The organism is Streptomyces sp. NPDC045967 (assembly GCF_056430495.1).
Map to the genome: position 1 here is coordinate 57,672 of NZ_JBWKLE010000022.1, position 44,245 is coordinate 101,916.

Consider the following 44,245-nt stretch of genomic DNA (forward strand, 5'->3'; position numbering starts at 1 on the left):
CGAGGAGGTCCTTGGAGGAAGCAACAGGGGGAAATTCGGCGACGCTGGGTGACGGAGCTCTGTCCGGGAAGCATCTTCCCCAGCCCCTACCCACCAGGGTACGGCGACACGCCTGTCCTGCACAGGGCTTGCCGCCCTTGGAGAGCGTCCCAGGGAGCATGCCGGAGCGAGCGCGCCTTGGCAATGGCCGCTGCCCCCTACAGCCAGTGACGACGGGGCCCGGCGCCACCCGTGCGCGCAGTGACCGAGCCCGGCCGGACGGCGTTGGACACGGGTCCGACCGTCCAGGAAGAGCCCGCAGGGAGCACGCCGTGCCCGGCCATCCGGTACACCCCGTCCAGCCAGCTCAGCCGACGCAGCCCGCCCGCCCGCACACCGCCGCCGCCCCGCCGCACTCCTCTCCCCCGCCCTCCGTCCTTCACCCGTCCGTGCGTCCCGCCCAGCGCCGTTCCGACGACCCCGCGGGTGACGTGGTGCGCTGGGCCGCCTTCAGCTGCCTGCTCGTCCCCGTCGTCCTGGTCGTGTACGGGACCTCCTTCGGCGGGGCGGCGGTCGCCACGCTGGGCCTCCTCGCCGTGACGGCGGCCTGCCGGGCGCTGCTGCGCCACTCGGAGCGGATGGAACGAACCACCGCCCCGGTCCGGACGAGGGAACGCCCGCCGGCCGGGCCGCGCGGCCGGCACTCGCGCGGCGGCGGGACGGGTGCACATCGCGTCTGCGGCGGCTCCGGCCCCCGCACGGGGCCGACCCCGCACGACTGACTCATTCGCACACCCACACCCGCACGTTTTCAGCCAACTTCCCGGCAGGATGCCCCTCTTGCCGGAATGTCCCCCCAACCCCCCCACCACCAGCGACGACAACCACCGGAGCGCGCGGCGACCCTACGGGTACTGGCCACGACCGGACGAGACCCTTCCCACGCGGGTAGCGGAGCGGAACGCTTACTGATCGAATGCTTTTCGCCAAGTTGAGAAGTCGACATAGCGCTGCGTGCTGAACTTGTCACGCCGACACCACGGGACGCAGTAGATTCGATCATGCTTTTACGGCGGGGGATCCACGTGCAAGGCCGAGGGGAAACGTGCAGGTGCGACCAGACCAAGGAGTCGCGACACCCAAGGGGGGCTTAGCGCCATGAGCCAGGATTCCACCGCCGTCGTCGCGGACGCCGGCAGGAAGCTCGCGGGGCGTCGCCGCAGGGAGATCGTCGCGGTGCTGCTCTTCAGCGGCGGACCGATCTTCGAGAGCTCCATTCCACTCTCCGTGTTCGGCATTGACCGGCAGGACGCGGGAGTTCCACGCTACCGACTGCTCGTGTGCGCCGGTGAGGACGGTCCGCTCAGGACCACCGGCGGACTCGAACTGACCGCGCCGTACGGGTTGGAGGCGATCGCCCGGGCAGGGACGGTCGTCGTGCCCGCATGGCGTTCCATCACTTCGCCACCTCCTCCGGAGGCGCTCGACGCACTGCGTCTGGCGCACGAGGAGGGCGCCCGGATCGTCGGACTGTGCACGGGGGCCTTCGTGCTCGCCGCCGCCGGCCTGCTCGACGGGCGGCCCGCGACGACGCACTGGATGTACGCGCCGACGCTGGCCAAGCGCTACCCGTCCGTCCACGTCGATCCGCGCGAGCTGTTCGTCGACGACGGGGACGTCCTCACCTCCGCGGGCACCGCGGCCGGAATCGACCTGTGCCTGCACATCGTGCGCACGGACCACGGCAGCGAGGCGGCCGGGGCCCTGGCCCGCAGGCTCGTCGTGCCGCCGCGCCGCACGGGCGGACAGGAGCGCTACCTCGACCGGTCGCTGCCGGAGGAGATCGGTGCCGACCCGCTGGCCGAGGTCGTCGCGTGGGCGCTGGAGCACCTCCACGAGCAGTTCGACGTGGAGACCCTGGCTGCCCGCGCCTACATGAGCCGGCGCACCTTCGACCGGCGGTTCCGCTCACTGACCGGCAGCGCGCCGCTCCAGTGGCTGATCACGCAGCGGGTGCTCCAGGCCCAGCGGCTGCTGGAAACCTCCGACTACTCCGTCGACGAGGTCGCCGGACGCTGCGGGTTCCGTTCGCCGGTCGCCCTGCGCGGGCACTTCCGGCGGCAGCTCGGGTCCTCCCCGGCCGCCTACCGCTCGGCCTACCGGGCTCGGCGGCCGCAGGGCGACGTGGCCCAGGTGTCCCAGCTCTCGGAGAGCCCCGTGCCGCACCAGCGCACTCCGCAGCCCCAGCGGGCGGCGGCGGCCCTGGCCGCGGCGGGCCCGACGGTGACGGAGCTCTACGCCCCCGGCCGGGTCCTGCGGGAACACGCGTAACCCGCACAACGGGTGCGACGAGCGAAGGTCCTCCACCGGTCACCGCCGATGGGGGACCTTCCGCTGATGCGGTCCGGCCCCGAGCCGACCGCATAAGGTGGGACACATGAACGATCGCATGGTGTGGATCGACTGCGAGATGACCGGGCTCTCGTTGACGGACGACGCACTTATCGAGGTGGCCGCACTGGTCACCGACTCGGATCTCAACGTGCTCGGCGACGGCGTGGACATCGTGATCCGCCCGCCGGACGCGGCCCTGGAGACCATGCCCGACGTGGTGCGCCAGATGCACACCGCCTCCGGCTTGCTCGACGAGCTGGCCGGCGGGACGACCCTGGCGGACGCCGAGGCGCAGGTCCTGGCCTACGTGCGCAAGCACGTCAAGGAGCCCCGCAAGGCGCCGCTGTGCGGGAACTCGGTCGGTACCGACCGCGGCTTCCTGCTGCGCGACATGGCCGCGCTGGAGAGCTACATGCACTACCGGATCGTGGACGTGTCCTCGGTCAAGGAGCTGGCACGCCGCTGGTACCCGCGGGCGTACTTCAACAGCCCGCCGAAGAACGGCAACCACCGGGCGCTGGCGGACATCCGGGAGTCCATCGCCGAGCTGCGCTACTACCGGGAGGCGGTCTTCGTCCCGCAGCCCGGGCCCGACTCCGACACCGCCCGCGGCATCGCCGCCAAGTACGTGCTGCCCGCCGAACCCGCCCACTAGCTCCTGTCGTCACAGTGGCGCCGGTCAGGCCCTCGGCGTCCGGTGCCGTGCACCGCACGGCAAAGGGGCGCCCGTGTACTGGAGGTACTCGGGCGCCCCGACAACGCGGCGGGGTGCGGTGCCGGGCGTCGCGGGCCAGCCGGGACTTCGACGACAGGGCCGAGCCGACCCGGAGCCGGGGCGCGGCCGGGGGGAGCGAGCACCCTCCCGGACCCTGTACCCTTTTCTTCGGCCGGTCGGTTCTCCGACCGGACATGGTGGGTGTAGCTCAGTTGGTAGAGCACCTGGTTGTGGTCCAGGTGGCCGCGGGTTCAAGTCCCGTCACTCACCCTGCAAGGAAGAGGGGCCTTCCGTCCGCGTGAGCGGACAGGAAGGCCCCTCTTCCCGTTTCCACCCCGCACGGCGGGTCAGGAGGACTCCCGGACCACCAGCCGGTTCGGCAGCACGACGGCGGACTCCGGCTCGGCCTCCCCGGCGATCCTGGCCAGCAGCACCCGGGCCATGGTCCGGCCCATCTCCTCGATCGGCTGCCGCACGCTCGTCAGCGGCGGGTCCATGTGCCGGGCCACCACCGAGTCGTCGAAGCCCACCAGTGCCACGTCCTCCGGGATCCGGCGGCCGGCCGCGCGCAGCTCGCGCCGGGCGCCCGCGGCCATGACGTCCGAGGCCGCGAAGACCGCGTCGAGACCGGGCCTGCGTTGAAGAAGCCCGCGCATGGCCCGGCGCCCGCCCTCCTCCGTGAAGTCGCCGGCCGCGATCAGTTCCTCGTCGGCCTCGAGCCCGGCGGCGGCCAGGGCCTGCCGGTAGCCGTCGAGGCGGCACTGGGCGCCGTAGACGTCCTGCGGTCCGGTGATCGTCGCGATGGCCCGGCGGCCCCGGCCGAGCAGGTGGCGCACGGCTTCGGCCGCGCCCTCCAGGTTGTCGGAGTCCACCGAGGGCAGGGGTTCGGCCGCCGAGCGGCGCCCGCTGATGACCGTCGGGATGCCCAGCTCGGCCAGCAGCTCCGGCAGCGGGTCGCCGGCGTGCACGGAGACGAGGAGCACGCCGTCGACGCGGTGGCCGGAGAGGTACTGGGAGAGGCGGCGGCGCTCGCGGTCGCTGCCGGCCAGGGTGAGGACGAGCTGCACGTCGGTCTCGGCGAGTGCGGCGCCCACTCCGCGGACCACGTCCGAGAAGTACGGCTCCGCGAAGAAGCGGGCCTCCGGCTCGGGGATCACCAGGGCGATGGCGTCGGTCCGGTTGGCCGCCAGCGCCCGGGCCGCGCGGTTGGGCACGTACCCCAACTCGGCGACGGCCGCCTCGACCGCGCTCCTGGCGTGCTCGCTGACCCTGGAGGAACCGTTGATCACCCGGGAGACCGTGCCGCGCCCGACCCCGGCGCGCGCCGCGACCTCTTCCAGGGTCGGCCGTCCCCTACTGCCCCCGTGCGCCTTCATTGATTCCTCCCGAGTGTGAATCTACCCCTTGACGAGTGTGGGAGCGCTCCCACAGTGTGTCACACGACATCAGGCACGTTCCGTCCTTCAGGGAGGATGCACATGCGAGCCCACGCCCGAGCCCGAAGAACCCTTGCCACGGCAGTGACCGCGGTGGGAGCTGCGGCGCTGCTCCTCGCGGGGTGTGCGCAGGATCCGCAGGAGAAGTCCGAAGGCGGCGCCCCGGCCGGTGACAAGGCCAAGACCACTCTGACCGTCGGCGTCTTCGGCGCGTTCGGTCTCCAGGAGGCCGGGCTCTACGACGAGTACATGGCCCAGAACCCCGGGATACGCATCGAGCAGACGTCGATCGAGCGGAACGAGAACTACTACCCGCAGCTCCTCACCCACCTGGGGACGGGCAGCGGACTCGCCGACATCCAGGCCGTCGAGGTCAACAACATCGCCGAGATCACCGCCACCCAGGCCGACAAGCTGGTGGACCTGGGCAAGGCGCCGGGGGTGGACAAGTCCGCCTACCTGCCCTGGAAGTGGGCGCAGGGCACGGCGAAGGGCGGGGCCACGGTCGGCCTCGGCACCGATGTCGGGCCGCAGGGCATCTGCTACCGCAAGGACCTCTTCGAGGCGGCCGGGCTGCCCACCGACCGGGCCGCGGTCGGGGCGCTGTGGGCGGGCGACTGGAACAAGTACCTGGAGGCGGGCAAGACCTACAAGGCCAAGGCCGGCGAGGGCAAGGCCTTCGTGGACTCCGCATCCGGCGTGATGGCGGCGGTGACGGGCAGCAGCGGGCAGCGGTACTACGACGAGCAGGGCAAGGTCGTCTACAAGACCAACCCGGCGGTGCGCGGGGCCTTCGACCTTGCGGCCTCCTTCGCGGCCGAGGGGCTGAGCGCCAAGCTCCAGCAGTTCACCCCGGCCTGGGACCAGGGCTTCTCCAACGGCTCCTTCGCCACGGTCTCCTGCCCGGCCTGGATGCTCGGCTACATCCAGGACAAGGCGGGCCCGGCGGGCAAGGACAAGTGGGACGTGGCGCAGGCGCCGAAGCCGAGCAACTGGGGCGGTTCGTTCCTGATCGTGCCGAAGGCGGGGAAGCACGCCGAGGAGGCGGCGAAGCTGGCCGCCTGGCTGACGGCTCCGGCGCAGCAGGCGAAGCTCTTCGAGAAGCGGGGCAGCTTCCCGAGCGCGAGCGCCGCCTACAAGCTGCCGGCGGTGGCGGGGGCGCAGCACGCCTACTTCGGCGGGGCCCCGATCGGCGAGATCTTCGCCAGGGCGGCGGAGGGCGTGCCGGTGACGGTGGTCGGCCCCAAGGACCTGGTGATCGCGCAGAACCTGGCGGACATCGGCATGCTCCAGGTCGACCAGAAGGGCCGCAGCGCCCAGGAGGGCTGGGAGGCCGCGGTGAAGGCGATCGACAACGCCTTGGATCAGTGAGGTCCAGGTGACGGACGAGACGGCTGTCCTCTCCCCTTCCGCCGTCGGCTCGAAGGGGCCGGCGGCGGAGGGGGGCGGCCGGGGCCAGGTGTGGCGCTCGCGCCGCTACCGCTGGGACCTGCGCTGGAGCCCCTACGCCTTCGTGGCGCCCTTCTTCCTCTTCTTCGCCGCCTTCGGGTTGTTCCCGCTGCTGTACACGGGCTGGGCGGCACTGCACCAGGTGGAGCTGACCGATCCGGACAGCATGACGTGGGTCGGGCTGAAGAACTTCACCCGGCTGTGGGACGACGAGTTCTTCTGGAACGCCCTGCGCAACACCGTCACCATCGGACTGCTGTCCACGGTGCCGCAGTTGGCCATCGCGCTCGGTCTGGCGCATCTGCTGAACTACAAGATGCGCGGCTCCGCCTTCTTCCGGGTCGCCGTGCTCACCCCCTACGCCACCTCGGTGGCCGCGGCCACGCTGGTCTTCGTGCTGCTCTTCGGCCGGGACTACGGGATGGTGAACTGGGCGATGTCCGCCGTGGGTCTGGGACCGGTGGACTGGCAGAACGGCACCTTCGCCTCGCAGCTGGCGGTCTCCACCATCGTGGTCTGGCGGTGGACCGGCTACAACGCGCTGATCTACCTGGCGGCGATGCAGGCCGTGCCGGGCGAGCTCTACGAGTCGGCGGCACTGGACGGCGCCTCGCGCTGGCAGCAGTTCCTGCACGTGACCGTGCCCTCGCTGCGGCCGACGATCCTGTTCACCTGCGTGGTCTCGACGATCGGGGCGACCCAGCTGTTCGGCGAGCCGCTGCTGTTCAACGGCGGGGCGGGTGCGACGGGCGGCTCGGATCACCAGTTCCAGACGCTCGGCCTGTACCTGTACGAGCAGGGCTGGGTGAACCTGCACCTCGGGCGGGCCTCGGCCATCGCCTGGGCGATGTTCCTGATCCTGCTGGTCATCGCGGGCGCGGCTCGGCTGCTGCGCGGACGGGGGGCTTCCCGATGAGATCCCTGCGCGCGGGCAGGTTCACCTACGTGGTGCTGGCCCTGTTCACCCTGGGCTCGCTCTTCCCCCTGGTCTGGACGGCCATCGCGGCCTCCCGGAGCAATACGCGACTGGCGCAGACCCCGCCGCCGTTCTGGTTCGGCGGGAACCTGGGCCGCAACCTCCAAGTCGCCTGGACCGACGCCAACATGGGCACGGCCCTGCTGAACACCGTGATCGTGGCCGGTACCGTCGCCGCGGGAACGGTGATCTTCTCCACCCTGGCGGGCTTCGCCTTCGCCAAGCTCCGCTTCCGCGGCAGCCGGCTGCTGCTGGGGCTGGTGGTCGGGACGATGCTGATCCCGCCGCAGCTGAGCGTGGTGCCGCTGTACATGCTGATCGCGGAGCTGTCGTGGACCGACCGGCTCCAGGCGGTGATCCTGCCGACCCTGGTGTCCGCGTTCGGCGTGTTCTTCATGCGGCAGTACCTGGCGCAGGCCCTGCCCATGGAGCTGGTGGAGGCGGCGCGCACGGACGGGGCGAGTTCGCTGCGGGTCGTGTGGCACGTGGTGTTCCCCGTCGCCCGGCCGGCGATGGCCGTGCTGGCCATGCTGACCTTCGTGATGGCCTGGAACGACTTCTTCTGGCCGATCGTCGCGCTGACCCAGAACGGCAGCCCGACGGTGCAGGTGGCCCTGACCGGGCTGGGCCGGGGGTACATCCCCGACCAGTCGGTGATCATGGCGGGTGCGCTGCTGGGCACGCTCCCGCTGCTGCTGGTGTTCCTCCTCTTCGGCCGCCAGATCGTGGGCGGCATCATGCAGGGAGCTGTCAAGGGATGACGAGTGTGCCGACGGAAAGACTGACGTTCCCGGACGGGTTCCTCTGGGGCACGGCCACAGCGGCCTTCCAGATCGAGGGAGCCGCCTCCCTGCGAGGCCCTTCCATCTGGGACACCTTCTGCAGTACGCCCGGAAAGGTGCACGGCGGTGACACGGGCGAGGTGGCCGTCGACCACCACCGGCTGTGGCGGGACGACGTACGGATGATGGCCGGGCTGGGGCTCGGCGCCTACCGTTTCTCGGTGTCCTGGCCCCGGGTGCTCTCCGGTGGGATCGGCTTCTACGACGCCCTGGTGGACGAGCTGCTCGCCCACGGGATCAAGCCGTGCGTGACCCTTTACCACTGGGACCTGCCGCAGGAGCTGGAGGACGCGGGCGGCTGGCCGGAACGGGAGACGGCCTACGCCTTCGCCGCCTACACCCAGCAGGTGGCGAAGGTGCTGGGCGACCGGGTGGAGCTGTGGACCACCCTCAACGAGCCGTGGTGCAGCGCCTTCCTCGGCTATGGCTCGGGGGTCCACGCCCCCGGCCGCACCTCCCCGGCCGACTCCCTGCGCGCCGCCCACCACCTCAACCTGGCCCACGGCCTGGCCGCCGCCACCCTCCCCGCCCCGGCGCAGGTCGGGATCGCCCTCAACCCGAGCGCGGTCCGGCCACTCACGGACTCGGACGCCGACGTGGACGCGCAGCGCCGCATCGACGCCCTGGCCAACCGGATCTTCACCGGGCCCCTGCTGCACGGCGCCTATCCGCAGGACCTCCTCGCGGACACCGAGGCCCTGACGGACTGGTCCTTCGTCCGCCCCGGCGACGAGGCGCTGATCCACCACCCGCTGGACTTCCTCGGGGTGAACTACTACACCCCTGCGGTCGTCGCGGCGGCTCCCGCCGGCTCCGGGCCCCGCGCGGACGGCCACGGCGCCACGGACCACTCCCCCTGGCCGGGCGCCGACACCGTGGCCTTCCACCAGCCTCCGGGCGAGCGGACCGACATGGGCTGGTCGATCGATCCGACGGGCCTGTACGACCTGCTGATGCGCTTCTCCCGGGAGGCGCCGGGCCTGCCCCTGCTGGTCACCGAGAACGGCGCGGCATACGCCCCGGACCTGCACGACCCGGCGCGGATCGCCTATCTGGAGGCCCACCTGGCCGCGGTACACCGCGCCCTGGCGGACGGCGCCCCGGTGGGGGGCTACTTCCTCTGGTCGCTGATGGACAACTTCGAATGGTCCTACGGCTACAGCAAGCGCTTCGGCATCGTCCACGTGGACTACGAGACGCAGGTCCGCACACCGCGCTCCAGCGCCCACTGGTACGCGCAAGTGGCGAGAACGGGATCCCTCTGACGCTGCGGCGCCCCCTCCCGCCGGGGGACTCGGCGCACCTGCGCGGATCGACATGACCGGCTCCTTTCCCTACACTCCACGGACTGGACGTGTGACGCAGATTCCGCTCTGCACAGTCTCTGCGTCACACAGTCAAATCTGGAGCACGGAGAAGCCGATGTCAACGAAGGTCCCCCGTAGGGGTGACGAGTGGAGCCGCGCCGAGCTGCTCGCCCGCGTCGTCACCGAGAGCCGGCGCCACCACGCCGACTACTCCGTCTTCCACCAGGCCCTGGCCGACCACGTCGGACTCCACCCCACCGACATGCAGTGCGTCGCCCTCCTCGACCTGGAGCCCGGCCCCGTCAGCACCGGCGACATCGCCCGCCTCACCGGCCTGACCTCGGGTTCCGCGACCCGTCTCGTCGACCGGCTGGTCAAGGCGGGCGTCGTCCGTCGCAGCTCCGACCCGGACGACCGCCGCCGCTCGCTGGTCTCGCTCTCCGCCGAGGCCCGCGAGCGGATCGCCGCGGCCTGGGACACCCCGGGCCGCGCCTTCGGCGCCGTACTGGAGGGCTACACCGACGCCGAACTCGCCGTCATCGCCGACTACCTGCACCGCGCCGCCGAAGCCGGCCGCGCGGAGGCCGAGAAGCTGGCCTCCGGCGACGCCGGCTGACGGCGGCCCGGACCACACCGCCGGCATGCGCCGACATGCCGGGCCTCCGGTCGCGAACCAGGCGCGACACACCCGGAACGCCCGGGATGGCCCGGCCCCGCCCCAGCCGTCCCGGACCTCAGGGCGAGGACTCCGTGGCCGCCAGCCCCTTCGCCAGGTCCTCGGCGTTCATGACCGGAGCGACCTCGACCTCCGCGTTGAACTCCAGCAGCAGGCTCTCGACCAGCGCGGGCATCCGCGCGCTCTCCTGCAGGTCGAAGAGCATCCAGAAGGACCGCACGCCCTCGTGCAGCCCGAAGTGGGCCGCCTCCGGCTTGACCTTCTCCATCAGCGTCCTGATGGGCTGCGGCAGGGCGCCGGTCTTGATGCCCTCGTTGCTGGCAGCCGTGTCGAGGTGGGCGCGGAGCATGACTCCCATGCCGACTCCTTCCGGCACGCCCACCCTGTGCGGGCGTGAGGGGGGCGGCAACATCTCCGCCACCGTCCGGGGAGGCCCGCCCGACCCGTCAGCGCGTCCCGTTCACGGCAGTGGCGCGGGCCGGCCCCCGCCCAGGATCCCCACGTCATAGAAGAACCGGTAGCGGGCCGGGTCGTCCGGGAGGAACCAGTGGAAGCCCTCCTCCAAGAACACCGCCACCAGGTTGACGGCGATGACCAGGCCGAGGAACCCCAGCGCGAGCACCCCCACCGTCCGCGGCAGCCCCGGCACGTCCGCCGGGACGGAGCGGTCCGCCGTGGAGTGGGCGAAGGCCAGGGCGATGCCGACGGCCACCACCGACGCCCGGAAGAGGATCCACGCCCAGACGTGGAGGTGCAGGCCGAACACCTCGCTGCCGTACCCCTTGTCACCGGGCAGGACGTGCAGCATCGTCTGCCGCCACGACGCGAAGGAACCGGCGGTCACCGCGACCAGGGACAGCCCCCAGCCCATCATGTAGTCGCGGCCCGTGACCGTGCCGCAGGTCAGCGCCGTGCGGATGATGTGGCCCGCCCCCAGGGCCGCCAGCAGCATGAACATCCGCTGGACGACGCACAGCGGGCACGGGTACTCCCACAGCCCGAACTGGTAGAAGAGGCCGCCGCAGACCACGGCCGTCCAGCCGGCGGCGAAGACGCAGGCGAACCAGAACTGGACCCGCCCGAGCAGGCCGCCCGTCGGTGCCTCCTCCCGCAGGAGGCTCTCCATCACGGCCACCGTCATCAACTCGGCTTCAGGGCGAGGCCGCCGGTGATGTGGTGCGCCATCAGCAGGACCACGGCCAGCAGCACCACCCACCACGCACCGAGCACGACCGCCCGGGGCGACTGCCGGCACATGGCGATGAACGTGGCGAGGAGGCCGCCGAAGATCAGGGTGTCCATGCCGCGGACCGTACCGATCCCCGGACACCGCGCCCGCGAGGCGCGCCTCCGCCCCCGCGGCGTTACGTCAGTTGCTGCGCCTCTTGCGCCGGCCGTGCCGCGTCCGCGCCCCGCCGGAGCCGCCCCGGGTCCGGCCGTCCAGGCCGATCCAGACCCGTACCTCGGTCCCGCCGAGCACCGAGCGCCCCAGCCGCACGTCCCCGCCGGTCGACTCCGCGACCCGGCGCACGATGTCCAGGCCGAGGCCGGTCGAGCCGTCGCGCCCGCCGTCGTTGCCGCGCCGCAGTGCGGCGTCCGGGTCGGCGATGCCCGGGCCGGCGTCCGAGACGAGCACGATGACCGCGTCCGAGGCGTCGTGCACGTCCACCGCGAAGGGAGTGCCCTCGGGGGTGTGCCGGAAGACGTTGCCGAGCATGGCGTCGAGGGCGGCGGCGAGTTCGGGCCGGGCCACGGGGATCCGTACCGTACGGTCCACACCCGCGAGCCGCACCTCGCGGCCCTCGTCCTCGGCCAGCGCCGACCAGAAGGCCATCCGGTCGCGGATGACCTCGGAGGCGTCGCATCCGGCTCCGGCACCCGCCGCGGCGGGCGGGCGCTGCTCGCGGGCCGTACGGATGATGGTGTCGACCTCCCGCTCCAGCTGCTCCACGGCCTCGCGGGTCTGTTCGGCGGCCGGGCCCTCGCCGAGCGAGGCGGTGTTGAGCCGCAGCACCGTCAGCGGCGTGCGCAGGCGGTGGGAGAGGTCCGCGGCCAGCTCGCGTTCGTTCGCGAGGAGTTCCACCACCTGGTCGGCCATCGCGTTGAAGGCGGCCGCCGCCGAGCGGAGTTCTTTCGGACCGTCCTCCGGCACCCGCGCCCCGAGCCGGCCCTCGCCCAGCTGGTGCGCCGCGTCCGCCAGCCGCTCGGCCGGCCGGACCAGCCGGGCGCCGAGCCGGTCGGCGACCGCGACCGAGCCCACGACCAGCGCCGCTCCCACGCCCGCGAGGATCAGCCAGGCGGTGGTGACGCCGTTGCTGACCTCGCTCTCCGGTACGAACACCTCCACCACCGCGATGTCACCGGATCCGAGCGCGGTCGGCTGGAGCAGCGCCGACCCCCCGCCGGGCACCGAGGCCGTCGTGGCCCGGCCGATCCGCCGGGTCTCCGCGACGGCGTGCGCACCCGCCCGGCCCGTGCCGACGTCCACCGGCGGGCTGTCCCCGATCGCGGGCACGTGCACGGCCATCCGCCGGGCCGCGCCCATCTGCGTGGACTCCACGGCCCTGCGCAGCTGGACGGGGTCGGTGGTGATGGACAGGGTCGGCCCGATGGTGGCTGCCTGCCGCTCGGCGTTGGAGAAGGCGCGGTCGCTGGCCATCTCCCGCACCACCAGCCCCAGCGGCACCGCGAACGCCACGACCACCATGGCGGTGACCGCGAGGCACACCTTGACCAGGGCCCACCTCACGTCGGCGGCTCCAGCTTGACCCCGACGCCGCGCAGCGTGTGCAGGTAGCGCGGTCGGGCGGCGGTCTCACCGAGCTTGCGGCGCAGCCAGGAGAGGTGGACGTCGATGGTCTGGTCGTCCCCGTACGACTGCTGCCAGACCTCGGCGAGCAGCTCGCGCCGGGCCACGACCACCCCGGGCCGCCCGGCGAGGAAGGCCAGCAGGTCGAACTCCCGGCGGGTGAGGTCCAGCACCGTCCCGTCGAGCTCGGCCTGCCGGCGCAGCGGGTCGATGGCCAGCCCGCCGACGCGCAGCACGCGCGAGGGCGGTTCGGCCCCGGCGGCGGCGCGGGCCCGGCGCAGGACGGCCGCCATCCGGGCCGAGAGGTGCTCGACGGAGAACGGTTTGGTCAGGTAGTCGTCGGCGCCGTCGTTGAGCAGCCGGACGATCTCCGCCTCGTCGTCGCGCGCGGTCGCGATGATCACCGGCACGTCGGTGATGCCGCGCAGCATCTTGAGTGCTTCGGACCCGTCGAGGTCGGGCAGCCCGAGGTCGAGGATGACCAGGTCGAACCGGTGGTGGGCGACCTCGCGCAGCGCCTCCAGGGCGGTGCCGACGCTGCGCACGGTGTGCGAGGCCTCGGTCAGGTGCCGGATCAGGGCGGAACGTACGAACTGGTCGTCCTCGACCACGAGCACACTTGCCATGGCCCGCACCGTAGTCCATTCGGGCGACCCGGGGAGGTGGCGGGCCGCGTCTGTGACGGGTGGTGCAGTATGTCCCTCGATGCAGCGAGGTCTTGTACATGCCATGGCTTGGACGCTGGCGACCGGAGCGGCGGTGACGCTGTCGTGGTGGGGCGTGCACACCGTCATGTCCGGCACGGCCTACGACCGCCCGCTGGCGGTGCCGCTGGCCACGCAGCCGCTGTCGTCCTCGACGCACGACTCCCGGCCCCCGTCGCCGGAGGCCGCCCCGTCCACCCCCGCCTCCTCGGCGGACCCGCAGCCGTCGGCGTCTTCGTCGCCGGCCGGCCCGCCGCCGGCCGCCGGGGCCGCCTCCGGCAAGCCCGCGCCGAAGGCGTCACCGCGCGGGGGCAGTGTGAGGGCCTACCCGGTGTCGGGCGGCCGGGTGGTGTTCGACCTCGGTGCCACTTCGGCCGAGCTGGTGTCCGCGACCCCGGCCGCCGGCTGGCGGATGCAGGTGTGGAAGCAGGACTACTGGATCCGGGTCACCTTCACCCGGGACGGCCGCGAGGTGTCGGTCTTCTGCACCTGGCACGACCACCCGCCGCGCGTGGAGACGGTCGACCCCTGAGGGACCGCCTGCCGCGCCCCGGTCGCAGCCACTGGGTCCTGTCGTCAAAGTAGCGCCGCCAGGCGCCAGTTCGACGACAGGGCCTAGCGCCCGGCCCCCGGAACGCTGCCCACCAGGACGAACTCGTTGTACGGGAAGACCTTGCCCATCGGGCGGGGGAAGGGGAACGAGTACGTGTGCCGCACCGCGACCCCGGCCCGGGCCGCCGCCGCGCGCAGTTCCTCGAAGCCGACCCAGCGGATGTGGGTGGCGTCGGAGCGGAAGCCGACCTCCTGCGGGGTGATGAGGACGAGCTTGCCGCCCGGCTTCACGAGCGGAAGGTACTGCTCCAGCAGCGCGGCCGCGGTCTCCTCGTCGACGTGCTCCAGCACGTGCGAGGCCAGCAGGCTGTCGAAGGAGCTGGGGCCGCAGTCCGGGGCCTGGGCCAGCTGGTCGGGGGTGTAGGCGGTCAGCCCGCGCTCGCGGCAGGTCTGCACCGAGTGCGGGTTGTGGTCCACCCCGACGCTCTGGGGACCGCAGTTGATCAGGTTCCGACCCAGGCCGCAGCCGATGTCGAGCACCCGGCCGAGCCGCAGCCGGCGCAGGTTCCACCGGTAGGGGGTCTGCGTGGGCAGCAGACGCTTGATCCCCGACTGCTCGAGGCGGGCGAGCCTGCGCGTGTAGTCGGACGTGGCGGTGCTGGGCGAAGGAGAACCCGGGGTTGCAGCGTGGGAATCAGACATCGTTGGCCGTCTCCTGAGCACGTCGTAGGAGGAGCGCGCCTCCTAGGGATCAACACACTACGCATCAGGACCGATTGTCGGGAGACCCCTTCGCAAGGTCGGCGGCTCGGGCAGCCGCCCGTGCTGTGACCGGAACGGTTCACCGCGTCGCGGCGCCCGGCACTAGTCGAAGACGGACGGCGGCGGCTGCGGCGAGGCCACCGCCGAGGCGTCCGCCACCGGCGCGGCCCCGCCCGTGAAGTCCGCCAGGGCCCGCCCGTGCTCCACCCGGCCCGGATGCGGGTCGCTCGCGACCCGTCGGGTGAACTCGGCGACGGGCAGGTCGCGGTCCGAGGCCACCAGCACCGCGTTGCCGAAGCGCCTGCCCCGCCACACCACGGGATCGGCGGCGAGCGCCAGCCGGCTGAACCGGGTCGCGGCCGTCGCGATCTGACCGCGCAGGTGGGCCAGCGGCGGACCGTCCGCGAGGTTGGCCACGTACCACCCGGTGGGCGCGAGGGCGCGGCGTACGTCGTCGAGGAACTCGGTGCTGGTCAGGTGCGCCGGGGTGCGCGCACCGCTGAACACGTCCGCGATCACCAGGTCCGCCCAGCCGTCGGGCACCTTGGCCAGGCCCGCCCGGGCGTCCACCGCGCGGACCCGGATCCGCGCCTGCGGGTCCAGCGGCAGGTGTTCCCGTACGAACGCCACCAGCGGGGCGTCGATCTCCACGACCTGCTGGGTGGAGCGGGGGCGGGAGGCGGCGGTGTAACGGGCGAGGGTGAAGGCGCCGCCGCCCAGGTGCACCACGTTCAGCGGCTGCCGGGCCGGCGCGGCGAGGTCGATCAGGTGGCCGATCCGCCGCTGGTACGAGAAGTCCAGGTACCCGGGGTCGGCCAGGTCGACGTGCGACTGGGGGGCGCCGTCGATCAGCAGGGTCCAGGCGTCCGCGCGCTCGCGGTCGGGCGCCAGCTCGGCCCGCCCGCCGGCCACCTGCCCGACGACCGGCTCCGCGCCGCCGCGCCCGCGCTGCTGTGCGCCCTTGTTCCGGGCCTTGCCTCTGTCTCTGCCTGCCACCACCCCATTGTGGCCGGTCAGCGGCAGTTGTCGGCGGCCTCGATCAGCCGGGCCGCCTCCCCCAGCGCCTCGCGCAGCACCGCGGGGTCGGTGACCGGCTCGACGGCTTCGGGCGGCAGCAGCCAGCCGGTGGTCCCGGCGGCGGGCGCGGCGGCGTCGCCGAAGCGCATGCCGCGCCCGTTGGTCTGCGTACACGCGCTGCCCGGCATGTCCCAGGCGTCGGCGGTGCCGGGCGGGACGAGGAAGCCGAGGGTGTCGCCCGATCCGTCGTGCAGGACGGGCCCCACCCCGCCGGGCCGGCCGGCGCGGCGGATGATGTCCACCGCCTCGAGCCCCTGCCGGGTGGGCACGGTCACCAGGTCCGGGGCGTCCGCCCCGATCACCGCCGCGTCCCCGGCCGCCCGCACGATCACGGTCGCGGTCACGGTCGCCGTCACGGTGGCGGTCGCGATCGCACCGGGCTCTGGCGCGGTGTTCGTTCCAGTGCTCTCCATGCCGGCCTCCACCAAGGGAACCCCTCCTCGATCCGCGTACGAGCCGGGAGCGGTCAGTCGCCTCCCACTCCGCATGGGTTCAACGCGGGGGAACGTCAACGGGTGCGGCGGCAAGACGCTGCAAAGGATGGCAGTTCATGGCAGATCGCGGGTGAGATATCCGTTTTGTAAACAAACATCGCGTGAACGGGCCGGTCCTGGCGGTACGTTCATGCGCGCCGGGCCACATCTCCGCCCCCTCCCGTACCGGCGCTGCGTTACCTGCCAGAGAGGCCACGTCCATGGCGGCGTCCCCCCACTCACCCAACTCCACGTTCCGGCGGCTGCGCGGGCAGCACTCCCCGGCCGAGTTCGCGGCGCTGGTGCGCCGGGCGGCGAAGGAGATCGGCGAAACGGTTTCCTGCGACGCCCGCTACATCGGCCGGGTCGAGTCCGGCGAGATCCGCTGCCCCAACTACGCCTACGAGCGGGTCTTCCTGCACATGTTTCCCGGCCGCACCCTGGCGGACCTGGGGTTCTCACCGCGCGAGACCGTCCGGGGCCGCTCGGCGCCGCGCGACCCGTCCACCCCCTGCCCGTCCCCCCACCTCCACCCGTACCCGTCCCCGTCCCCCTCCCGTTCCCTTTCCAAGGAGAGCGACGTGCTGCGTCGCGCTTTCATGGCGGGCGGCTCCGCGACCGTGGCGGCCGCGACGCTCGGCCTCACGCTGCTCGGCGACACCCGCCGGCTCCCCACCCGCGCCGGCGAGACCGAGGCCGCGGCCGTCGAGGACGCCGTGCGCCAGATCAGACTGCTGGACGACCGGCACGGGGCCGACGCTCTGTACCGCAGGGCCGCGGGCCCGCTGCGCGCCGCGTACGCCCTGCTCGACGCGGGCGCCACCCGGCAGTCCACGGAGGACCGGCTGCACGCGGGCGCCGGGGAACTGGCCGTCTCGGTCGGCTGGCTCGCCCACGACTCGGGCCGCTTCGACGACGCCCGCTCGCACTACGCGGAGGCCCTGGCGACGGCCCGGGTGGCGGGAGACACCGCTCTGGAGGCGCACGCGTTCAGCAACATGTCCTTCCTGGCGCGGGACTGCGGCCGCTCCCGCGAGGCGGTACGGGCGGCGCAGGCGGGCCGCGGCGCCGCCCGGTCCCTCGGTTCCCCGCGGCTGCTGGCGCTGCTGGCGCTGCGGGAGGCGGGCGGCTGGGCGGGGCTGGGTGACCGCAAGGCGTGCGAGGAGGCGCTGGCCCGGGCCCACACGGAGTTCTCCCGGGGCGCGGCGGGCGCGGACCCCGAGTGGATGTCCTTCTTCGGCGAGGCCGAGCTGGAGTCCCTGGAGGCCAGGTGCTGGGCGACGCTCGGCGAGCACGCCCGCGCGGCCCGGCACGCCCGCCGCGCCGCCGACCTCCAGGACCCGCACTTCGCCCGGAACGTGGCCCTCTACACCGCCGAACTGGCGGGAGACCTGGCGCACGCGGGAGCCCCGGAGGAAGCCGCGTGGGCGGGCGGGCGGGTGCTAGACCTGCTGGCCGAGGTGCAGTCCACGCGGGTGCGCTCGCTGCTCTCCGACACGGCCCGCACCCTGGTCCCGCACCAGCGCTCCGCGCGCGTGGGCGACTTCCTCGCGCGGCACGCAGGCGTCTGACCGGCCGCGGGGTCAGGCGCCGAGGTACTCGTAGACCCCGCCCTCGGGATGGCGGACCACCGCGCGGCGCCCGTTGGGCGTGGGGGCGGGAGCGGCGATCACCTCGCCCCCGGAGGCCGCGCAGTGCCGGACCGCCGCGTCGAGGTCGGCCACGGCGAGCGTCGCCGCGACCGCCGCGAACCGCTCGGCGAGCGCGTCGGGCCCGGTGAACAGCAGGAACGGTCCGACGGTCGCGAGGTCCAGGCCGGCGAACCGGAACCGGGTCGCCGGCTGCCCGGTCAGCCGTACGTAGAAGTCCAGGGCCGGACCGAGATCGTCCACGCGCCGCCGCAGCACCACGGAAGTAATCGTCATGGACCCATCCTCGCAGTCACAGGGCGTGTCAACTCCCTTACTGCACGCACCTTTTCGGTCGGACATCCCACCCGGCGACCCCGTCCGGGAGGGCCCCGGTCCGCGCGGCGGGGGCCTACGCGTCCAGGTGCCCGGTGTCGTTCCAGCGTTCCAGCGCGGGCGCCCCGTACGCCCAGCCGAGCACCGACAGCGAGGTGGGCTCCAGGCGGATGCGGGCGCCGAAGGACGCCTCGAAACCGAGCCAGCGGGCGGCCAGCGTCCGCAGGATGTGCCCGTGCGCGAAGACCAGGACGTCCCGCTCGGCGGAGCGGGCCCAGGCGACCACCTCGTCCGCGCGCGCCGCGACGTCGGCGACGGACTCCCCGCCCGGGACGCCGTCGCGCCAGATCAGCCAGCCGGGGCGGACCGCCTGGATCTCGGCCGGGGTCATGCCCTCGTAGTCCCCGTAGTCCCACTCCATCAGCGCGTCCCAGGGCTCCGCCCGGACGCCGAAGCCCGCGAGGTCGCAGCTCTCGCTCGCGCGGACCAGCGGGCTGGTGCGGACCTGCACGCCGGGCAGGGCCTTCCACGGATCCCGCGCCAGCCGCTCGCCGAGCAGTCGGGCGCCCCGCTTGCCCTCCTCCAGCAGGGGCACGTCCGTGCGTCCGGTGTGCTTGCCGAGCTGGGACCACGCCGTCTGGCCGTGGCGGGCCAGCAGGATGCGGGGGGCCATGTGAGTTCTCCCGATACATAAATGTTCGTACGGTTTTACGGTGATTCCGTCGTCCGTCCATCATCCAACACGGCGGTGGCGCGCCTCCTCCGGCGGGCCTCCCCGGGCCGTCCCCGGCGGTCCTCCGCCGTCCCCCCGGCCGTCCCCCCGGCCGTCCTCAGCCGTCCTCCCAGCCGTTCCCCAGTCCTCTTCCGCCGTAAGTGCACGATTGTCAGTGGCGGATGGGACACTTCCGCGGGTGAGCTCCTACCCGCCCCGCAGCGCTCCGCAGACGACCCTGCGGCAGCGGCTCGCCGGCCTGCGCGGCCCGGCCGTGCCGCCCCGCCCGCTCGACGCCCGGGCCCTGGCCGCTCTCGCCGCCAACCCCGGCTGCGGCAGACGCGCCCTGCTCGACGGGGCCGGTGTGGACAAGACCGCCCTCGCCTCGGCCCTCGGCTCCCCCGCGCCCTTCGGGCAGTCCCAGTTCGCCATCGTCCGCGGGAACTCCTTCGAGGCCAAGGTCAAGGCCGACGGCGGGGCCGAGCTGCTCCGGCTGGTCCACGGGCACCTCGGTGCCGGGGCCGAACCCCCCGGCGCGGGAGCCCTCGTCCCGGACCTGACGGCCGCCGGGCCCGAGGGCCGCGCCGCCCGCACCGCGCTCGCCCTACGCGAGGCCACGGCGGCCGGGCACGACACCGGGGCGTGGACGCTGCTCGACCACCCGATGCTGGCCCTGGAGGTCGCGGGCACCCCGGCCTACCTGGAGCCGGACGCCGTCGTCGTGCATCCCGACGGCCGCTGGACCGTGGTGGAGATCAAGTCGTTCCCGATGATCGACGGGGCCGCCGACGCCGCGAAGGTGGGCGCCGCCGCCCGCCAGGCCGCCGTCTACGTCCTGGCCCTGGAGAACACCGCGCGGAAGCTGGCCGGCGCCGAGGTCGGGCACACCGTGCTGCTGGTCTGCCCCAAGGACTTCTCCAACCTGCCCACCGCCTCGCCCGTCGACATCCGCCGCGAGCGGTCCGTGACCCGGCGCCAGCTGGAGCGGCTGACCCGGGTGGAGGAGCTGGCCGCGGCCCTGCCGGAGGGCCTCAGCTTCGACCCGGCGCGCACGGCGGAGGAGCTGGCCGAAGCCGTGGCCGCCGTGGACGCCTCCTACGCGCCCGAGTGCCTGGCCGCCTGCGAGCTGGCCTTCCACTGCCGGGACCGGGCCCGGGCCGCCGCCGAGGTGACCCCGCTCGGCCGCTCGGTGCGCGGTGAGCTGGGCGCGCTGACCACCGTCGAGCAGGCCCTGGCGGCGGCCGACGGCGCCGGCAGCGCCGAGGATCCGACCGCCGCCGCGCTGCACCGGGCGGCCCGGCTGCGCGCCGAGGCGCTGGAACTGGCCGCCGCCCGTCCGCCGCACCCCGCCCGGGAGACCCCCGCATGCCCCTGCTGACCACCCTGGCCCGGCTGGAGGCGGTCCGCGCGGGCCGCGCCCAGCCGCTCGCGACCGTGCGCCACCGCCACCTGTCGGACACCCCGATGGTGCTCGTGCCGCTGACCACGGCCGGTGAGGCCGGCGCCCCGCTGGGCGCGATGGTCGGCACCGACCGGAACGAGCCGCGGGTCTTCGTGATACCCCAGCCGCGCGACCGGGCCCTGCGCTGGGCGTTCCTCGCGGACCTGGCGGTGCACGTCCTGGCCCACATCGACGCCTACGCGGACGACGTCGAACCGGCCGAGCGCACCGAGACCGACCCCGAGACGGGCAAGAAGGTCAAGGTCGAGGCCGAGCTGTGCCGGGACGCTCCGCAGCTGATCGTGCCGAGCCGGGCGGGCATCGAGTACGTGCGCCTGCTGGGCCGGTCCATGCGGTTCCGGCGGACGGCCGAGGAGGATCCGGACACTCCGTACCCGGCCCCGCCGAAGGTGCCGCTGCTCGGCCGCTGGTTCACCCACCTCGGCGAGCGGGCCCGGGTGCCGGGCTCATCGATGCTCCTGTCGGCGACGGACCTGCTCGGGCGGCACTGGGCGAGCGGCCAGAGCACCCTGGAGGACCAGCACCTGGGCGCCCTGCTGGCCTGGATCGACCCGCCCGGGGGCACCTCCGGCGCCGAGGCGGCCCTCCACAGGGAGCTGGGCCGCGACAAGGACGGCCAGCTGCTGTGCCCGCCCGCCGGCCCCGCCACCGACCCGGCCTTCGACAACAAGCTGCTGGCCCCGGCGATCGCCCGCTACGACGCGGCGCGCACGGCCCTGTCGGCCGGCCCCGGGGAGGACGACGGGGACCTGCGCCTCGCCGAGCGGTCCGTGCGCCGCCTGGTCGTGGACCAGATGGCGAGCACCTGGCGGATGACCTGGGAGGCCCTCGACCTGCTGCGCACCCTGCCGCCCGGCGAGCGCGCCGAGGAGCGCTGGACACGCGACCGCTGGTCGTACACCGGCCACCGGGACCGGGTCCGGGCGGGCGAGCCGCCGCAGCCGCGCCGCGACGACGCGGTCACGGCGGCGCAGAAGCTGGCCACCCGGGAGACCGAGCAGGTACGGCTCGACGCCCAGGAGGCGCTGGACGACCCGCTGGTGATGGCGGGGCGCAGGCTCGCGGGCGAGGCCTTCGCCGGGGAGGTCACCGACGTGGTGATGGAGTGGACGGAGTCGAAGCGGCCGAGCCCGCGCCCGCTGGTGACGGTGGCGAGCGAGGACCGCCCGCAGCTTCCGGACGGCGGCGGTGTGAAGGTCTTCCGCTCGCTGGACGGGCGTCCGCAGAGCGCGCTGTTCGTCCGCTTCGAGGTGGACGGGCGGCTGGTGCTGCGGATCCTGGACAAGATGGGCCGCGGCCGGGAGCCGGAGCCGGGCTCCGTGCCGGAGAAGGGCGACCGGGTGTGCTGGACGCTCTTCGAGCACGACGCCCGCGGCGGCCCGAAGCTGCCGGAACCGGAGCGGACGCCGTGGACCCACGGCGGCCCGCCGGGACACCTGACCGCCCCCGCGCTGCCCGACGCCGTGACCGACGAGGACGTGCTGTGAACTCCTTCGACCCGGGGGCCGCGGCCGCCGAGGCCACCGCCGCCATCCTGCGCGACACCCTGCACGGGACCGAGCGGGGCGTGGTCGTGGACTCCCCGCCCGGCGCGGGGAAGTCCACGCTCGTGGTGCGGGCGGCCCGGGAGCTGGCCGCGGCCGGCCGTCGGCTGATGGTGGTGGCGCAGACCAACGCGCAGGTCGACGACCTGGTGCTGCGGCTCGCCGCGAAGGATCCGGGGCTGAAGGTCGGCCGGCTGCACAGCAGTGAGGGCGACGCGTACGACCCCGCGCTGCGCGAGCTGCCCTCGGTCACGCTCTCCGCCAAGCCGGGGGACCTCGCGGAGCTGCCGATCACCCTCTCCACGGCGGCGAAGTGGGCGTACGTGAAGGACGCGGAGCCCTGGGAGCACGCCATCGTCGACGAGGCGTACCAGATGCGGTCCGACGCGCTGCTGGCCGTGGCCGGACTCTTCGAGCGGGCGCTGTTCGTGGGCGACCCGGGCCAGCTCGACCCGTTCAGCGTGGTGGGCGCGGAGCAGTGGGCGGGCCTGTCCTACGACCCCTCCGCCTCGGCGGTCAGCACCCTGCTGGCCCACAACCCGCAGCTGCCGCAGCACAGGCTGCCGGTGTCGTGGCGGCTCCCGGCGACGGCCGCGCCGCTGGTCTCCCGGGCGTTCTACCCGTACACGCAGTTCCGCAGCGGTACGGGTCCGGGCGAGCGGCGGCTGTCCTACGGGGTCCCCTCGGACGGGTCGGGCCCGGACCGGGTGCTGGACGAGGCCGCCGAGTCGGGCTGGGGCCTGCTGGAACTGCCCGCGCGGCACACTCCGCGCACCGACCCGGAGGCGGTGGCGGCGGTGGCCCTGGTGGTCCGCCGCGCCCTGGACCGCGGGGCGGTGACCTCGGACGAGCAGGCGGCGGGGCCGACTCCGCTGACCGCGGACCGGGTGGCGGTGGGCACCGCGCACCGCGACCAGGCGTCGGCGGTCCGGGCGGCGCTGGCCGTGCACGGCGTCACCGGGGTCACGGTGGACACCGCGAACCGCCTCCAGGGGCGCGAGTACGACCTCACGGTGATCCTGCACCCCCTGTCGGGCCGCCCCGACGCGACGGCCTTCCACCTGGAGACGGGCCGCCTGTGCGTGCTGGCGTCCCGGCACCGGCACGCCTGCGTGGTGGTGGCCCGTGCGGGCATAGCCGAACTGCTGGACGACCACCCTTCGACGGAACCGGTGCAGCTGGGGGTGACGGTGAAGTTCCCGGACGGCTGGGAGGCCAATCACGCGGTCCTGGCGCACCTGGCGGAGCACCGGGTGGCCTGGCGGCCCTGAGGGGGAGGCGCCCCGCCCCCTCGGTGCGCTCTTGCGGGGCGTTGGACAATGGACGGTGGCCCGGACAGCACGCGCAGCAGGAGGACAGGAATGGCAGAGCCCGAGCGGACCGAGCGGCGGCTTCGGCCCGCGCCCCTGCTCTTCGAGCCCTCCGAGGCGGCGACGGACCCGGAGCACTTCTTCGACCTGGAGTCGATCGAGGACCCCCGTGAGCTGCTGGCCCGGGCGACCGAGCTGACGCTGGCCTTCCGGGCCGCGCAGGAGCGGGCGGTGGAGTTCCAGGCGATGGCGGCGGCGCAGCTGGCGGATCCGCGGCGGTTCGACCGGCTGTCGCCGGCGCTGATCGCGGAGCAGGCGGAGTGGACCGAGGACTACGCCCGCAAGATGATCGAGTTCGGCGAGTCGCTCCAGCGGGACGCCGGCCCGGAAGCGGGCTGACAGGGCGGCTGGCATATGCGCGGCGCACCATACCCCAGTGGTGCCCGCCATGTCCTGATTTTCGGTAACCCGCCGGAACGGATGCGTCACAGCGGGTAGACCTGGGGCATGACGACGCTGACCGCGGCTCCCGGACGCCCCGCCCCCGAGGTGCGCACCGCACCCGCCACCCACGTCACCCCGCAGGGCGCCGCCTGGCTCGTCTCCGCCTGCGCCCACCCGCGCAGCACCCTCGCCGCCTGGGAGGCCCGGCCCGCCGCGGCGGCGGTACTGCCCTGCGGGAACGCCTTCGACGTCGTCAACGTCCCCGCCGTGTTCGGCCGCCGGATGCTGGACCTGCTCTGGGCCGAGGGCCCGGGCTGCGGCCCGGTCGCGGTGCACCGGGGCCGGATGCTGCTCTTCGCGGCCCCCGGGACCGCCCACCGGCTTCCCGCCCTGCTGGCCTGGATGGGGGACCCCCCGACGCAGCCGGAGGGGGCGGGGGGAGGACGCAGCGCCCCGGCGCCGCTGTGCCACGGGCCCGGCGACGCCGTCACCGTTCCGCCGCTGGCCGCCACCCCGGGCCCCTCGCGCTGGCTGGTCGCCCCTGACGCGCCCAGGCCCTGGCTGCCGGGACCCGAGGCCCTGCTGTGGGCGTACGTCCGCGCGGCCCGAGCTGCGGATATCGATTTTTAGTTCCGCGGAACCTCCTGGTAATGTCTACGACGTCAGCAGGCGCCGCTAGCTCAGTTGGTTAGAGCAGCTGACTCTTAATCAGCGGGTCCGGGGTTCGAGTCCCTGGCGGCGCACAGACGGAAGAAGGCCCCCACTCCTCGGAGTGGGGGCCTTCTTCGTTCCGGGAGGGCCGGAAGCGCGGCGAGCGCCGGAAGCGCCCGGCTGCGCGGCCCGCTACGTGGTGATCTTCACCGTGTACGCGCCCGACCTGGTCCGGTCGGCCACCTCGATGGTGATCCGCTCCCCCGGCACGGTGAACGTCTCGCCCACCTCCAGCGGCGCGTCCGCGAGCGGCGGGTAGACCGAGCGGTCCCAGCACGCCTCCGTCGCCGGGTGCGCGTCCAGCACCTCGATGGGCCCGCCGCCCGACGCCGCTTCGTTGCGCACCCGGTAGACCAGGACCCCTTCCGTGCAGGTGTCGCCGTCGTTGCCGGCGGAGCCGCGCGCCTCGACGGCGATGGCGCTGCCCGGGCCGGTCCGGACCACGGCGAGCCGGGTGCCTCCGCTCCGGCCCCGCACCGGGGCCTCGGCCAGCGGCTGGAGGGTGTGCAGCGAGGAGCCGGACTGCACGCAGTCCACCTGGGTGGCGTCCAGCCACCCCAGCTTCCACTTGTGCCAGGCGAAGAGGTCGGGGGCCATGCCGAACTGGCTGCCCATCACGTCCCAGTCACCGACGTAGGTGTCCCAGTCGCCCTTGCCGTCGGTGGGCCGGTGGTAGAGGTCGGGCAGGTCGAAGACGTGGCCGGTCTCGTGGGCGAGCACGTTGCGGTCCGGCGGGTGCCGCTCGAAGACGGTGACGATCCGCCGCAGATCCGTGCCGTCGGCGCGCAGGGGACGGTCGAAGTTGACGACCTTCGTGGCGTCGGAGTCCACTCCGGGCGCGTCCGGGTCGGCGACGAAGTAGACGACGTCGTACGCGGCGAAGTCGACCCGGGCGTCGGCGACCGCGACCGCGTCGCGCAGGTAGGCCGCCCGGTCCTCCGGGGCCCAATCGCGCTGTATCCCGTACGCGGTGGACGGCCGGGGCATCCGGATCCACTGCTTCTGCGGATGCGGGGCGAGGCGGAACCGGCCGTACGAGGCCCGCTCGAAGAAGTCGCTGGTGGCGGGGAAGTAGTCGGCGGCGATCTCGTCGGGGGTGAGGGCCGGCCGGTGGTCGGGGAAGGAGAGGAAGACCATGACCGCGTCGAGCGTCCGCTCGGGCTTCGGATAGGCGCCGTTCCAGGTGTCGAGGCCCAGCGAGTGGTGCGCGGCCGTGCGGGTCAGGGCGCAAGGGCCCGCACCCGAATCGGCCACCGCGGGTCCCGCGACGAGCGACGTGGCGGCGAGCGCCGTCAGGGAGGTGAGGGCCGCCGCCGTGCTCCGGAGGCGGGGACGGTCCACTCCCCCGGGTGTCACCTGTCGCGTCACATCGACCTCCGGTGGTGGATTCGTGCCGTTTCATCCACCTTGAGGTGCTTGTCGTACCAATGCCCTGTTGCCCTGCCCCACACGAGTGAGCAATCCGGCAAGCCGGTGACCCTCGACCTTCACCCGTTTGCCTACAGAACGTCACGACCGATCACCCGGGATCAACAGAGGCCCTCGCTCGCTCACAGCCGCGCAGAAACGATCGCCCGGACCTCGCCTGTCCCGGCGTCATCACGCCGAACTCCCGCCCCCCGCGCGGCGACGCCGCTGGATAGGGCCTCCCGGCAGCCTCTATGATCGGCACACTTTCCTGCGCGGACACTCACGAGCACTGCGGGAGCCAACGGTGAGCGGAACCTCTGAAGGAACCGGTTCGGCGGCCGACAGCATCCGATCGGCCATTACGGAGCGTCACGCGGCAGTGTCGGCATCGGCAGTTCCGGCGCGCGCCGAGACCGAGCGGCACGACTACCGGGCCGCCTTCAACGCGGCCCACCTCCCCATGGCCGTCGTCGACCGCGAGGGGTACGTGGTCACGGCCAACGACGCCTTCGCCGGGCTGCTGGGCACCGAGCCGCACGCGCTCGTCCACCGGTGCGCCGCCGACCTGGTGGACCTGGCGGCCGAGGCGCGCACCTGGGCCGCGTACCAGGAGGTGCTCCGCGGCCGGCAGGCCCGGCTGCGCTGCACCCGCCGCCTCAAACACCCCGACGGGCATTCGCTGTGGACCGAGGTCACCCTGGGGCCCGTGCCGGGCTCCGGAGACGTCCTGCTGTCCGTCGCCGACATCAGCGACCGCCGGGACCTCCAGGCACGCCTGCGCCACCTCCAGATGCACGACCCCGTCACCCGGCTGCCCAACCGGGCGCTGTTCTTCGAGCGGCTCTCCGCCGCACTGGAGGCGTCCTCCTACGAACACGGCGGCGGGACCGGCCGGATCGGGCTGTGCTATCTGGACCTCGACGGGTTCAAGGCGGTCAACGACACCCTCGGCCACCGGGTGGGCGACCGGCTGCTGGCCGCCGTCGCCGCCCGGCTGACCCAGTGCGCCGACCAGTCCGGATACGGCCGCACGAGCGGGCACCTGGTCGCACGGCTCGGGGGTGACGAGTTCGCCCTGCTGGTCGAGGACTCCACCGGCACCGAGCAGCTCGCGGAGCTGGCACGCAGCGTCCTGGCCGCCGTTCAGGAGCCGTTCGACCTCGCCGGGCAGAGGCTGTCGGTCTCCGCGTCGATCGGAGTGGTGGAACGGGCGGCGGCGGGCACGACGGCGACGGGGCTGATGCAGGCCGCCGACACGACCCTGTACTGGGCCAAGGCCGACGGCAAGGCCCGCTGGACCCTCTTCGACCCGGAGCGCAACGCCCACCGCATGACGCGCCAGGCCCTGTCCTCGACGCTGCGCCCCGCCGTGGAGCGCGGGGAGTTCGAGCTGGAGTACCAGCCCTTGGTGGACCTGGAGAGCGGGGCGGTGCGCGGGGTGGAGGCCCTGGTGCGCTGGAAGCACCCGCAGTTCGGCACGCTGACGCCGAATCGGTTCATCGGCATCGCCGAGGAGGACGGCTCGATCGTGCAGTTGGGGCAGTGGGTGCTGCGCACCGCCTGCCGGCAGGCACGGCGCTGGCAGATCGAGCAGCCCAGCGACGCGCCCGTCTTCGTGTCGGTCAACGTGGCCGTGCGCCAGGTGTGGGACTCGGACCTGGTGGGCGACGTGGCGGAGATTCTGGCCGAGACGGGCCTCGCCCCGCAGCTGCTCCAGCTGGAGCTGACCGAGTCGGCCGTGATGGGCTCGGCGGGCCGGCCGCTGCAGGCCCTGCAGGCGCTCAGCGACATGGGCGTGCGCATCGCGATCGACGACTTCGGCACCGGCTACTCGAACCTGGCCTACCTCAGCCGGCTGCCGGTGTCGGTGCTGAAGCTGGACGGGTCCTTCGTCCGGGGCTTCCGCTACGACGAGGGCACGCATCCGAACCCGGCCGACGAGACGATCGTCGAGGCCCTGGTCCAGCTCGCGCACCGGCTCGGCCTCACGGTGACCGCGGAATGCGTGGAGACCGCCGGCCAGGCCGCCCGCCTGCGCCGCGTCGGCTGCGACACCGGCCAGGGCTGGCTCTACTCCCGTGCGGTCGCCCCCGACCTCATCGCCCGGATGATCGAACGCCAGGTGGCGGCTGCCACGGCACTGCCCGACGCGCCCGCCCCGCACCCCCTGGTCTGAGCGGGGCACGGGAGCGGGGCGGACCTGGCCGGACGGTCATGGGACACACCGCCGCCCCGCACCGGGAATCCGGGGCGGGGCGGGGTGCCGCTCGGCGCGGGGTGGGGGGATCAGCAGGCGCCGAGGTCCTTCCAGACACCCCATTCACCGGTGGTGCCCGGCGTCTCGTTCTGCGTCCACCACTGGGCCTTGTACTTGCGGCCGTTGTGCGAGACCTCGCTGCCGCCGGTGTAGACGGTGCCCGCCACGTACGCCGGGGTCGAGCCGCAACCGGTGGTCGGCGGGGTCGTCGGCGGCGTGGTCGGCGGGGTGGTGGGCGGCGTCGTGGGAGGCGTGGTGGGCGGGGTGGTCGGGGGCACGGTGGTGCCGCCGAGGGCGTCCGAGATCTGGTTCAGCAGCGTGGCGTTGCTGTCCAGGCCGAGGAGCGAGTACATCATCGCGCCGGCCAGGCCGCGCTGCTTGCCGTAGTCGACCCGGGCCTGGATCGAGCGCTGGTTCAGGCCCGTGAAGAACTCGCCGTCCTTGTAGAAGTAGGAGGACTTGGACTGGTCGTCCCAGAAGGTCGTCGCCGCGTTGTCGACGATCCCGCCGAGCTCCTTGTAGTGCGCGATGCCCGCCTGCTGGCTGAGCGGCCGGGCGGCGGAACCGCCGGTGGCGGGCTGGGCGAGGCCGTGGGTGGTGCCGGCCGGCACGCCCTTCCAGCCGCGGTAGTAGAACTCGTAGCCCAGCGTCAGCTTGTTCGCGGGGAAGCCGCCGGTGATGCCGTAGGCCGGGTTGCCGTCGATCCAGGAGTCGATGGCGTTGTCGATGCTGTACTTCTCGGTGCCCGGGGCGATCGGGTCGGTCGGGTCCGCGGCCGAGGGGTGCAGCGGGGACTGGTGGTAGGTCGGCCCGTCGCCGTCCCAGGCGCCGTGCATGTCGTAGGTCATGATGTTCGCGTAGTCGAGGTACGCGCCGATCTTGTCCGTCTCGATGTACTTGATCTTGTCCTGGCCCGCCGGGAGCGCCGCGGTCAGCAGGTACTTCTTGCCGCCGTTGGCCGCGCCCTCGGCGTCGAGCTGCTTGCGGAACTCGGCCAGCAGCAGGGTGAAGTTCTGCTTGTCCTCGGGGCCGTAGTGGTTGCCCAGGTGGCCGCCGGAGGAGCCGGGGTACTCCCAGTCGATGTCGATGCCGTCGAAGATGCCGGCCGCGGTGCCGGGGCCGCCGTAGCCGCCCTCCACCGGGAGGTCGCCCTTGATGTACTGCTTGATGCAGGAGGCGACGAGCTTCTTGCGGGAGGCGTCGGTCTTGGCCGCGTCGTGGAAGAACTTGGAGTAGGTCCAGCCGCCCAGCGAAATGTTGATCTTCAGGTGGGGGTACTTGGCCTTCAGTTCCTTGAACTGGTTGAAGACGCCGACGATCGGCTGGTCCCACTTGTCGGCGACGCCGTCCACGCTGTCCGCCGCGCTGAAGGACTTCTGGTAGTCGGCGTACGAGTCGCCCGCGCCGTCACCGGCGTTGGGGTTGTTGTCGTCGCCGGCCGCCTTGTTCGCCTCGAAGCAAGTGAGGTCGGTGGGGTGGATGTTGCCGAACGAGTAATTGATCACGTCCAGCTTGCCGGCTATCCCCCGCGTGTCCAGGTGCTTGGGGTAGAAGGCGTTCCCGTACACGCTCCACTGGTCGTAGTAGGCGATGCGGACGCCGCCGGCCGCGGCGCCCGCCGCGGCGTCGGCAGCCTGGGCGGTACCGAGTCCCGCGAAGGAGGCGAGCGCCCCGGCTGCCAGCGCGGCCGTGGCGGCGGCCGCGATGAGGGGTTTACGGATGTGCATGAACTGCCTCCGGGGGGTGGGAGGGGGGAGCAACAGTTTCAGGTGAGAGAAGAGATAGCGATCACGCCGCACCCCAGTCAATGGTCTGGACCAAAGAAGGACTAGACCACTGAGCAACGAAACCTGCTCGTCAGAGACCTGAGCGCACATCAGAAACCGCTCGCCACCCCGGGTGACGAGCGGTTTAAGGGTGCCTTAGGCCATCCCCCCGCAAGGTTTCGGCAACAAACCAGCCGAACCCCGTTCTCCTGCGGTCACCTCGGCGCGGAGTCCTCCGCGGGCATCCCGTACGCATCTGCGACGAGCCCGTAGGAGCGCAGCCGGGCCGCGCCGCCGTGGGCGTTGGCGGTCAGCATCAGCTCGTCCGCGCCCGTCCGCCGGGCCAGGTCGTCCAGTCCGGCCCGCACCTCGTCGGGGGTGCCGTGGACCACGTTCGCGAGCCAGCCTTGCGTGAACTCCCGCTCCAGCGGGGAGAACGGGTACGCCGCGGCCTCCTCGGGCGTCGGGACCAGTCCGGGCCGCCCGCTGCGCAGCCGCAGCATCGACAGCGCGCCGGTGAGCACCTGGGCGCGGGCCTCGGCGCCGGTGTCGGCGGCCAGCGCGGAGACGCCGATGAGGGCGTACGGGGCGTCCAGGACCGCCGAGGGGCGGAAGCTCTGGCGGTAGAGGTCGAGCGCGGGCAGGGTGCCGGCCGCCGAGAAGTGGTGGGCGTAGGCGAAGGGCAGGCCGAGCTCGCCGGCCAGGCGCGCGCTGAAGCCTGAGGAGCCGAGCAGCCACAGGGGCGGCCGCCCCGCGGGTCCCTGGACCGGGCCCGGTACGGCGTGCACGCGGGCGTAGGGGTGCCCATCGGGGAAGTCGTCGTCGAGGAAGCGGGTGAGCTCCGCGAGCTGCCGGGGGAACTCCCCGGCCGCCTCGTCGAGGCGGCCGGACCCGCGCAGCGCCATGGCCGTGCGCCCGTCGGTGCCCGGGGCCCGGCCGAGGCCGAGGTCGATCCGCCCCGGGGCGAGCGCCTCCAGGGTGCCGAACTGCTCGGCGACCGCGAGCGGCGCGTGGTTGGGCAGCATGACCCCGCCCGAGCCGAGCCGGATGCGGGAGGTGTGCGCGGCGAGGTGGGCCAGGATCACGGCCGGGGAGGAACTGGCGACCCCGGGCATGGAGTGGTGCTCGGCGACCCAGTGGCGGTGGTAGCCGCGGGACTCCGCGAGCCGGGCGATGTCGACGCTGGTGCGCAGGGAGGCGTGGGCGGTGCTGCCGGCGCCGACCGTCACGAGGTCCAGGACCGACAGCGGTACGGGTGAGCCGCCCCGGGCCGTGCCGCGTATGGCGTCGCGGCCCTCCGGCCGATTCGCTTCCCCGGTGTCACTCATCGTCGCTCCCGTCTCGTGTCCACGTCCGTACGAAGAATTCGAACCGTGGGCGGCGCCGGGGCATTCCCGGCACAGCGGGACAGTGGACATGACCGTGGCATATGCCAGAGGAGTAGATCCTGGCGAGACGATATGATTGAGCCATCAATCTCCTCAACAGGCGCTCCACACGGGCCTCTTGATGGCTATCGTGGTAGGGCAAGCGGTAACAACCTGCTAGGGGGAAACCGTGGCGCTGAAGCCCGAGCCGACCGCGCCGTTCCACTCGGTGCAGTACGCCCTGCGCGTACTCGAAACGATCGCACGGCACACCGGCGGTGTGACCGATGTGCAGATCGCGCGTGAGACCGGCCTGCCCGCAGTCCATCTCGGCCCGATGCTGCTCATGCTGCGCCGGGAGGGGTATGTCCTGCAGGTGTCCGACGGGGCCTACGCCATAGGGGATTCCCTCGTCCTGCTCGGCTCCGGCGTCGACCGGCAGCAGGCCCTGACCGACAAGCTCCAGGAGACCCTGGACCGGCTGCGGGACTCCGTGGGGGCGGCGGTCTACATCAGCCGGTACGTGGACGGCGAGGTCAGGATCACCCAGTTCGCGGACAGCCCGCGCACGCCCAAGGTCCACGAGTGGGTCGACTTCCGCTCCGCGGCGCACGCCAGCGCGGTCGGCAAGTGCCTGCTGACCCAGCTCGACCTCAACGGGCGGCGCGACCACCTGTCCCGCCACAAGATCGCGCGGCTCACGTCGAAGACGATCGTGAACGAGCGGATCCTGTTCTCCAAGCTGGACGCGCAGCCGGCCACCGTGCCCGTGCTGGACCTCCAGGAGTACGCCGTGGGCACCGTCTGCGCGGCCGTTCCCATCACGGCCGGGGCCTCGGTGGGCTGCCTGGCCCTGTCGATGCCGGTCGAGCACGCGCACCGGCTGCGGGCCGCGGCGGACACCCTGAACCGGAAGGCCGCGCCGCTGCTGCTGTCCCTCACGCTCTAGCCCGCGCCCGCAGCCGCAAGTTTTCGGGGGTGGGGGCAGGGGGCCGGAAAACACTTCGGGCGGTTCCCGGTGACCGGAAACCGCCCGAAGGACAGGTGCGCCGCCAGGGACTCGAACCCCGGACCCGCTGATTAAGAGTCAGCTGCTCTAACCAACTGAGCTAGCGGCGCCTGCTGACAGAGAAAATACTACCTGGTCCCCGGGGGTGCTCAAAACCATCTCCGGCGGACGCGCGCAGGACCGCTTCCGCGGGGAAACGCCCCGGTCAGCGATGGAGGAGCGGCGCCCGGCCCTGCGCCTCGTACGTCGACAGGAGCGCGGCGAGATCCGGCTCGGACAGGCGGCGGTAGCCCCCGGTCGGGCTCCGGTGCCAGACCGGGTCGTCGCAGAGGAACGCCTCGCGGCGCAGCCCGACCCGGTGGACCTTGTTCGTCGCCGTGACCGGCATCACCCGGAGGATCCTGACGTAGCGCGGCGCCATCTTCGTGCCGAGGTCCGGCTGCGCGGCCAGGAACGCCGCGAACGCGCCGGGGTCGAAGTCCGTCCCCGGCCGGAGGGCGACCGCCGCCATGACCTGGTCGCCCGCCACCTCGTCCGGCACCGCGTACACCGCGACCGCCGCCGCCCCGGACCACCGCGCCAGGATGTTCTCGATCACCGCCGCGGCCAGGTTCTCGCTGTCCACCCGCAGCCGGTCGTCGGTACGCCCCGCGAAGTAGAGGAAGCCCGCCGCGTCACGGAAGAACAGGTCACCCGTCCAGTACCAGCCGTCCCGGCGGCGCGCCGCCTCCGCCGCCGGGTTGCGCCAGTACCCCTCGAACAGGCTCCGGCCCCGGTTCACCAGTTCGCCGATGGCCTCGGAGCCGTTCAGCAGCCGGCCCTGCGCGTCCAGCACGGCGGGCGGGCACTCGACGCCCGTCTGCGGGTCGATCACCGCCAGGTCGTCCCCCTCCCCCGCCCGGCCCAGCGCGCCCGGCGGGGTGTCGGGGGTCCGGTGGACGGAGGCACCGCCCTCGGTCGCCCCGTAGCCCTCCACCAGCGGGACGCCGAACCGCTCGGCGAACCGTGCCGCGTCCACCGCCCCGGCCTCGGTGCCGAAGCCGAGCCGCAGCGCGTGCGCGCGGTCGTCGGGCCGCGGCTCGGTGGCCAGCAGGTACTGCACGGCCCGCCCGACGTAGGTGAAGTACGTCGCCCCGTAGGCGCGTACGTCGTCCAGGAACGCCGAGGCGGAGAAGCGGCGGCGCAGCGCCACCGAGGCCCCGCCCGCGAGCGCCGGGAGCCAGTCGGCGATGACCGCGTTGCCGTGGAAGAGCGGCATGCAGACGTAGTGCACGTCCTGCGGGGTGACGGCGAAGCGACGGGCCAGGGCCGACCCGGCCGCCGCGAGCCGGCCCTGGGTGCAGATGGCCGCCTTGGGGGCGCCCGTCGAGCCGGAGGTGAAGTAGAGGAGCAGCCGGGACCCCGGAGCGGGGCTGCCCAGCGTCGCCTCGCCGGGCTTGGCTGCGGCGTAGGGGGCGAGCAGGGCCGCGTACTCCTCGGTGTCCGTGAGCAGGAGGCGCACGCCCGGCAGGTCGAGGCCGCGCAGCAGCGGCAGGTGGGCCCTCTCGGTGATCAGGATGCGGCAGTCGGTGTGCAGGATGTCGCGCGCCAGCTCGGCGCCGCGCCGCGTGGGGTTGATCCCGGCGACGGCGGCCCCCGCGAGGGCCGCCGCGCCGAGCCAGAACGGGAACTCCGGGGTGTTGTCCAGCAGCACCCCCACGTGCGGCTCGGCCCCCGGCGGCATGAGGTCGACCAGGAGCGCGGCGCGCGCGGCGGCCTCCCGGGCGGCCCGGTGGTGGCTGAGGACGGTGTGCCCGGCGTCCTCGTACTTCAGCCCCGGCCGGTGGTCGCCCCACTGGCGTGCCACGAGCTCCGCGACGGTCTCGGGTGCAGTCGTCGTCCGCATGCCGCCGGAGGTTAGCTGACGTTACGTCAGAATTGAACGTCGGAGCAGGCGTAGAAGGCCATCGGGGTGTCGCTGACGGTCCAGACGGCCAGGATCAGGTGCCGGCCGGTCTTGCCGCTCGGCATCGCGCCCTGGTGGACGGTGGTCATGGCGGGTCGGGCGCCGTTGTAGGCGACGGTGAGGAAGGGCTGGGGGTCGAGGTCGGCCCGGGTGAGGGCCTTGGTGCCGTTCCAGCCGTTCTTGGTGACGTAGTACTTGAAGTCGGTGGTGGAGTGGTTGGCGGTGAACTGCCACCGGAAGCCGTAGCCCTGCCCGCTGGTGACCTTGGTGGTGGGCCAGGCTCCGCCGCGCGGGTTGTCGAGCTCCGCGAACTGCGAGAGTCCGCCGGAACATATCCTGCCGTCGGCGGGCCCGGCGGCCGGGAAGCCCTTGAAGCCCTCGACGCTCTGCGGCTCCCACTGGATGGCACCGCAGTTGGCGACGGCCCTGTCGGCGCAGAGCTTCTGGCGGCTGATGGGGGTGTCGGTGTAGCCGTGACTGCTGGCGCTGGGGGCGCCGAGGAGGGTGATTCCGGCGACGAGGCCGAGGCCGAGCGCGGCGGTGCCGGCCCGTCCGGGCATGCGGAAGTGACGCATGATGCTCCTTGAACGTGGGGGGGTTCGGCGAGAGCGTGCGCACGCGTGGGGATGGTGTTCGGATCCGGTGCCGCAGGGTATCGATCTCAGGTCTAGACCAAGTACCAGACTATGGACGGCAGTTGGCCGTGTCCATACCAACGGAAGAACGGGTGGTCCGGTCCGATCCGGCCACCCGTTCCCCCACCCGTAGGGCGGGCTACTCGCAGCGCCCCGTGTAGAAGGCGACCGTGAGGTCCTTCACGAGCGCCTTGCGCTCGTAGTCGTCGAGCTCGACGAGCCCGCGCGAGGTCAGCCGATGGACGGTGTCGTCGACGGCGTCCACCACCGAGGTCAGCACGGTGTCCCGGTGCTGTGCGTCGATCGCGGCGACCCGGCGGCGGCGCATGGCCTCGGCGACCTCGGGCGCGTACTCGATGCGGATCGGCTGGGCCGAGAAGACCTCGATCCCCACGGCCTCGGTCTCCGCCGCCAGCATCCGAGTCAGCGCGTCGCCGACGGCTTCGGCGTCGCGCAGGGTCGGGGCGTCCGCGTGGAAGGCGTCGGCGGGGAGCTGGGACAGCACGCGGGCCATCGCCGACTCCACCTGTTCGGCCAGGTACTCCACGTGGTCCGCCACCGCCAGCGCGGCCCGGGCGGTGTCCTTGACCTGCCAGACCACCTGCACGACGACCTGGAGGGCGAGGCCGCCGGAGTCCACGGCGGGCATCGGGTCGCTGCGCCAGTGCCGCAGGCGTACGTCGACGCGGCGGCGCAGGAGGAGGGGGCTGATCCAGGTGAGTCCGGTCCGGCGGACCGTGCCCCGGTAGCGGCCGAAGAGGGTGAGCACCCAGGCGTGCCCGGCGCGGGAGCGGCCGAGGCCGCCGAGTGCGAGGAGGGCGACGATGCCGAGGAAGGCGAGCGGCGGCCAGTGGGTGGCGCGCAGCCCCGTGTAGGCGCGCGGTGCGCCGCCGAAGGCGGCCACCAGCGCGTCGGGCACGGCCCCGGCCCGCCAGAGCACGGCCGTGCAGCCGGCCAGGGCGAGCCCGCCGATGCCGACGCCGATCCACCCGGGCAGCACCGGACCGCGGTGCTCCCGCAGCCGGTCGTCGCCGCGCGGAACCCGGCGCCCGGGGGCGGGCCGGGGGGTGGGGGCCGGCCGGGGGGCCCGGGCCGGTGCGGCCGGGGTGCGGGTGCGCAACGGCCCCGGCCCGCCCAGGAACGGCAGGTGGACGGGCAGGTCGGTGGCGGCGGCCCCGCGCAGGGGGGTGACCTGCGGGAGGGGTGCGTCCCGGGTGTCCGCCTCCCCCTCCAGCCCGCGGGCCACGGCCCGCGCGACGATCTCGGCCGCCCCGGGCCCGGGCACCCCGGGCCGGGGGCGTACGGGCTCGGACTCGGGCTCGTGCTCGTGCTCGTGCTCCGGGGCGGGTTCGTGCTCCGGGGCCGGCTGGTGCTCGGGCTCGGTCGGCGGTTGCGGCCGCGCCGTCGCAGGCGGAAGGGGCGTCGCCTGTGCGGGGACGGGCCGGGCGGCCGGTTCGGGCGCGGCGGCGGCCACCGGGCGCGCGGGCTCGGGCGGGGAGGTGCGAGCGGGGGTGGAAGTGGGGGTGGGGGTGGGGGTGGGGGTGGGGGTGGTCGGAGGCGCGGAGCGCGGGTCCGGGCCGAGCGCGGGCGCGTGTTCCGGCCGTGGGGGTGGAGGGGCCGGGACGGTAGCGGCCGCCGGGGCGGACGCGGGTGCGGGTACCGGTACGGGCGCGGGCGCGAGGCGGTGGACCGGCTCGGGCGCGGGCGCGAAGGCGGCCGGTGTGCCGGCCACGAACTCCCGGTGCGGCCGGTGATCCGGTCGGGGCTCCGGCCGGTGATCCGGTCGGGGCTCCTGGTGGGGGGCCGGACGGGGCTCCTGGTGGGGAGCCGGTGGGGCGGTGTCGGTGACGCGCAGGCGCAGGGTGGCCGGGCCGGCATGGGCCGCCTCGGCCTGGGGGTGCGGGATGTCCGGGCCCGCGTACGCCGGTTCGCGTTCGGCCTCGGCGCGGGCGGCCGGCACCTCGGGGCCGACTGCCGGGAGGACCGCCGGGGCCGTGGCCCAGCCCGTCGAGGTCGCGCCGCACAGGGACGGCCCGGCCGGGTGCTCCGGCCGGGCGGCATGGACCGGGGCGGCCGGGGCGGCGGGGGCGGGTGCGGCCACCGGCAGCACCTGGAAGGTGCCCGTGACCGAGGTGGTGCGCGTGGGGTACATGGTGTCCTCCGTCATGCGAACAGCCGGCGCCAGGTTTCCGGGCCCGGGTAGCCGTTGGCCGCGGCCCCGCGCCAGCCCTGCGCGCGCTGGAAGGCCTCGACGTTGCGGCGGTCCGCCTCGCTCCAGCGCGGTCCGGGACCGGACGTGTAGTACTTGCCGAAGCCCTTCTTGATCAGTTGGCGGCCGAGGGCGGCGATCGCCTCGTGGGAGGCGCCCGGGCGGAACACCGAGGCCCCGGGGTACGCCCGTACCCCGCCCGGCCCCGGCGCGGCTCCCACGATCGGCGGGATGTTCCTGCCCTGGCGCTCGACCAGCAGCCGCCAGGTGTGCTCACCAGGGATGCCGTCCGCCTCGGCGCCGCTCCAGCCCTGGGCGGCCTGGAACGCCTGGGTCGCCAGCCGGTCGTGCTCGCTCCACGTCCGGTCGGCCACCCCCTTCGGGTAGAACCGGTACGCGCCGCGGTCGATCAGCATCCGGCCCAGCCGGGCCACGTGGTCGTTGGTTCGCCCCGGCCCGAACTTCGCGGCACCCGGGAACGCCGTCGACTCCCCCGGCGCGGGCCCCGGCGGCACAGCATCGTCGGGCACGATCCCGCCGACGACGCCGTTGAACCGGTAGGGGACGTACTTGGATCCGTTGCTCCAGTACCCATAGGGCGTGGCCAGCTTGCGCGTGGTGGGCCGGGTCTGCTCGTAGGCGATGTAGTGCGTCTGCGTCTCGTCGGCCCAGCCGCCGAAGAGGACCACGTGCGAGCCGTTGCTGGGGTTCGCCGGGTTGTGGAACAGGAGCATGTCCCCCGGCAGCAGCTCGGCCTTGGTGATCTTCTTGGCGAACTTGTTGAGGCTGCCCGTCCACTCGTTGGAGCCGAGATTCCAGGCCATGGACACGTAGCCCGAGCAGTCCTGCCGGTAGCCGTCCGACCAGTACGTGGACATGCTGTACGGAACCTTCGCGTCCAGCCACAGCTTCGCCCGGTTGATGATCGTCGCCCGGTCGATCCGCTTCACCCGGGCGGGCGCGCCGGGCGCGCCGACCGGTCCGCCCTTCGGCCCGTGCAGCGGGGTCCGGGCACCCTGCGGGGTGTCCGGGTCGTCCAGCGCGACCGGCTGCCCGGCGGCCGGGGTGCTCACCGCCACCGCGGCTCCGCCGCCACCGCCCAGGACCACCCCGGCGGCGGTGGCCAGAACCAGGGCCCGGCGGGCTCCGCGGGCGGCGGGGTTCCCGCCGTCTCGCAGCCGTATGGCCCGCGCGCGGGCGAGGGTGCGGCGACGCTGGGCGCACCCCCGGCACGCGCAGTCGCCCGCGGGCTCGAACTCCTCGAAGGCGGGCATCGGCATCGGCGTCGGCGACTGCACATGCGTCGGAGGCTGCATCGTCATGCGGTTCCGTCCACTCCCCTGCTCGTCACTGGTCAGCCGGAACCACACCTGGCAGGTCATCAGATGCGGCACGGCCAGACATATCGTGCACGACAAACCCCTCAAACATGGGTTAATCGGACAAGGTGGGCGTGGCTGGTCACGAGCACCTCTGGAGGTGGGGTAGAGTTTTCCCTGTCAGCAAGCGCCGCTAGCTCAGTTGGTTAGAGCAGCTGACTCTTAATCAGCGGGTCCGGGGTTCGAGTCCCTGGCGGCGCACAGACGGAAGAAGCCCCTCGCAGTGAAAACCGCGAGGGGCTTCTTCGTGTCCCGGGGGTCGGACCGCCGCGGACCCGGCACGATCCGGAAGGCAGGCGCCTACGCCGCCGTGCCCGGCCGGACGCCCGCGCCCGTCAGATAGGCGGAGACCACCACGTTCGCCGTGTACTCCTTGGCCGCCTTGTCATAGGTTCCACCGCAGGTCACCAGCCTCAGCTCGGCCCGCCCCGCGATCCGCGGGCCGTACACCTTGTGCGGGTCGAAGTCCGCGCGCTCGTAGACCCGTACGTTCTCGATGGTGAACTCGGCGACCGAACCGTCCGCCCGCACCACCCGCACCTTCTCGCCCGGCTGCGCCGAGCTCAGCCCGTAGAACACGGCCGGTTTCGACTTCGTGTCCACGTGTCCCACCATCAGCGCCGCCCCGGCCTCTCCCGGCTGCACGCCGTCGCTCCACCAGCCGACCGTCCCCGGGCTGTTGTACGGGGGCGGCTCGATCGCACCGTCCGCGTCCAGGCCCCGGGAGATGACCGGGGCCTGGACGCCTATGGAGGGCACGTCGACCCGCTGGGGCAGCGCCGCGGCCAGGGGGGCGCGGGCCGCGGGCAGGACCGGGCCCACCGCCCCGCCGGCCTGACCGCTGAGCGGCGCCGGAACCGCGGTGATCTGCCGGCCCCACAACCACAGCCCGAGGACCAGCACCGACCAGGCGGCGAAGGTCAGCAGACGGCCGCTGCCGGTGGCCTTCGCCTCGCTCGTGCGCCCCTCGCTCGTACGCCACTCGTTCATGCGCTGCCTGCGTTCAGTGGCCGCTGCGGCGGCGGCGCAGGGCCAGTGCCCGGCCCGCGACGGCCAGCGTCGCGGCGGCGGCCAGGACCGCGCCGATAACCGTGTGCGGCACCCCCGGACCCTCGCCGCCGTGCTCGTCCTCCTTCGCGGCGGCGGCCAGCCGAGAGGACTCCGCGAGCTCGGCGGACATGCCACCGCCGCCCGCGTGCACCGGCCACACCGGGGAGGCGTGGTGGCTCGGCCGGCGGTGGCCGACCTCGATCGAGCCGTTGGCCTTGTCGTGGCCGTCGCAGAACACCCGCACGGTGTGCGGGCCGGGGTGGGCGTGCGAGCTGATCGTCACCTCGCCGTAGAGCGGGCTGCGGCCGCCGTCCCGGCCGTACAGTTCGGCGCCCGCCGTGAAAGCGGAGGACTTGGCCACGCCCCGGGTGCCCTCGCAGCCGTGCACGCGCAGCTTGACCTGCGCGCCCGGGTGGGCCGGGTTCGGTTCGATCGAGATGTGGCCGCCGCGGCCGCCGCGGTCCTCCTCGCCCGCGAGGGCGGTGGGCGCGGTCACCGCGGAGAAGGCCGTCAGGGCGACGGCCACCCCGGCGGCACGGAGAGCGATGTGGACACTGCGCATGGTGAACCTCCTCATCAAGGAGATTCACGCGCGGGGCGCCGCCCCGCATCCGGAGCGGCGCCGTACGGGTCAGCCGAACGACTCAGACGAGGTCCACCAGGTCGGCGATCGAGTCGACCGTCCTGGTGGGGCGGTAGGGGAACCTCTCGGTGTCCGCGACCGAGGTCAGACCGGTGAGGACCAGGAAGGTCTGCATGCCCGCCTCCAGTCCGGCCAGCACGTCGGTGTCCATCCGGTCGCCGATCATCGCGCTGGTCTCCGAGTGCGCGCCGATCGCGTTGAGGCCGGTGCGCATCATCAGCGGGTTGGGCTTGCCCGCGAAGTACGGTTTCTTGCCGGTGGCCTTGGTGATCAGCGCGGCGACCGCACCGGTGGCCGGGAGGGGGCCCTCGGCGGAGGGACCCGTCTCGTCGGGGTTGGTGCAGATGAAGCGGGCGCCCGCGTTGATCAGCCGGACCGCCTTGGTCATCGCCTCGAAGCTGTAGGTGCGGGTCTCGCCCAGGACGACGTAGTCCGGCTCGTGGTCGGTCAGGATGTAGCCGATGTCGTGCAGGGCGGTGGTCAGGCCCGCCTCGCCGATGACGTACGCCGTGCCGCCGGGGCGCTGATCGTCGAGGAACTTCGCCGTGGCCAGCGCGGAGGTCCAGATGTTCTCGACCGGGACGGCGAGCCCCATGCGGCTGAGGCGGGCCTGGAGGTCTCGGGGGGTGTAGATGGAGTTGTTGGTCAGCACCAGGAAGGGCTTGCCGGAGTCGCGCAGCCGCTTGATGAAGGCATCGGCTCCGGGGATCGGCGTGCCCTCGTGGATGAGGACCCCGTCCATGTCGGTGAGCCAGGATTCGATCGGCTTGCGCTCTGCCACTGGACTGTTCTCCGCTCTCGGTGGCCTCTGACCTCTGGGACCGCTGGTCTCTACCACCCTAACGGGGCCGGGCCGGGGACGTCCGGGGCGTCCACGGCCCGGACCGGGGGGCCCGGCTCAGCCCAGGCGGACGTCGTCGACGGCCCAGTACCAGTTGTTGTCGCCGCTGTAGCGGAAGCGGATCTGCACGTCGGTGGCACCGGCCGGGACCTGGAGGTTCAGGGACTCGGTGCGGGCCACGGCGTCGGCGGTGTAGCTCTTGGCGACGGTGGGCGCACCGCCGTTGTAGGAGACCAGGACCTGGGCGCTCTGCCCGGCCTCGTGCCGGTAGTGGGTCCGGAAGGACAGCGTCCGGGTGGTGCCGGCGGTCACCGCCCACCTGGGCGTGACCAGGGTGGAGTCGAAGCTGCCGGTGTGGCTCTTGTCGTCCCACTCGTCGGAGTCGGCGACGGCGAAGACGTCACGGGAGCGGACGTTCAGCTCGCGCCACTGGTCGCGCTGGGCCTGGCTCCAGAACTCGTCGGTCGCGAAGGCCCAGCCGGCCCACTCGGTGACACCGCCGGTGCCCATCCGGGAGTTGTCGACGGACCAGCCCGCGGGCGGGGTGCGGGTGAAGCCCTGCACACCGGCCGGGATGCCCGTCTCGTCCACGCGGGCCCGGAGGTTCGGGCGCAGGGCGTCGAAGGGGTCGCTGTCGGGGGCGTCCAGCGCGACCCCGTCCAGCGGCGCGGTGGAGACGCCGACCTGCGCGAGCGCGGTCGCCGCCACGTCGACCAGCTTGACGTCGTCGCGCACCGAACCGGCCGCGATGCCCGCGCCCTTGGCGAGGACGAAGGTGCCGCGCTCCTGGAGCGTGGAGCCGCCGTGGCCGCCGGTGCCGGTGTGGCCGTGGTCGGTGGTGACCAGGATCCTCCAGTTCTCCTGGGCGTACGTCGGACGGTTCTGCACGGCGTTCAGCAGTTGGCCGATCAGCTGGTCCACGCGGCCGATGGCGTCGAGGTACCGCTGGCTGGCGGCTCCGTGGGAGTGGCCGGCGGCGTCGATCTCGCCGAGGTAGACGAAGGCGGCGTCCGGGTTGCGGTCCCGCAGTTCGGCGGCGGCCGCTGCCGCGATCTTGGGGTCCTCGTTGGCGTAGCCGTCCCGGTCGCCCTTGAGGGAGAGGCGCTTGTCGACCTTGGCGGAGAAGATCGGGCCGCCCGCGTCGGTGGAGGTGACGGGCTCCCAGTCGGCGGCCGCGTAGGTGTTGAGTTCCGGCCGGGCGTTCTCGATGCGGGTCAGGAAGTCGGGGTGGGCGGTGTAGTTCTTGCCGATGAAGGAGTTGTCCTTCACTCCGTGCTTGTCGGGCCACACACCGGTGGCGATGGTGGACCAGCCCGGACCGGAGGAGGTGGCGGCCATCGGGTTCGCGTACAGGGTGCTGCGGGCGGTCAGGCCCTGGGCCATCAGACCCTTCAGATAGGGGGCGTTGGCGGCCTTGACGCGGTCGAGAACCGCTCCGTCGATGCCGATGACGAGGACCTTGTCGGTGTTGGCGGCGGCGGTCGGGCCGGCGGAGGCGGCGCCGGCCGGGGCGGCCAGGGCGGACGTGGCGAGCAGGGCGGCGGCGCAAGCGGTCACGGCGACGACACGCCGTCCGGGCAGGACAGGGGACACGTACTCCTCCTGGGAGCAGGTGAGCGGTGAAGTGCGGGACATGCGCAGGGAGGAGCCCGGACGGGACACCCCCGACGGTGACGGGGGTGAGTCTGAGGGAGGGAGGGTCCGAAGGGGAGACCTCGGTCCGGACCCGTTACGCAGGCGCCACCCTTTCGGGCGGGGATGGCCGGGACATGACCGGCCGGCTGCCGGTGGCCGACTTCCACGCGTCTACGGCGGCGGGGATACCCGCCGATGCCGCCGTCCGCGGGAACCGGATGCAGATGTTCGGCGGGGAGAGCGTGCACTGCGCGAAGTCCGTCGGGACGTGCCGCCGGCGACGGGCGGCGCTTCAGGCCGTCGACCGCCGTCCGCGGCCGGCGCGGCGCGGCCCGGCCTGCGAGGAGCAGCCGGCGGAACGGCCTGGAGCCTTTCACCCGTGGAGCTCGGCGAGATCACGCGGGGGGCGGGTGGACGCGGGGCCCCGATCGATCCCCGCGCACGGGTCTGGGCCTCAGCGGGCGGGGGCCCGCAACCGCCGGGCGCCGGCCAGGAGTCCGCCGCCGACGGCGAGCGCGACCACGGCGCCCGCCCCTGCCCCGTACGCCCGCTCCCGGGGCCCGGTGTGCGCGAGGGAGCCGGCCGCCTCATAAGGGTCCTGCGGGCCCTCGACGGTGAACCGGTAACCGCCGGCCTCGCCGATCCAGTCCCCGTCGTCCCCCTTGCGCTGGACGAGCGCGGCGTCGGCCAGGACCTCACCGGTGGGTGCGTCGGGCGCGAAGGCGAGGCGGACGCGGACGGTCAGCGAGCCGCCCGCGGCGACGGTGAAGCCGGGGAAGGCGGAACCGCCGTCGAACACGGCGATGATCTCGTCGCGGTCGGTCCGCTCCAGACTGACGGGGAGCGTGCCGCCCGGGGTGTCGAACTCCATCCGCAGGTGGGCGGGGCGCAGGACCCGGGCCGTGTCGGTGAGGACGACGACGGGATGGATGGCCGTACAGAGGGAGCCGGTGGTGTTGGTCAGGTCCAGGTACCAGGTCTGCGGGGCGCCACCGGTGCGGTACACGGCCGGTCCGCCGCGGATCCTCGCCCCGATGGGAAAGGCCGGGCTCTTCCCGTCCCCGCAGGTGGCCTGCGCACGGGACGGCAGAGCGGGTGCGGGGCGGGCCCCGCCGCCCGTACCGACGTCGGCGCCGGCGCTGGGCGCGGCGGCGGCCACCAGGGCGGCGGAGAGGACTGCGCCGAGGGCCAGGGCTTTGCGCAGTCGCATGGAAGACCCCTCGTTGCTTCGCTGCTCACCGGACGAAAGGACGATGGTAGGACGAGGTGACAATCACCCCGCCCAGCCCGCACGGTCCCACGCACCCGACCCCTGCCGTCCCCCACCACGCCGAGCCCCTACGGTTTACGCCCAATCAGCCCAAACCGTCAACAACGCCCCTTGGGAAGCTCCCGGTCCCACCCTGACCACCACAGACAACCCAGCCCCGCCGGCGCTTGAGGCGCGGGGTCCGGGGCGGAGCCCCAGGTCTCTGACCCGCACCCGACCACCCCGCCCCCGCACCCGACCCCGCCAGGCCAGACCCGACCCCGCCAAGCCAAATCCAGCCCCGCCGGCGCTTGAGGCGCGGGGTCCGGGGCGGAGCCCCGAGTGCCTGAGCCGCGGGCGGAACTCCGTCGGAGGCACGGGTGGGGCCCACCGGCCCGGCCTAGGTCCTGTCGTCAAAGTGGCGCCGGTCAGGCCCGCGGCGTCCGGTGCCGTGCACCGCAAGGCGGAGGGGCGGCCGTGTACTGGACGTACTCGGGCGCCCCGACAACGCGGCGAGGTGCGGTGCCGGGCGCCGCGGGCCAGGCGCGACTT

The 44,245-nt window shown here is 73.4% G+C and carries 39 protein-coding genes, 4 tRNA genes and 1 pseudogene; 20 read left to right on the forward strand and 24 right to left on the reverse strand.

Annotated elements, in window-relative coordinates:
• The first annotated feature begins 311 nt into the window (after positions 1 to 311).
• The 4 genes from AC07FY_RS29260 to AC07FY_RS29275 all read left to right on the forward strand — a co-directional run bounded on the left by AC07FY_RS29260 (position 312) and on the right by AC07FY_RS29275 (position 3,358).
• Positions 312 to 761: a hypothetical protein gene (locus AC07FY_RS29260; protein ID WP_479012172.1), complete on the forward strand. Its 450-nt coding sequence runs from the start codon at positions 312 to 314 to the stop codon at positions 759 to 761.
• Positions 762 to 1,137: 376 nt separating this feature from the next.
• A complete protein-coding gene (locus AC07FY_RS29265) occupies positions 1,138 to 2,310 on the forward strand; it encodes a helix-turn-helix domain-containing protein (RefSeq protein ID WP_479012175.1) in 1,173 nt (390 codons plus the stop codon).
• A 106-nt stretch (positions 2,311 to 2,416) separates the two neighbouring features.
• Positions 2,417 to 3,028 carry an oligoribonuclease gene (gene orn / locus AC07FY_RS29270; RefSeq protein ID WP_479012178.1) on the forward strand — a complete coding sequence of 204 codons (612 nt, stop codon included), beginning with the start codon at positions 2,417 to 2,419 and terminating at the stop codon, positions 3,026 to 3,028.
• A 257-nt stretch (positions 3,029 to 3,285) separates the two neighbouring features.
• Positions 3,286 to 3,358, forward strand: a tRNA-His gene (locus tag AC07FY_RS29275).
• 77 nt (positions 3,359 to 3,435) lie between these two features.
• On the opposite strand, the gene AC07FY_RS29280 is transcribed toward AC07FY_RS29275, so the two are convergent.
• Positions 3,436 to 4,464, reverse strand: coding sequence for a LacI family DNA-binding transcriptional regulator (locus AC07FY_RS29280; RefSeq protein ID WP_479012180.1), 1,029 nt, complete (start codon positions 4,462 to 4,464; stop codon positions 3,436 to 3,438).
• A gap of 102 nt (positions 4,465 to 4,566) precedes the next feature.
• Between AC07FY_RS29280 and AC07FY_RS29285 the strand changes: the two genes are divergently transcribed.
• The 5 genes from AC07FY_RS29285 to AC07FY_RS29305 all read left to right on the forward strand — a co-directional run bounded on the left by AC07FY_RS29285 (position 4,567) and on the right by AC07FY_RS29305 (position 9,714).
• The gene (locus AC07FY_RS29285) at positions 4,567 to 5,895 is read left to right on the forward strand and encodes an ABC transporter substrate-binding protein (protein WP_479012183.1); all 1,329 of its coding nucleotides are present in this window, start codon (positions 4,567 to 4,569) and stop codon (positions 5,893 to 5,895) included.
• Positions 5,896 to 5,902: 7 nt separating this feature from the next.
• A complete protein-coding gene (locus tag AC07FY_RS29290; protein ID WP_479012186.1) occupies positions 5,903 to 6,889 on the forward strand; it encodes a carbohydrate ABC transporter permease in 987 nt (328 codons plus the stop codon).
• Positions 6,886 to 7,710, forward strand: a complete 825-nt coding sequence (locus AC07FY_RS29295) for a carbohydrate ABC transporter permease (RefSeq protein ID WP_479012189.1) — start codon at positions 6,886 to 6,888, stop codon at positions 7,708 to 7,710. Before AC07FY_RS29290 ends, AC07FY_RS29295 begins: the two co-directional genes overlap by 4 nt.
• Positions 7,707 to 9,056, forward strand: a complete 1,350-nt coding sequence (locus AC07FY_RS29300; protein WP_479012192.1) for a GH1 family beta-glucosidase — start codon at positions 7,707 to 7,709, stop codon at positions 9,054 to 9,056. The genes AC07FY_RS29295 and AC07FY_RS29300 overlap by 4 nt, the downstream gene beginning before the upstream one ends.
• Positions 9,057 to 9,213: 157 nt before the next feature.
• The gene (locus tag AC07FY_RS29305) at positions 9,214 to 9,714 is read left to right on the forward strand and encodes a MarR family winged helix-turn-helix transcriptional regulator (protein WP_479012195.1); all 501 of its coding nucleotides are present in this window, start codon (positions 9,214 to 9,216) and stop codon (positions 9,712 to 9,714) included.
• 118 nt (positions 9,715 to 9,832) lie between these two features.
• On the opposite strand, the gene AC07FY_RS29310 is transcribed toward AC07FY_RS29305, so the two are convergent.
• The 5 genes from AC07FY_RS29310 to AC07FY_RS29330 form a co-directional block, all read right to left on the reverse strand.
• Positions 9,833 to 10,132, reverse strand: coding sequence for a hypothetical protein (locus tag AC07FY_RS29310; protein WP_479012198.1), 300 nt, complete (start codon positions 10,130 to 10,132; stop codon positions 9,833 to 9,835).
• A 102-nt stretch (positions 10,133 to 10,234) separates the two neighbouring features.
• Positions 10,235 to 10,900 (reverse strand): disulfide bond formation protein B, encoded by a 666-nt coding sequence (locus AC07FY_RS29315; protein WP_479012201.1) that lies wholly within the window; start codon positions 10,898 to 10,900, stop codon positions 10,235 to 10,237.
• Positions 10,901 to 10,914: 14 nt separating this feature from the next.
• The gene (locus tag AC07FY_RS29320; protein WP_479012204.1) at positions 10,915 to 11,076 is read right to left on the reverse strand and encodes a DUF5993 family protein; all 162 of its coding nucleotides are present in this window, start codon (positions 11,074 to 11,076) and stop codon (positions 10,915 to 10,917) included.
• A gap of 67 nt (positions 11,077 to 11,143) precedes the next feature.
• On the reverse strand, positions 11,144 to 12,523 hold the full coding sequence (locus AC07FY_RS29325) for a sensor histidine kinase (protein WP_479012206.1): 1,380 nt from the start codon (positions 12,521 to 12,523) through the stop codon (positions 11,144 to 11,146).
• Positions 12,520 to 13,209, reverse strand: coding sequence for a response regulator transcription factor (locus AC07FY_RS29330; RefSeq protein ID WP_479012209.1), 690 nt, complete (start codon positions 13,207 to 13,209; stop codon positions 12,520 to 12,522). Before AC07FY_RS29330 ends, AC07FY_RS29325 begins: the two co-directional genes overlap by 4 nt.
• Positions 13,210 to 13,288: 79 nt before the next feature.
• On the opposite strand from AC07FY_RS29330, the gene AC07FY_RS29335 reads away from it, so the two are divergent.
• Entirely contained in the window at positions 13,289 to 13,819 is a 531-nt protein-coding gene (locus AC07FY_RS29335) for a hypothetical protein (RefSeq protein ID WP_479012212.1), read from the forward strand.
• Between the two features lie 83 nt (positions 13,820 to 13,902).
• Here AC07FY_RS29335 and AC07FY_RS29340 read toward each other — a convergent pair whose 3' ends face one another.
• From AC07FY_RS29340 to AC07FY_RS29350, 3 genes are all read right to left on the reverse strand, one after another.
• Positions 13,903 to 14,541 carry a class I SAM-dependent methyltransferase gene (locus AC07FY_RS29340; protein ID WP_479012215.1) on the reverse strand — a complete coding sequence of 213 codons (639 nt, stop codon included), beginning with the start codon at positions 14,539 to 14,541 and terminating at the stop codon, positions 13,903 to 13,905.
• A 162-nt stretch (positions 14,542 to 14,703) separates the two neighbouring features.
• A complete protein-coding gene (locus AC07FY_RS29345) occupies positions 14,704 to 15,597 on the reverse strand; it encodes a spermidine synthase (RefSeq protein WP_479012218.1) in 894 nt (297 codons plus the stop codon).
• A 17-nt stretch (positions 15,598 to 15,614) separates the two neighbouring features.
• Entirely contained in the window at positions 15,615 to 16,091 is a 477-nt protein-coding gene (locus AC07FY_RS29350) for a hypothetical protein (protein ID WP_479012221.1), read from the reverse strand.
• Between the two features lie 281 nt (positions 16,092 to 16,372).
• Here AC07FY_RS29350 and AC07FY_RS29355 point away from each other — a divergent pair, with 281 nt between their 5' ends.
• Complete coding sequence (locus tag AC07FY_RS29355; protein ID WP_479012224.1) at positions 16,373 to 17,722, forward strand: tetratricopeptide repeat protein; 1,350 nt, start codon at positions 16,373 to 16,375, stop codon at positions 17,720 to 17,722.
• Between the two features lie 12 nt (positions 17,723 to 17,734).
• Here the strand turns inward: AC07FY_RS29355 and AC07FY_RS29360 are convergent, their stop codons facing one another.
• Together AC07FY_RS29360 and AC07FY_RS29365 are read right to left on the reverse strand one after the other, a co-directional pair.
• Positions 17,735 to 18,076 (reverse strand): VOC family protein, encoded by a 342-nt coding sequence (locus tag AC07FY_RS29360; protein ID WP_479012227.1) that lies wholly within the window; start codon positions 18,074 to 18,076, stop codon positions 17,735 to 17,737.
• A 115-nt stretch (positions 18,077 to 18,191) separates the two neighbouring features.
• Complete coding sequence (locus tag AC07FY_RS29365) at positions 18,192 to 18,788, reverse strand: histidine phosphatase family protein (protein ID WP_479012230.1); 597 nt, start codon at positions 18,786 to 18,788, stop codon at positions 18,192 to 18,194.
• A gap of 238 nt (positions 18,789 to 19,026) precedes the next feature.
• Here AC07FY_RS29365 and AC07FY_RS29370 point away from each other — a divergent pair, with 238 nt between their 5' ends.
• The 6 genes and pseudogenes from AC07FY_RS29370 (at position 19,027) to AC07FY_RS29395 (ending at position 24,330) form a co-directional block, all read left to right on the forward strand.
• Entirely contained in the window at positions 19,027 to 20,205 is a 1,179-nt protein-coding gene (locus AC07FY_RS29370; RefSeq protein WP_479012232.1) for a hypothetical protein, read from the forward strand.
• Positions 20,193 to 21,776 carry a hypothetical protein gene (locus tag AC07FY_RS29375; protein WP_479012235.1) on the forward strand — a complete coding sequence of 528 codons (1,584 nt, stop codon included), beginning with the start codon at positions 20,193 to 20,195 and terminating at the stop codon, positions 21,774 to 21,776. Before AC07FY_RS29370 ends, AC07FY_RS29375 begins: the two co-directional genes overlap by 13 nt.
• A complete protein-coding gene (locus AC07FY_RS29380; RefSeq protein WP_479012237.1) occupies positions 21,773 to 23,104 on the forward strand; it encodes an AAA domain-containing protein in 1,332 nt (443 codons plus the stop codon). The genes AC07FY_RS29375 and AC07FY_RS29380 overlap by 4 nt, the downstream gene beginning before the upstream one ends.
• A gap of 90 nt (positions 23,105 to 23,194) precedes the next feature.
• Positions 23,195 to 23,542: a hypothetical protein gene (locus AC07FY_RS29385; protein WP_479012240.1), complete on the forward strand. Its 348-nt coding sequence runs from the start codon at positions 23,195 to 23,197 to the stop codon at positions 23,540 to 23,542.
• Positions 23,543 to 23,650: 108 nt separating this feature from the next.
• Positions 23,651 to 24,266: pseudogene (locus AC07FY_RS29390) on the forward strand (bifunctional DNA primase/polymerase).
• Positions 24,257 to 24,330, forward strand: a tRNA-Lys gene (locus tag AC07FY_RS29395). Before AC07FY_RS29390 ends, AC07FY_RS29395 begins: the two are co-directional and overlap by 10 nt.
• A gap of 100 nt (positions 24,331 to 24,430) precedes the next feature.
• On the opposite strand, the gene AC07FY_RS29400 is transcribed toward AC07FY_RS29395, so the two are convergent.
• Positions 24,431 to 25,666: a M6 family metalloprotease domain-containing protein gene (locus AC07FY_RS29400; protein WP_479012243.1), complete on the reverse strand. Its 1,236-nt coding sequence runs from the start codon at positions 25,664 to 25,666 to the stop codon at positions 24,431 to 24,433.
• Positions 25,667 to 25,976: 310 nt separating this feature from the next.
• Between AC07FY_RS29400 and AC07FY_RS29405 the strand changes: the two genes are divergently transcribed.
• Positions 25,977 to 27,884: a putative bifunctional diguanylate cyclase/phosphodiesterase gene (locus tag AC07FY_RS29405; RefSeq protein ID WP_479012279.1), complete on the forward strand. Its 1,908-nt coding sequence runs from the start codon at positions 25,977 to 25,979 to the stop codon at positions 27,882 to 27,884.
• A gap of 110 nt (positions 27,885 to 27,994) precedes the next feature.
• On the opposite strand, the gene AC07FY_RS29410 is transcribed toward AC07FY_RS29405, so the two are convergent.
• A complete protein-coding gene (locus AC07FY_RS29410) occupies positions 27,995 to 29,692 on the reverse strand; it encodes a glycosyl hydrolase family 18 protein (RefSeq protein WP_479012245.1) in 1,698 nt (565 codons plus the stop codon).
• A gap of 254 nt (positions 29,693 to 29,946) precedes the next feature.
• Positions 29,947 to 31,059: an LLM class flavin-dependent oxidoreductase gene (locus tag AC07FY_RS29415; RefSeq protein WP_479012248.1), complete on the reverse strand. Its 1,113-nt coding sequence runs from the start codon at positions 31,057 to 31,059 to the stop codon at positions 29,947 to 29,949.
• A 229-nt stretch (positions 31,060 to 31,288) separates the two neighbouring features.
• Between AC07FY_RS29415 and AC07FY_RS29420 the strand changes: the two genes are divergently transcribed.
• Positions 31,289 to 32,047, forward strand: coding sequence for an IclR family transcriptional regulator (locus tag AC07FY_RS29420; protein WP_479012251.1), 759 nt, complete (start codon positions 31,289 to 31,291; stop codon positions 32,045 to 32,047).
• 96 nt (positions 32,048 to 32,143) lie between these two features.
• Here the strand turns inward: AC07FY_RS29420 and AC07FY_RS29425 are convergent.
• The 5 genes from AC07FY_RS29425 to AC07FY_RS29445 all read right to left on the reverse strand — a co-directional run bounded on the left by AC07FY_RS29425 (position 32,144) and on the right by AC07FY_RS29445 (position 38,176).
• Positions 32,144 to 32,217 (reverse strand) — tRNA-Lys (locus tag AC07FY_RS29425).
• 95 nt (positions 32,218 to 32,312) lie between these two features.
• Positions 32,313 to 33,992, reverse strand: a complete 1,680-nt coding sequence (locus AC07FY_RS29430) for an AMP-binding protein (RefSeq protein ID WP_479012254.1) — start codon at positions 33,990 to 33,992, stop codon at positions 32,313 to 32,315.
• Positions 33,993 to 34,018: 26 nt separating this feature from the next.
• Positions 34,019 to 34,612, reverse strand: coding sequence for a lytic polysaccharide monooxygenase auxiliary activity family 9 protein (locus AC07FY_RS29435; protein ID WP_479012282.1), 594 nt, complete (start codon positions 34,610 to 34,612; stop codon positions 34,019 to 34,021).
• A gap of 214 nt (positions 34,613 to 34,826) precedes the next feature.
• On the reverse strand, positions 34,827 to 36,839 hold the full coding sequence (locus tag AC07FY_RS29440; protein ID WP_479012257.1) for an SPFH domain-containing protein: 2,013 nt from the start codon (positions 36,837 to 36,839) through the stop codon (positions 34,827 to 34,829).
• Between the two features lie 11 nt (positions 36,840 to 36,850).
• Positions 36,851 to 38,176 carry a peptidoglycan-binding protein gene (locus AC07FY_RS29445; protein ID WP_479012285.1) on the reverse strand — a complete coding sequence of 442 codons (1,326 nt, stop codon included), beginning with the start codon at positions 38,174 to 38,176 and terminating at the stop codon, positions 36,851 to 36,853.
• A 226-nt stretch (positions 38,177 to 38,402) separates the two neighbouring features.
• On the opposite strand from AC07FY_RS29445, the gene AC07FY_RS29450 reads away from it, so the two are divergent.
• Positions 38,403 to 38,476 (forward strand) — tRNA-Lys (locus tag AC07FY_RS29450).
• 99 nt (positions 38,477 to 38,575) lie between these two features.
• On the opposite strand, the gene AC07FY_RS29455 is transcribed toward AC07FY_RS29450, so the two are convergent.
• From AC07FY_RS29455 to AC07FY_RS29475, 5 genes are all read right to left on the reverse strand, one after another.
• Positions 38,576 to 39,265 carry a class F sortase gene (locus tag AC07FY_RS29455; RefSeq protein WP_479012259.1) on the reverse strand — a complete coding sequence of 230 codons (690 nt, stop codon included), beginning with the start codon at positions 39,263 to 39,265 and terminating at the stop codon, positions 38,576 to 38,578.
• A gap of 13 nt (positions 39,266 to 39,278) precedes the next feature.
• Positions 39,279 to 39,887: a hypothetical protein gene (locus tag AC07FY_RS29460; protein WP_479012262.1), complete on the reverse strand. Its 609-nt coding sequence runs from the start codon at positions 39,885 to 39,887 to the stop codon at positions 39,279 to 39,281.
• A gap of 82 nt (positions 39,888 to 39,969) precedes the next feature.
• Positions 39,970 to 40,749, reverse strand: a complete 780-nt coding sequence (locus AC07FY_RS29465; RefSeq protein ID WP_479012265.1) for an HAD-IIA family hydrolase — start codon at positions 40,747 to 40,749, stop codon at positions 39,970 to 39,972.
• A 117-nt stretch (positions 40,750 to 40,866) separates the two neighbouring features.
• The gene (locus tag AC07FY_RS29470; protein WP_479012268.1) at positions 40,867 to 42,444 is read right to left on the reverse strand and encodes an alkaline phosphatase family protein; all 1,578 of its coding nucleotides are present in this window, start codon (positions 42,442 to 42,444) and stop codon (positions 40,867 to 40,869) included.
• Positions 42,445 to 42,898: 454 nt separating this feature from the next.
• On the reverse strand, positions 42,899 to 43,654 hold the full coding sequence (locus AC07FY_RS29475; RefSeq protein ID WP_479012270.1) for a hypothetical protein: 756 nt from the start codon (positions 43,652 to 43,654) through the stop codon (positions 42,899 to 42,901).
• Between the last annotated feature and the right edge of the window lie 591 nt (positions 43,655 to 44,245).

Bases quoted from the DNA above. Each gene is read 5' to 3' on its own strand.
- AC07FY_RS29265 (WP_479012175.1), top strand. From the start codon at position 1,138: ATGAGCCAGGATTCCACCGCCGTCGTCGCGGACGCCGGCAGGAAGCTC.
- orn (WP_479012178.1), top strand. From the start codon at position 2,417: ATGAACGATCGCATGGTGTGGATCGACTGCGAGATGACCGGGCTCTCG.
- AC07FY_RS29280 (WP_479012180.1), bottom strand. From the start codon at position 4,464: ATGAAGGCGCACGGGGGCAGTAGGGGACGGCCGACCCTGGAAGAGGTC.
- AC07FY_RS29285 (WP_479012183.1), top strand. From the start codon at position 4,567: ATGCGAGCCCACGCCCGAGCCCGAAGAACCCTTGCCACGGCAGTGACC.
- AC07FY_RS29295 (WP_479012189.1), top strand. From the start codon at position 6,886: ATGAGATCCCTGCGCGCGGGCAGGTTCACCTACGTGGTGCTGGCCCTG.
- AC07FY_RS29300 (WP_479012192.1), top strand. From the start codon at position 7,707: ATGACGAGTGTGCCGACGGAAAGACTGACGTTCCCGGACGGGTTCCTC.
- AC07FY_RS29305 (WP_479012195.1), top strand. From the start codon at position 9,214: ATGTCAACGAAGGTCCCCCGTAGGGGTGACGAGTGGAGCCGCGCCGAG.
- AC07FY_RS29310 (WP_479012198.1), bottom strand. From the start codon at position 10,132: ATGGGAGTCATGCTCCGCGCCCACCTCGACACGGCTGCCAGCAACGAG.
- AC07FY_RS29315 (WP_479012201.1), bottom strand. From the start codon at position 10,900: ATGGAGAGCCTCCTGCGGGAGGAGGCACCGACGGGCGGCCTGCTCGGG.
- AC07FY_RS29320 (WP_479012204.1), bottom strand. From the start codon at position 11,076: ATGGACACCCTGATCTTCGGCGGCCTCCTCGCCACGTTCATCGCCATG.
- AC07FY_RS29330 (WP_479012209.1), bottom strand. From the start codon at position 13,209: ATGGCAAGTGTGCTCGTGGTCGAGGACGACCAGTTCGTACGTTCCGCC.
- AC07FY_RS29335 (WP_479012212.1), top strand. From the start codon at position 13,289: ATGCAGCGAGGTCTTGTACATGCCATGGCTTGGACGCTGGCGACCGGA.
- AC07FY_RS29340 (WP_479012215.1), bottom strand. From the start codon at position 14,541: ATGTCTGATTCCCACGCTGCAACCCCGGGTTCTCCTTCGCCCAGCACC.
- AC07FY_RS29350 (WP_479012221.1), bottom strand. From the start codon at position 16,091: ATGGAGAGCACTGGAACGAACACCGCGCCAGAGCCCGGTGCGATCGCG.
- AC07FY_RS29355 (WP_479012224.1), top strand. From the start codon at position 16,373: ATGGCGGCGTCCCCCCACTCACCCAACTCCACGTTCCGGCGGCTGCGC.
- AC07FY_RS29360 (WP_479012227.1), bottom strand. From the start codon at position 18,076: ATGACGATTACTTCCGTGGTGCTGCGGCGGCGCGTGGACGATCTCGGT.
- AC07FY_RS29365 (WP_479012230.1), bottom strand. From the start codon at position 18,788: ATGGCCCCCCGCATCCTGCTGGCCCGCCACGGCCAGACGGCGTGGTCC.
- AC07FY_RS29375 (WP_479012235.1), top strand. From the start codon at position 20,193: ATGCCCCTGCTGACCACCCTGGCCCGGCTGGAGGCGGTCCGCGCGGGC.
- AC07FY_RS29385 (WP_479012240.1), top strand. From the start codon at position 23,195: ATGGCAGAGCCCGAGCGGACCGAGCGGCGGCTTCGGCCCGCGCCCCTG.
- AC07FY_RS29410 (WP_479012245.1), bottom strand. From the start codon at position 29,692: ATGCACATCCGTAAACCCCTCATCGCGGCCGCCGCCACGGCCGCGCTG.
- AC07FY_RS29415 (WP_479012248.1), bottom strand. From the start codon at position 31,059: ATGAGTGACACCGGGGAAGCGAATCGGCCGGAGGGCCGCGACGCCATA.
- AC07FY_RS29430 (WP_479012254.1), bottom strand. From the start codon at position 33,992: ATGCGGACGACGACTGCACCCGAGACCGTCGCGGAGCTCGTGGCACGC.
- AC07FY_RS29435 (WP_479012282.1), bottom strand. From the start codon at position 34,612: ATGCCCGGACGGGCCGGCACCGCCGCGCTCGGCCTCGGCCTCGTCGCC.
- AC07FY_RS29440 (WP_479012257.1), bottom strand. From the start codon at position 36,839: ATGTACCCCACGCGCACCACCTCGGTCACGGGCACCTTCCAGGTGCTG.
- AC07FY_RS29445 (WP_479012285.1), bottom strand. From the start codon at position 38,176: ATGCCGATGCCCGCCTTCGAGGAGTTCGAGCCCGCGGGCGACTGCGCG.
- AC07FY_RS29455 (WP_479012259.1), bottom strand. From the start codon at position 39,265: ATGAACGAGTGGCGTACGAGCGAGGGGCGCACGAGCGAGGCGAAGGCC.
- AC07FY_RS29460 (WP_479012262.1), bottom strand. From the start codon at position 39,887: ATGCGCAGTGTCCACATCGCTCTCCGTGCCGCCGGGGTGGCCGTCGCC.
- AC07FY_RS29470 (WP_479012268.1), bottom strand. From the start codon at position 42,444: ATGTCCCGCACTTCACCGCTCACCTGCTCCCAGGAGGAGTACGTGTCC.
- AC07FY_RS29475 (WP_479012270.1), bottom strand. From the start codon at position 43,654: ATGCGACTGCGCAAAGCCCTGGCCCTCGGCGCAGTCCTCTCCGCCGCC.